Below are 55,915 nucleotides of genomic sequence, written 5' to 3'. Positions count from 1 at the left end.
GATGCGTTTCGGCATCCGCGGCCCGATTGCCGCCGGCCTGCTGCTCGCGGCGTGCGGCCTCGCACTGTTCTCGCGCGCGCCGGTCGACGGCGGTTTCGTGTCGCACGTGCTGCCCGGCATGACGCTGCTCGGCATCGGCGCGGGCGTCGCGTTCAACCCGGTGCTGCTCGCCGCGATGAACGACGTCGACCCGGCCGATTCCGGGCTCGCGTCGGGTATCGTCAACACGTCGTTCATGATGGGCGGCGCGCTCGGGCTCGCGATCCTCGCGAGCCTCGCCGGGGCCCGTACCGACGCGCTCGCGGCGGCGCAAGCCACGCCGCTCGACGCGCTGAACGGCGGCTACCACGCGGCCTTCGCGTTCGGCGCGGCGTTTGCCGCCGTGGCCGCGCTGACCGGTTTGGCGCTGCGCATCCGGGCGCCCCGCGCGGTCGAAGGCGCCGGCCCCGCGATGCACTGACCGTCGGCGGGGGAACCGGGAGCCGAGAACCGAGAACCGAGAACCGAGAACCGAGAACCGGCATCGGATCAGGGCACGCGCTGTCGCGCCTCTTTTTTATGCGCGTCGGACGCGCGCCGTTTAAGCCCGATTCGTCACCGCTTTCGGGCCGATCATCACCGTCGGCCGCGTCCCTGCTCAAACGCCCGTTTCACGTCCCGCCGGCCGCCGCCGTGCGCGCCTCTCCGGCCGATTTTTAACGCAGTCGTACGTTGACGCGTCACTTTTGCGACAATGGCGGACTTTGATGCGCGCGCCGCGGCCGCGCGCCGCCGCCGAACGCCGCATAACCGCCTGCTCCGATGTCGCTTCCCCATATCGATCTGCTGTACTCGCTGTCCGGCCTGTTCGTCGGCGTTCTCGTCGGCCTGACGGGTGTCGGCGGCGGTTCGTTGATGACGCCGATTCTCGTGCTGCTGTTCGGCGTCCACCCCGCGACGGCGGTGGGCACCGACCTGCTGTACGCAGCCGCGACCAAGGCCACCGGTACGCTCGTCCACGGCCTGAAAGGCTCGATCGACTGGCGCATCACGGGCCGGCTCGCCGCGGGCAGCGTGCCGGCCGCGGCGCTCACGCTGTGGTGGCTGCATACGCACGGGATGAACACGCCGGGCACCGCGCGGATGATCCAGCTCGTACTGGGCGTTGCGCTGCTGCTCACGTCGCTCGCGCTGATCTTCCGCCCTCAACTGACCGCGTTCGCCGCCCGCAACCCGCTCGCGCCGAGCCCCGCGCGCACGCTGTGGTCGACCGTGCTGACGGGCGCCGTGCTCGGCGTGCTCGTGTCGATGACGTCGGTCGGCGCCGGCGCGATCGGCGTCACCGTGCTCCTGCTGCTGTATCCGCTGCTCGCGACGACCCGCATCGTCGGTTCCGACATCGCGCATGCGGTGCCGCTCACGCTGGTCGCGGGCATGGGCCACTGGCTGCTCGGCTCGGTCGACTGGTCGATGCTGCTGTCGCTGCTGCTCGGTTCGCTGCCGGGCATCGTGATCGGCAGCCTGCTGTCGGCGCGCGCGCCCGAGCGGCTGCTGCGCAACCTGCTCGCGTCGACCCTGGTCGCGGTCGGCGTGCGGCTCGTGCTGGCGTAAGCGGGCGCCGCATCCCCGCGGCTATTTCCGGCCGGCGCCACTGACACGCCGCGCCATCATCCGCTGCGAAAGCAAAACAGCCCGACCGGCCTGCGCCGATCGGGCTGTCGTCCATCCGGGGCGGCACCCGCCGCCCGCCACGCTTACTGCCCCTGCTGCTGCAGTGTCTGCTGCTTCAGTTGCTGCGTGCGCGCCTGCAGTTTCAGCACGCGCTGCAGCGCGGTGCGGTTCGCGAGGATACCGTCGTAGAAGCTGGCGAGATCGCCCTTCAGCGCGGTCCGCGACGCGTCGTTCAGGTAGATCATGTGGCCCGACGGGTAGTTCTTGATCGTCAGGTTCTGCGCCTTGAGCGTCGGATCGAGCGGCATCTGCGCAAGCGTCAGCTCCGTCTGGTGGAACGGCGTGACGGCGTCGAAATAGCCGTTCGCCGACAGCACCTTCAGGTCCGGGTTCACGCTCATCGTCGACGCCAGGTCGCCGGCCGTGTACAGCGTATTGCCGCCACCCTTGTTCGCGCCGGTCGGGTCGATGTGGCTGAAGTCCCAGTTGTTGAAGACCTGGTCGTTCAGGTCCACGAACGACGACGTCGACGTGTACTTGAGGTCGGTGTTGATGTAGCTGTTCCACAGCACCGTGTACGCGCCGCCGACGTTCGTGATCGACGGATCGTTGCTGCCCGAGTTCGGCAGGATGTACGGCGCGATGCCCTTGCCCGTGAAGTTCGCGCGACCGTCGTACTGGCCGATCTGCGTGCCCGGCACCAGCGTCAGGAAGAACGTGTACGGCGGGTTGTCATCCGACGACGGCACGTTGCCGAGCGCGGCCGGGTTGCCGAAGGTCTGGATCAGCGACGTCGGGTCCGTGCCGATGTACGCGCCCATCTGCTGCGCGGTCGCGAGCTTCAGGTTCAGCCGCACGTTCACGAAGCCGCCGTCCTGCGGGTTCGGCTTCTGCGCGAGCGGCGCGAGCGTGTTGTCCGCGTAGTTGCGGGCCTGGACCATGTACGCGTCGAGATCGGTCGGCGTCGGGTTGAGCGTCGTCTTCTTCCAGTAGAACGCGTCGGCCGCGAGCGTCGGGAACGTGCCCGGCGCGGACAGCGCGTTCGCATAGTCGAGGATCGACGACTGCAGCGTGATCCCGTTCAGGTCGATGCCGTCCTCGTGCAGCACCCACGACACGACCGCGCTGCGCGCGGTGCCGTACGACTCGCCGTACAGGAACTTCGGTGAATTCCAGCGCGAGTACTTGGTCAGGTAGCGCTGAATGAAGCGGTCGATCGAGCGCGCGTCCTGGTCGGTGCCCCAGAAGTCCTTGTTCTTCGCCGGCGCGATCGCGGTCGAATAACCAGTGCCGACCGGGTTGATGAACACCAGGTCGGTACGGTCGAGCAGGCTGTCCGGGTTGTCGAGCAGCTTGTACGGCGCGGGCGGCGTGAAGTTCGGGAACGACGACTGCAGGCGCTTCGGCCCGTACGAGCCGAGCAGCAGGTAGACCGACGACGAACCGGGGCCGCCGTTGTAGAAGAACGTGACCGGACGCGGCTTCGACGGGTCCGGATTGTCCTGCGTGTACGCGACGTAGAACATCTTCGCGTTCGGCGCCGACGTGACCGGATCGATCGTCGTCAGGTGGCCGGTGGTGGCCGTGTACTTGATCGTCTTGCCGCCGATCGTGACCTGGCGGTGCACGACCGCGGCGCCTTCCGTCGAATCCGTGACCGCGTCGTTCGGCCCGGTGCCGTACACGTCGGTGTCGACGTACGGCTGGTCGGCCGCGGCGGCGGTCGTTGCGTCGGTGACGGCCGACGTGCTGCCGCTGGTCGTCGCGGCCGCGGTGGCGGCCGACGCGCTCGGGCTCGGCCCGTCGTCGCCGCACCCCGTGACGAGCAGCGCCGCGGCCGCTGCGGCGGCGAGCGGTACGCTCAAGGTCGTTCCGAATAGCGCGAAACCGTCTTTCAAGGACTTCCGTGTCGTCATTATTGCCTCTCGAACAGAACGATAAATACCGCCGGCCGCAAAGGATCATTTGCGCCGGCGCTCCGCACCGGGAATGCATTCGTTATGCGACGCACTCCGAGTTTTTTACCGGATCGGCGAATACCGATCGGCACGATTTACCCACCCATGTTTTTTGCAACCGCACAATGGAATCAATTCCATTGCCAACGAGAATTCAATGATTCGCTGCAATACGGATTCATTCTGTTGATTCGCAGGCACAACAAAAAAGACGGACAAAAGAACGCCGCGCAAAGCCCGCCCGGCAAAGCGTCTTCACTTCGAATAGACGAACGATCCCCCTCGGCGAGATACCGATTAATCGCGAAACGGCGATCAGCCGGGATTCGAGCCGATTGAATAAAATCGAAAGGATCGATTAACTAAACGGAAAGGAATATTCTCGCGTCTGAATTTATTAAATTAAGTGAAAATACCGGCGCATATTAGGTTCCGGATTTATCGCCGTAAAGTAATAATTTGTTACAGCGCTCGCTATTCGGATAAAAGGCCGTACGGGACCGATTCCAGGCGACGTCAATAAAAAAGCCGGACGACGGTCCGGCGTGCTGGAGAACGCGTGGCGGGCGCCGTCAGAGCGGCACGTCGATCGTGCCGACGCCGACGGAAATCGCGTTCGCGCCCGGCGCGGTCGAAATCGGCGGCAGGTTCGCGCTCGTCAGCGCGGGCGCGGCGCCCGGCGTGCCGCCGCGCGGCACCGTGCGGATCACCTGCGACGGCGGCAGCGGCGCGCCGTTCTTCAGATGCCGCCACATCAGGTTCAGCGCCTGCACGTTGTAGTAGTGAACCGGCACGAAGCGCGTGTCCAAGCCCGGCACCGACAGGAACGCGTCGAAGTGCTGGCCGTTCGTCACTTCGTAGAACACCAGCTGGCTGCGCCCGGCTTCGCTGATGCCGTTCTGCGCGACGTACGCGCGCGACGCATGGTTCACCGGTACGAGCGCATCGCTGCGACCCTGCACGATGATCGCCGGCTTGCCGTGCAGGTTCGCGTTCACGCGCACCGCGTCGACGTTCGCGGGCATCCCGAGCATCCCGTTGGTCCACAGCTGGCGCAGGCACAGCGCGCCCGCGAAGCTTGCATCGGGCGTCGCAAGCCGGTGGTCGGTGCCCGCGCCGTCGTTGAACACCAGATTGATGCCGGCGGTCGGCGGCACGCCGTTGCCGACGCCGAACACGCTCGGCATCGGCGATGCGGCGGGCGCCGCGACCGCGCCCGTCGCCGGGTTCGTCGTCGCGAAGCTGAAGTTGCACAGGTTGTCGGTGACGCGCGAGCGCGTGTATGCGTTCGCATAGGTGACCGCGATCGCTGGAATGGCCTGCGAATCCCACATCGGCGCCTGCAGCAGGTCGGAATCGGCCAGATAGCCGGCCGCGTGAAGTTGCGCGAGCGCGTCGGCCGCCTGGCTCTGCGTGTCGGCGCCTGCCACCAGCCCGGCCGCGGCGAGCGTCGCGCAGCGCTGCGTGCGGATCGACTGCGTGGTCGTGGCCGGCAGCGCGCTCAGGTACGGCGCACCGGCGAGCGACGCCGACGCGGCCGCGCACGGTTCCAGCAGGTTCGCGAGCGTCGCGTAATCGGCCAGCGGCCGGCCGAACGACGGCACCGGCTGGCCGCCCGCGCGGACCACCGCATTCGGCGCCATCCGCACGTTGATCTGCGGCTCGCCGACCACGACCGCGGTAATCCAGCCCCGATTGTCCTGTTCGGCGGCAGCGAGCGACGCGCCGCCGCCATTGCTGACCGACGCGGCGATCGTCGTGATGTCGCCCGCGCGATAGCGCACGCCGTGACGCGCGCCGTCGATCACCGGTCCGAACTGCTCGTTGAGCGCCCAGTACGCGAATTCGACCGACTGCAGCGTCACGCGCCCCCAGTCCTGCTCGGGGTTCTGCTGCGAATGTGCATGCTTGAACGCATAACGGTTCGGGAAGCGGCTGTTGAATGCGGCGAGATCGCCGCTCGTCACGTTCGCGGTGAACAGGCTCGCGGTGCCGGCCAGCACCGCGTTGGCAAGCGTGCCGTCGATCAGCGTGACTGTGTCGGAACCGAGCTCGTGCGCGCCGTTGCCGCCGCCCTTGTCGTTGTAGGCCACCGCGCAGCCGCGCTTGAGCGCCCACTCGCCGGCCGCGGAAATCGCGCCGTACACGCCGCGCGAGCCCGACGACGTCGCCGTGACGATGCACGGTTGCGCGGGGTTGAAGCTCGCGGGCACCTGCACGAGCAGCGTGACGTTCTTGCTGCCGCTGCCGTCGTCGGCGTACGCGAGATATTCGGTGCCGGGGATCTTGCCTTCGCCGAGCGTGTCGTTGCCGTCGAGGTCGACGTTCGGCCCCCAGAAGCGGCCGTAGCCGCCATTCGCGCTCATGTCGACGAGCGCGCGATAGTTCGACCAGATGGCGAGACGGCGCAATTCGGCGCTGGTCGGCCGCGACGGGTTCGCGAACCCGGGCGCAGTCGCCGCCGCGAGGCCGGTCTTGCCGAGGCCGGCCGTCAGCAGGTCGTCGCTCGCGCCGTCGTAGGCCGTCGTGCGCACGCTGCCGGACACGAAGCCGGGCAACCGGTTGCGCTCGGCCGACTCGTCGCCGTTGCACGCGCCGAGCATCGCGACCGCGGCCAGCGCCGCCCCCCACACCACCCGCCTGCCCCACCCGAGTTTCGTCATCGCCGCCCCCTCGATATCGTTATCGGTCCGCCGCCGCGTCGCGCGCGGCGTTCGGCCTCTGAAGCGCAAACGGGCCCCGGCATGCCGGGGCCCGCCTGAAAACGGGCGCACGCGGCGCTCGCGCGCCGCCGCCCGGCGTTACTGCTGCTGAACCGTCAGCTTGTTCGTGACCGACGTCACGCCCTTCACGCTCTTCGCCGCCTCTTCCGCCTTGTCGATCTGTGCCTGGTCGGGCACCGTGCCCTCCAGCGAGATCGCGCCGCCCTTCGAACGCACGACGATGTTCGCCACGTCGATGCCGCCTGCCTTCGTAATGGCCTTGCGCACCGCGTAGCCGAGCTTGCGGTTCGCCTTCTTCGCGGTTTTCGCGGCGGCCTTCGGCGCGCTGCTCGCCGCCGCCGGCGCTTCCGTGGCCGCTGCGTCGCTCGACTGCGCATACACGCTGCCCGACAGACAGGCCGCCACGGCGGCGACACCCAACGCTCTCAACACGATCGACTTCATGCTATCTCCTTATCACTCCGGAACGGCCGTGCACAGTACGGCCGAATACCCCCAAAAACAGCCGGCCCGCGCGCGAACGGGCGGGACAGCCGGTGTTTTCCACGGCGATACGAGAGAGGCGTCACGGGCCGGCGGCCGGCGCACGCGAAAGCGGGCCGGCCGGGCCGGACAGCCGCCGGCCGGACGCGCCCGGTCTGATGACGTGCCGGGTCGCGCGCGAATCGGGCGCGGCTGCGTCGCACAATGTAATCCAGTGCCCGCCGAAGCGCAAAGCTTTTGACGCGGGGGTGGTGGCCGCCATCCCGGTGCCGCGGTGCAATACCGCCCCCCACTCGCGCAGGCGCGGGGAAACCGGGTACCATCGCCGCGAGACTCCACGTCGTCCCGCGACGACCGTCACCGATGCGTCACGCCAGCGTCATCCGCCAACCCCATGAAGCCTGCCCGCCCTCGCCCGCCGCGCCGCATCCTCGCCCGCTTTGTCGCCGTCTCCTGGCGCGACCTCGCGCTGTCGATCGGCCCGACCGTGCTGCTCGCCGGCGCGGCCGTCTGGCTCGCGGTCAAGCTGATCCAGCCGGCGCCGCCGTCCACGCTCGTGATCTCGTCCGGGCCGCCCGGCAGCACGTACTGGAACGCCGCGCAGAAGTACAAGACGATTCTCGCTAAAAACGGCGTCACGCTCGACGTTCAATCGTCCGAAGGTTCCGCGCAGAACCTCGCGCGGCTGTCGAATCCGAACGCGCCGGTCGACGTCGGATTCGTGCAGAGCGGCATCGGCCCGAAGGAACGTGACGAGCATCTGGTGTCGCTCGGCAGCATCGGCTACGTGCCGCTCGCGATCATGTACCGCGGCCCGGTCGTCGCGCGCCTGTCCGACTTCAAGGGCAAGCGGCTCGCGCTCGGTGCGGAAGGCAGCGGCGCGCGCGAACTGAGCCTCGCGCTGCTGAAGATGAACGGCATCGTGCCGGGCGGCCCGACCGCGCTCCTGCCGACCGCCGGCGAGGACGCGGCGACCGCGCTGCTCGACGGCAAGATCGACGCGGCCTTCCTGTCCGGCGATTCGACGCAGATCCCGGTGATGGCGAAGCTGTTCCGCGCGCCGGGCGTGCACGTGTATTCGTTCACGCAGGCCGAGGCGTACGCGCGGCGCTTTCCGTACCTGACCGCGATCACGCTGCCGATGGGCGTCTACGATCTCGGCCTCAACCTGCCGCCCGCCGATATCCACACGGTCGCGCCGACGATCGAACTCGTCGCGCGCGACTCGCTGCACCCCGCGCTGTCCGACCTGCTGATCGAGGCCGCGCGCGAAGTGCACGGCCACGCGACGATCCTGCAGCACGCGGGCGAATTCCCGTCGCCGGTCACGCGCGGCTTCCCGCTGTCCGACGACGCGTCGCGCTATTACAAGTCGGGCAAGACCTTCCTGTACCGGCGGCTGCCGTTCTGGGTCGCGAGCCTGGTCGACCGGCTGCTGGTCGTGCTGGTACCGCTGATCGTCGTGCTGATTCCCGGGCTGCGGCTCGTGCCGTCGCTGTACGGCTGGCGCGTGCGCTCGCGCATCTACCGCTGGTACGGCGCGCTGATCGCGCTCGAACGCAGCGCGCTCGGCGAACATACGGCCGAGGAGCGCGTGCAGTTGCTCGACCAGCTCGACGACATCGAGGAAGCCGTGAACCGGATGAAGATGCCGCTCGCGTACGCCGGTCAGTTCTACGTACTGCGCGAGCACATCGGCTTCGTGCGCGAACGGCTCACCGCGCACGACCAGGACGCGGCGGCGGGCCCGCCCGGCGCCGGCAGCCCGCCGGCACGCGCGCAAGCCGCGCCGCCGCCGGCTGGCGACGCCCCCGGGCGACTCCCGGTTCCGCGTGAGCGAACGATCCGCGATCATTGCTGCATGCGCGCGCCGCCGCGTAACATGGAGGCCGCCGCCAGGCGCCGCACGCCCCACCTTCTGGAGAACGACATGACAACCGGCCTCGATACCGCCCAACCCGCCTGGTTCTTCGACTTCGTGTCGCCGTTCTCGTATCTGCTGCTGGAGCAGCACGACAAATGGCCGGACGTGCCGTTCGTCCCCGTGCCCGTGTCGCTAAGCGACCTGCAGCGCCACTGGGGCCAGCGCCCGACCGCCGACGTGCCGGCCAAGCGCGTGTTCACGTACCGTCACGCGCTGTTTCGCGCGGAGCAGCTCGGCATCCGTTTCAAGATGCCGCCCGCGCATCCGTTCGATTCCGACAAGGTGCTGCGCCTCGCGATCGCGCTGCGCGCCGATATCGTGACGGTGCTGGAAATGTTCCGGTTCATCTGGCGCGAAGGCAACGATCCGTCGACGCCGGAAGGCTTCGCCGCGCTGTGCGAACGCGTCGGCGTGGGTCACGGCGACGAGCTGATCGAATTCGAGGAAACCGCCGCGCAACTGACCCGCAACACGACCGACGCGATCGCGCTCGGTGTGTTCGGCGTGCCGACGTTCTGGATGAACCAGCAACTGTTCTGGGGCGAGGACGCGCTGCCGATGGTGCTGTACTGCGCGCGCACGCCGAACTGGCTCGAATCGCGCGAGGTCAAGCGGATCAGCACGCTGCCGAAGGGCCGCGCGTGATGGCGTGCGTGATGGCCGGTATCACGCACGGCAACGTGCGGCTGCGGTAAGGTTACGCGTCACTGGAATCACCCTAATCGATGGAAGACGACGACCGTACCGCCTCGCTCGACATCTGGCTCGTGCGCGTGCTACGCACGCTGCTGCTCGAGCGCAGCGTCACGCAGGCCGCGTTGCGGCTGAACCAGACGCAGCCCGCGATCAGCACCGCGCTGCGCAAGCTGCGCGAGACGCTGAACGACCCGATCCTCGTGCGCGGCAAATCGGGCATGGTGCCGACCGAATACGGCGCGTCGCTGCTCGAAGCCGCGTCGCGTGCGCTGCGCGAGGTCGATTTCATCGCGACGCCGCACGGCGACTTCGATCCGTCGTCCGCGCGGCGCACGTTCCGCGTCGCCGCGCCCGACTACCTGAACGACTTCTTCATGCCGACGCTGATCGAGCGCTTTCGCGACGCGGCACCGCATGCCCATCTGGAAATCGATTCGCTCAATCCCGCGCTCGACCACGCGGGCGCGCTCGAATCGGGCGCGCTCGATCTCGTGATCGGCAACTGGCCGAAGCCCGACCCGCAGTTCGCGCGCCAGGACCTGTTCTCCGACACGATCGTGTGCCTGATGCGCGACGCGCATCCGCTTGCCCGCGCGCCGCTCACGCGCGAAGCGTATGCATCGGCCGCGCACGTCGCACCGACGCCGTACACCGGCGACAAGCGCAACGCGATCGAAATCGGCCTGGCACGCGCGCGCCTCACGCGGCGTATCGTGACGACGCTGCCGTACTTCGGCATCGTGCCGCAGGTGCTGCTGCAGTCGGACCTGATCTTCACGACGACGCGCCGCTTCGCGACGCACTATGCGCAACTGCTGCCGCTCGTCGTCGTCACGCCGCCCGTGCCGTTCCCGCGCATCAAGAGCTACCTGCTCACGCACCCGCAACCCGATCGGCCGACCGACATCGCGTGGCTGTGCGCGCTGATGCAGAGCGTGTCCGACGAGCTGACGGTCGCCCGCACGCGCAGGCGCTGACGCGCGGCCCAAGCGCAGCGGAACAGGGCAGGCAGCGCGACGGTGCAGGCAGCGCAGCTGCTCAGGCCGTGCAGAAGGTTTCCTGCAGATGGGTCCAGCGCACGACGCCCGCCGCATCGCGCGTGAACACGGCGGTCGCACGGCGCGCGGGCAGCTCGCCCGCTGTCGCGTGCTGCGCTTCGAGATAGGTGAGCACCGCATGCGATGCGTCGGCCGCGAGCACGCGGATCTCCGACAGCGTGATGCGCAGCCCCGGCTTCGCGCCGGCCAGCTTCGCGAACAGCGCGTGCATGCCGTCACGGTCGACCATGCGGCCGTCGGTCAGGATCATCGTGAAGTCCGCGGAAAACGCGGCGAGCAGCGCATCGAGCGCCGCGGGCGCGGTATCGACGCCGGATAGCCAGCGCTCGATGGCGACGAGGCTCGCATCGAGCGCGTCCAGATAGACGGAGTGATCGGACATGGGTGCGTGCACGGTGAGGTGAAGCGCGACCCGCTGCCGCGCATGGTCGTGCAGTGTATGCAAAAACGCGCGGCCGTGCGCCGGCCGCGCGGCGTCGCCGTTTTACCGTGGCTTTATCGCGGCTTCATCGCGCGCAGGACACGTCGTCGCGTGCGCGGCCGGCCGCAGCCGCCTTCGCATCGGCCACCGGCATGCCCGAGCGGGCCTGCAGCAGTTCCGCGCAGACGGCCACCGCGATCGCGCCCGGCGCCTTGTCGACGATGCCCGCGACGCCGATCGGGCACACCATCTCCACGAGCCGCGCCGGATCGACGCCGCGCGCGGCGAGCCGGCGCTCGAACTTCACGCGCTTGGTGCGCGAGCCGATCATCCCGAAGTACGCGTAGTCGCGCCGCCGCATGATCTGCGCGGCGAGCGAGAAGTCGAGCGCGTGGTTGTGCGTCATCACGAGGAAGTACGCGCCGGGCGGCGCCGCGTCGACGACGGCCTCCGGCGTGTCGGTCGGCTCCGGCTGCACGTTCGGCGGACATTCGTCCGGAAACAGCTCGTCGCGCGTGTCGACCCACTGCACGACGCACGGCAGCGCGCCGAGCAGCGTGACGAGCGCGTGGCCGACGTGCCCCGCGCCGAACAGCACGATGTGCATCGGCGCCGGCGCGCCGGTCGCGCGGTTGCGCTGGCCGGTGCCCGGCGCGAACGGCTGCATCGACGACGGCGCGCTGCCGCACGCGCCGTCGCAGCCGGCGGCGGGCGCCTGCGACGCGGCACGAGGCGAACGAGCGGGGCCGTTCATGCCGGCCTCCGCCGGGCCGGCCTGACGACGAGGCTGACCGCCCCGTCGGGGCCGGCGCACGAAGCGAGCGTGGAGAGGCGGTTCATCTCAGCCTGCCCGCGCGGCGCTCGCCGCCCGCACCGCGCCGATCGCGCGCAGGATCGACTCGCCGGTGGCTGGCGCGTCGAGCGGCGGATTCACGCGATAGTCGCCGACCGCGGCCACGGCGTCGCGCACCGCGAAGAACACCGAGAACGGCAGCAGCAGCGGCGGCTCGCCGACCGCCTTCGAGCGGTGGATGCTGTCCTCGACGTTGCGGTTCTGGAACAGCCGCACGTTGAACTCGGGCGGCGTGTCGTTCACCGTCGGGATCTTGTACGTGGACGGCGCGTGCGTCATCAGCTTGCCGCCCGGGTTCCACCACAGCTCCTCGGTCGTCAGCCAGCCCATCCCCTGGATGAACGCGCCTTCGACCTGGCCGATGTCGAGCGCCGGGTTCAGCGACGCGCCCACGTCGTGCAGCGCATCGACGCGCAGCGTGCGCATTTCGCCGGTCAGCGTGTCGATCACGACTTCCGACACGGCCGCGCCGTACGAGTAGTAGTAGAACGGCCGGCCCTGCAGCTTCGACTGATCCCAGTGCAGCTTCGGCGTCGCATAGAAGCCGTCGGACCACAGCTGCACGCGCGCGAGGTACGCCTTCGCGATCACTTCGCCGAACGGCACGCCATGGCCGCCGACCCACACGACGTCGTTGCCGAACTTCACGTCGGCCGCATCGACCTTGCCGTCGCCGAACTGCTTCGCCGCGAACACCGCGAGCCGCTCGCGCAACTGGCGCGCCGCATCCTGCGCGGCCTTGCCGTTCAGGTCCGAGCCCGTCGACGCGGCGGTCGCGGACGTGTTCGCGACCTTGCTCGTGTCGGTCGCCGTCACGCGGATCCGGCCGAAGCGGATGCCGAGCTCATGCGCGACCACCTGCGCGACCTTCGTATTGAGCCCCTGCCCCATCTCCGTGCCGCCGTGGTTCACGAGCACCGAGCCGTCGGTGTAGATGTGCACCAGCGCGCCGGCCTGGTTGAAGTGCGTGACGTTGAACGCGATGCCGAACTTCACCGGCGTGAGCGCGATGCCCTTCTTCAGCACAGTGTTGCGTGCGTTGAAGGCGCGCACGCCCGCGCGGCGCGCACGGTAGTCGCTCGTCGTCTCGAGTTCGCCGAGTAGCTCCTGCAGCACGTTGTCCTCGACGGTCTGTCCGTACGGCGTCACGTTGCGCTCGGTCTTGCCATACAGGTTCGCGTAGCGGACGTCGAGCGGATCGCGGCCGAGCGAACGCGCGATGTCGTCGAGGATGTATTCGATCGCGAACGCGCCCTGCGGGCCGCCGAAGCCGCGGAACGCGGTGTTCGACTGCGTGTTGGTCTTGCCGCAGTAGCCGGCGATGTCGACGTCGCCGAGCCAGTACGCGTTGTCGAAGTGGCACACCGCGCGCGTCATCACCGGGCCCGACAGGTCGGCCGAGAAGCCGCAGCGCGACGTCATGTCGAGCGCGACGCCGTCGATGCGGCCGTCGTCGTCGTAGCCGACGTCGAAGCGGTAATGGAAGTCGTGCCGCTTGCCGGTGATCATCATGTCGTCGTCGCGGTCCGGGCGCAGCTTCACCGGGCACAGCAGCTTCCACGCGGCGAGCGCCGCGCAGCACGCGAACAGCCCTGACTGCGATTCCTTGCCGCCGAAGCCGCCGCCCATCCGGCGGCATTCGACCAGCACGTTGTGCGACGCGACGCCGAGCACGTGCGCGACGAGGTGCTGCATCTCGCTCGGGTGCTGCGTCGAGCAGTACACGTGCATCCCGTCGTCGTCCTTCGGCACCGCGTACGCGATCTGCCCTTCGAGGTAGAACTGCTCCTGCCCGCCGAGCAGCATCTCGCCGGACTCGCGGTGCGGTGCGGCGGCGAGCCGCGCGGCAGCATCGCCGCGTGCGAGCTTCAGCGGCGGGATCACGTAGGTTTCGGCCTTGCGCGCTTCCTGCGCGGTCAGGATCGCGGGCAGCTCCTCGTAGTCGACCTGCGCGCGGCGCGCGGCGAGCCGCGCGGTTTCGTGCGACGTCGCGACGACGATGAACATCGGCTGGCCGACGAACTGCACGACGCCCTTTGCGAGCACCGGATCGTCGTGGATGATCGGGCCGCAATCGTTGACGCCCGGGATGTCGTCGGCCGTGAACACGGCGACCACGCCCGGCGTCGCGCGCACCGCGTCGAAGTTCATCGACACGATCTTCGCGTGCGGCTTCGCCGACAACCCGAGTGCCGCGTGCAGCGTGCCGGCGACGAGCGGAATGTCGTCGGTGTAGGTGGCGCGCCCGCTCACGTGCAGGTGGGCGGATTCGTGGGCGCGCGACACGTGCACCTGCGCGGCGTCGGCCTGCGGATCGAGGGTGCTCAGGAACGGTTCTGCTTGCTGGTTCATGTTCGGTGTTCTCCCTCGTCAGACGCGCGCCGCGTCGTTGGCCGCGTCAGCGGCGACTTCGGCGGCCACTTCGCGCACGTTCAAGGCTTGCGGCGGCAGCGGGTCGTGCGGACGCGTCTCCAGCCAGAATCGATACATCAGGTTCTTCGCGGTATCGAGCCGATACGTGCTCGTCGCGCGCATGTCGGACAACGGCTGGTAGTCGCGCTCGAGCGCCTGCATCGCGGCCTGCGCGGTGGCTTCGTGCCACTGCGCGCCGTCGAGCACGGCTTCCGTATTGGCCGCGCGCTTCGGCGTCGCGGCCATCCCGCCGAACGCGATGCGCGGCTCGCGGATCGTGTCGCCGTCCGCGATGAACGCGAACGCCGCGCACACGGCCGAGATGTCCGAGTCGAAGCGCTTCGACAGCTTGTACGTGCGGAACTGCAGCTTGTCGCGCGCGCCGGTGCGGGTCGGCACCTTCAGGCCGACGACGAATTCGTGCGGCGCCATGTCCTTCTGCTGGTAGCCCGTGTAGAGCGCTTCCAGCGGCAGCTCGCGCACCGTGTCGCCGCCGCGCAGCACGACGCGCGCGCCGAGCGCGATCAGGCCCGGCATCGAATCGCCGATCGGCGAGCCGTTCGCGACGTTGCCGCCGAGCGTGCCCGCGTTGCGGATCGGCAGCGACGCGAAGCGCTTCCACATCTCGGTCAGTTCCGGATACGTGCCGGCCAGCGCCGCATAGGCCTTCTCGACCGTCACGCCCGCGCCGATCTCGATCCAGTCGTCGCCGTGCACGATCTGCTGCAGTTCGGCGATCTGGCCGACGTAGATCAGGTCGTCGAGGCGGCGCATCTGCTTGGTGACCCACAGGCCGATGTCGGTGCTGCCGGCGAGAATGCGCGCGTCGGGGCGCTCCGCCTTCAGCGCGGCCAGCGCGTCGAGCGTGCGCGGCGCCGCGAAGCGTGCGCCGTCGATCGTCGTGTAGTCGAACGTGTCGTCGCGCTTGAGCGATGCAAGCGTGCGGGCGAGCGCGGCCGTGTCGACCGGCGCCGACGGTGCCTGAGCACCTTCGCCGGTCGCACCTTCGCCGGCCGCGTCGAACATCCGCACCGCCGCATCGACGATCGGGCGATAGCCGGTGCAGCGGCACAGGTTGCCGGTCAGCGCATCGGCGATCTCGGTGCGCGTCGGCACGTCCTTCGCCTTCGCGCACGCACTGCCGCAGCCTTCGTGGCCGTGCTTCTCGTACAGCGCCCACATCGACATCACGAAGCCGGGCGTGCAGAACCCGCATTGCGAACCGTGGCAATCGACCATCGCCTGCTGCACCGGATGCAGCGTGCCGTCCGGCTGGCGCAGGTCCTCGACCGTCAGGAGCGCCTTGCCGTCGAGCGTCGGCAGGAACTGGATGCACGCGTTGACGGCCTTGAACTCGACCGCGCCGGCATCGGTCAGCTCGCCGACGACGACCGTGCACGCGCCGCAGTCGCCTTCCGCGCAGCCTTCCTTGGTGCCGGTGCAATGCGCGTCCTCGCGCAGGTATTGCAGCACGGTGCGGGTCACGTCCGCGCCGCTGACTTCGCGGATCGCGTGACGATGGTAGAAGCGGATCGGCTCACTCATGTCTCGGCGTTTCTTCAAATGGGGGCAAGGCGGCCAGCGCGGAGCGCTCGACCGACGTTTTTCTGACAGTTTGCACGCTATCACCGTCAAATTCCGCAACCCATAGCCCATCACGCATGCGGCTCATATAACTGCCGCGATATGCGGGCCCGGCCGGCCGACACCCTTGCCGCACGGTGCGCTCGGGCCCGTCCCGGTCGCCCGCGACCGTCCGCGATCCTCCGGAACGGGGCTCGATTAACTAAATGGTACCTGCGGGAAAACCGGTTCCATGGGAAAATCCCGATTCCCTTTTCCGCCGTTTTCCGTTCGTTTCACCATTCGTTCCGACCCCATGTCATCCGATTCCGCCACACCGCCGCGCAGCGGGTTCGCGGTCACGCTGCAAATCGTGTCCGTCGTCTGCTTCACGTTCATCTGCTACCTGACCATCGGCCTGCCGCTCGCGGTGCTGCCGGGCTTCGTCCACGACGACCTCGGCTTTTCGGCGATCGTCGCGGGCGGCGCGATCAGCGTCCAGTACTTCGCGACGCTCGCCTCGCGGCCGCTCGCCGGGCGCCTCGCCGATACGCTCGGGCCGAAGCAGACCGTGCTGCGCGGGCTGGTCGGCTGCGGCGTGTCGGGCGTGCTGCTGCTCGTCGCGCTGCTGCTCGCGCACTGGCCGGTCGCGAGCCTCGTGCTGCTGGTCGCGAGCCGGCTCGTGCTCGGCGTCGGCGAAAGCCTGTGCGGCACCGGCGCGATCCTGTGGGGCATCGGCCGGGTCGGCGTCGCGCACAACGCGAAGGTGATCTCGTGGAACGGCATCGCGACCTACGGCGCGCTCGCGCTCGGCGCGCCGGTTGGCGTCGCGATCGCGCATACGCTGAATCCGGCGCTGATCGGCGTGATCGTGATCGCGCTGGCCGCGCTCGGCTTCTACCTCGCCCGCCTGATCGCGCCGGTGCCGCTCGTGCACGGCGAACGGATGTCGTACGCGAGCGTGTTCACGCGCGTGCTGCCGCACGGCCTCGGTCTCGCGCTCGGTTCGGCCGGCTTCGGCTCGATCGCGACCTTCGTCACGCTGTACTACGCGGCGCGCCACTGGCCGAACGCCGCGCTGTCGCTGACGGTATTCGGCACGCTGTTCATCGGCGCGCGCCTGCTGTTCGCGAACACGATCAAGACCTATGGCGGCTTCCGCGTCGCGATCGTGTCGTTCGCGTTCGAATCCGCGGGCCTGCTGCTGCTGTGGCTCGCGCCGGTGCCGCACGTCGCGCTCGTCGGCGCGGCGCTCACGGGCTTCGGCTTCGCGCTGATTTTCCCGGCGCTCGGCGTCGAGGCCGTCGCGCTCGTGCCGCCCGCGAGCCGCGGCGCGGCGCTGTCCGCGTATTCGGTATTCCTCGACCTGTCGCTCGGCATCACCGGCCCGCTGGCCGGCTATGTCGCGGGTGCGTTCGGCTATCCGCAGGTGTTCCTGTTCGCGGCGGTGGCCGCCGCGGCGGGCGTCGCGCTATCGATGGTGCTGTATCAGCGGCAGGCGCGCGTGGCGGGGAGCGGCGCGGCGGCGTAACCCGCAAGGCATGGAGCTTGACGCTCGTTGACGCGCGCAACGCGGCTCAACGCAGCAGCACGTTGAAGTCCCGCAGTATGCGCAACGCATCGGGGTGGCGCCGGAACGGAACGGCGTTCCCGAGCGAGAGCTTGGGTCCGGCACGATCGAAGAGCACGAGCGCTTCCGACGTGTTGAGATGACGTGACATGTATAAAAATCCGTCGACGCGACGAGGATGCTGGTAGACGGCAAGCGACCACCGTTGCGGAACGTCGTATGGCATGGTGGTCGACAACGCGCCGTCGCCACCGAGGTTTTTCAGCGGCAAGCCGTGCAGGACGGCCACGGTCAGCGGCGCGCCGTCAAATGCAAGCACGTAGCGATCGAGTTCGGTCGTCACGAGCGGAAAACCATCCAACGCCAGATCGGCGACTTCGTCATGCAGCACCGTCTCGGCGAATGCGCAATGCAGATCGAAACCGAAATAGCTGGTGCCGTACCGCCGTCGCTTGCGCGGATCGTCGAAGCGATTACCGCCCGATCTCCCGAAGTAGGGTTCTCCGGTCGCATATCGCGAGATGCGTACCACTCCGTCGGTGCAACTTCGCGAGTCGTCAGTGTCGCGCTCGCAAAATGTTCCCCCGGCGCCGTCAGCAAACGCCCCTCCTAGCGCTCGGCGAACGCCATGGCGGCGCGCTCGACTTCGTCCACTTTCCCGCGTGACAGCGCGACGAGCGGCGTAACGTTGCCCAGGGATGCCTTCGGCGTCGTGAAGAACTGCCATTTGCTCCATCCCGGCAAACTGCCGAGACATTGGGTCACCCTGCCCAACGTCTTGCGATCGATCTCTCCCGTCAGATAGAAGGCCGGATAGTACTGGGCAGCGCCGACATCGACCGCGAAGATCCGCCCGGACGCCACAGCCTTGCTGAGCGCCTGCCGCGTCATGCCGAGGCCGGCCCATGTCTGCGCAGCCGGCAGCAGCTTGCCGTCGGTGACCAGCATGCGCCGCTCCGCCTGCACGTGCCGCTCCAGATCGGCGGTGACGACTCCGCTCCCCCGCTTCTTCCCGCCGGCGGGCTTCCTGTCGCGCGTCGCCGCAGCGGCGAGGCCGAACGTGATCGTGCCGGCCAGATCGATGACCTGCGCGATGCCGACCTTGAACAGGTGCCCCAATTGCTCGTCGGACAGCCTGAGCAGCGCGCGTGCGCGATCGGGGCCGAGCATGGTCGCCGCGCCAACCGCGCTGCGCAACGCTTCCTCCGTCTCGACATCAAGGACTGCAGCCGTCCCTTCCAGCGTATGAGCTTGCGTGACCATGCTCGACTCCCGTCACTACCGAAGTAATCGAGCGTAGCCCCGAATCGAAACCAAGTCAACTACGTCAACCGAATCACCTCAAGTACCGGTTCCCTCGAGCGTGCGCTCGCGCTGCCGCGGAATTCGTCACGCCGTTCGCAGAAACAGCTTCCGCGTGAGGTCGAACGCGACGAGATTGCCGGCCACCACAAGCAGCAGCCCCAGCACCGCCAGCGGCGACCACTGGTAGCCCTCGAACACCGTCGACACGGCCAGCGCGACGATCGGGAACAGCACCGTGCAGTACGCCGCGCGCTCCGGCCCGATCCGGCCGACGAGCGTCAGGTAAGCGGTGAAGCCGATCACCGAGCCCGGCACGGCGAGATACACCAGCGCGCCGAGATAGCGCGGGCTCGTGTCGAGCGTGAACGGCATCCCGGCCGCCGCGCTGCCGACGGTCAGGATCGCCGCGCCGATCAGCATCGCCCAGCCGTTGGTCGCGAGCGGATGCAGCCCCATCGACTGCATCCGGCTCGACAGCAGGTTGCCCGCCGAGAAGCACATCGTGCCGGCGAACGCGATCGCGAGCCCCGTCCACGTCGCATGGTCGTCGAGATGGCCGGCCATCTGCTGCCAGAACAGGCATGCGATGCCCGTCAGGCCGAGCAGCGCGCCGGCGATCGCCGACGGCCGCAGCGGGCGGCCCATGAACAGCCGGCCGTTGATCGAGTTCAACAGCGGCGCGGTCGAGAAGATCACCGCGACGAGGCCGCTCGGCACGACCTGCTCCGCGTAGTAGAAGCACAGGAAGTTCAGGCAGAACAGCGCGAAGCCCTGCGCGACGAGAAAGCGCCACGCCTCGCGCGGCGGGCGCACCGGGCGGCGCATCACGCGCAGCAGCGCGAACAGCACGGCGGCCGCGAGCCAGAAGCGCCACGCGATCGACACGGGCGGCGGCACCGAGCCGAGCTGCCACTTGATCGCGATCCAGGTGGTGCCCCAGATCAGCACGGTGACGAAATAAAGCGACAGGTTCATGGCGGCATTCCGGACAATCGGGTGAATCGGGATCCCGACTATGCCGTCGCCCAGCGTGGGTCGATTGTCCGGAATTGCGGTCTTTTTCGGCGCGCCGCACGCGGCGCCGCGCGCCCGCTTATACTCGGCGCATCATGAGTCTCTCCCTCTGCGCCCCACCCGTCGACCGCGCCGCCGCCCTGGCCGGCGGCGATCTGCCGTTCGGCCTGCAGTCGGTCTGTCGCACGCTCGCCGACGCGAACGCGACGCTCGAGCGCTTCGCATGGCTCGGCGATCACCTCGCGATCGCCGAATGGACGCGGATCACCGATGAAAGCGAGACGGTCTACGAGCAGCCCGGCCATCACACGCTGTCGTGCTACCTCGACGGCGGCTACCGGACCGAGCGCCAGCGCGTGCCGCGCTACGGCGCGCCGAGCCTGCTGTGCGCGTTGCCGGGCGACCATGAATCACGCTGGTGGGTGCGCGGCGAAATGCATTTCATCCACCTCTATTTCCTGCCCGAGCACTTCACGCAGCGTGCGATCCGCGAGCTCGATCGCGAGCCGCGCGAGCTGAAGCTCGCCGATCGCACCTATTTCGAGGATGCACGCGTCGCGGCGCTGCTGCGCTCGCTCGCGCTGGATGGCTGGGACGATGCCGACCAGCGGCTGCGCGTGAACGAAACCGCGCACGAAGTGTTGAGCCTGCTGCTGCGCGGCCAGAGCACGACGCGCACCGACACGTCGTTCCGCGGCGGGCTGGCGCCGGCCGTGCGCCGCCGCGTGCGCGACTACATCGACACGTATCTCACGCAGCCGCTGACGCTCGGCGAACTTGCCGAGGTTGCCGCGCTGTCCGAATACCATTTCTCGCGGATGTTCCGGCTGTCGTTCGGCCGCGCGCCGCACGCGTGGGTGGCCGAGCAACGGCTCGCCCGGGCCCGCGAGTTGCTGCGCACGACGTCGCTGCCGCTCGCGCAGATCGCGGCCGACTGCGGCTACGCGAACGCCGGCCACTTCAGCCATCGCTTTCGCGACGCGCACGGCACGACGCCGAATACGTATCGGCGCGCGATGCAAGGCCGCTGAGCGCGGCCCCTTTCCGCTGTTCCGCGCTTACGTGCCGCGCCGCGACAGTTCCTGTTCGAGCGCCGCGACGCCGGCCGGCAGGTCGACCGGCACCTTCAGGTCGACCATCGTGCGGCCGAACGCATGCAGCGTGCGGAACAGGTTGTGTTCGCGGCACTGCTCGCCCATCTGCCCGATCCGCACGATCGGCAACCCGAACGAACCCGAGATCTCGACCTGGTACTGCTTCGAGATATGGCCGCAGACCATCCCGGGCGTCAGCCCCTCCGGCGTCTCGATCCCGACCACCGAATTGAGCCGGCAGTCCTTCGGCGCATAGAGCTTGAGCCCCATCGATTCGACGCCCGCCTGCAGCGCCAGCGAGCAGCGCAGGTGGCGCGCGAAGCGGCTTTCGAGCGTTTCCGCGCAGACGAGCCGCAGCGCCTCGTGCAGCGCGAGCACACCCGACACGGGCGCCGTGTAGTGATAGCCGGCGTTGTGCCAGAAGTTCTCCGCGAGCGCCATGTCGAGACACCAGTGCGCGTTCGGCTCGGGGCGCGTCTTCATGCGCTCCCACGCGGCATCGGAGAACGCGATCAGCGACACGCCCGGGATCGACGACAGCCCCTTCTGGCCGCCGGTGATCACCGCGTCGATGCCCCACGCGTCCATCTCGAGCGGCATCGTCGACAGCGTGCACACCGCGTCGACGACGACCAGCGCGCCGGCCGCCTTCGCGAGCGCCGCGATGTCGCGCAGGTCGCGGTTCCACACGGTGTTCGACGTCTCGCCCTGCACGATCGTGACGATCTCGGGCCGCTCGCGCGCGATCGCGTCGGCGATCTCGTCGAGGCTCGCCACCGCGCGATCGGCCACTTCCAGCATCGCGACGTCGGCGCCGACGCGCGTGGCCATCTCGGCCATCCGCGCGCTGAAGAAGCCGTTGCGGATCGACAGCACGCGCGTGCCGCGCCATGCGAGGTTCGAGATCGCCATTTCCATCGCGGCCGAGCCCGGGCCCGCGACGCCGAGTACCCACTTCGTGCGGGTCTGGAACACGTAACGCGCCATCTCCTTCACCTGCTCGATGATCTTCGCCATCGTCGCGCCGAGGTGGTTGATCACGATCGTGTTCGCCTTGGCCACCGCGGCCGGGATCGGAACCGGGCCGGCCCCCATCATCAGCAGCGGTTCTTCGGGCAGGATCGCGTCGAGCGGCACGACGACGGGACAGGGAATCGGCGAGTAATCGATGGACATGGCTGGAAAAGGATGAGGAAAGGAAATGCTCGAACGCCCACGGCATGGCACCCGGAGCACGGCGTCCGTGGCACGCGCCCGTTGCACGCAGCGAACTGATCGATCATTCCGTGTTCCGCCGCCTCGCGCAAGAGGCACACGCGTCCGGACAGCGCGACGGTGGCCCGGTCATCGAACCGGGCCAGACGGCCATGCACCGCATGCGCGATGATCTTCCGGATTGGAAAAAGATTGCCCCCGGTTGCGAAACGGTTCCATTCGGGTTCCGTACGCGCGATTTTCTTCGCCAATATCAAGACGATTCTTCGAAACCGGCGGTTCAGCCCAATTGGCGGATCGAACGCAATACACCGGCCACCTGATACAAATCGCGGAGCGAATTCGATACACAAAATCCGAACGTGGAAAAAACATCCACCATTCCTGACCGTATTGGGGAACGACTCCTGCACCGCCGTGTACCGGCTCGCTCGAACTACCCGCAACACATTGATTAATTTGATAAATATTTTCCAAATCGACACATACTCCAATACCGATTCGGTTTTGTCCGGTGCGTTCTTGCTGCGTTGCAGCGTTAAACCGGTACCCGCGATTTCGATTTTACGCAAGCCGCCCATTTTCTCAGGTTGACGGATATCGGTTCTGTATTGAACAATTGTCTACGGAATCGAAATATAGATTTTTCGATACGAGGGCAAGCTGGAGCCGCACGATGCGCCTTCGACGTTGCGCGGCGAAAAATCACAACCATAATCAATCAACCGGGCCAGAAATACGCAAGCCATGAACCAGATTCAGACCATGCGTGTATTCGTCTGCGTCGCCGAGCAGCAAAGCTTCCGGCGCGCGGCGCACCATCTCGGCGTGTCCAATGCGCTCGTCACGCGTTCGATCGCGATGCTCGAGGGCCACCTGAACACACGACTGATCCATCGCACCACGCGCAATCTGTCGCTCACCGAGGCTGGCGTGCGCTACCTCGATGGTTGCCGCGCGCTGCTCGAGGAATTCGACCACCTCGAATCGTCCGTCGCGCATGCGGTGCGCGAACCGGCCGGCACGCTGCGCGTCGTCGCGTCGGGGCTGCTGTCGCCGCTGGCGCTGACGCCGCTCGTCAGCAGCTTCCGGCACCGCTACCCCGAGTTGCGCGTGCAGCTGACCGTCGCCGAAGGGCCGCTCGACGTGCTCGATTCCGGCTACGACGTCGGCATCGTCACCGGCACCCGGCTCGACGGCAACCCGACGCTGATCGGCCATGCGCTCGCGCCGAACCCGTTCGTCGCGTGCGCGGCGCCCGCCTATCTCGACCGCCGCGGCGAGCCGCGCGTGCCCGACGACCTGCCGGGACACGACTGGGTCACGCTCGCGCCGCACCAGCACGCGCCGACGTGGCAACTGGTCGGCCACGACGGCGTCGCCCATTCGGTCACGGTGCGCCCGGCCTGCACGGTCAACCAGCTCGCGCTCGTCCAGGCGGCGGCCGTGGCCGGCGCCGGCATCGCGGTGCTGCCCGAGCCGTGCGTCGCCGACGCGCTCAACCACGGCACGCTCGTGCGGCTGATGGCCGGCTACCGGATCGACGATCCCGACGCGCAGTTGTCGCTCGTCTATCCGAACCGCCAGTACGTGCCGGCCCGCACCCGCAGCTTCGTCGAGCACGCGCTCGAGTACTTCAGCGCGCCGGCCGCCCGCGAGCAGGCGGATTACGGCTTCCTTCGGCCGGTACGCGGCCCCGAACGCTCCGACATCGTCACGGGGCTGCAGTAAACTGCGCGCGTCAGCCATCGGAGGTGCAGCGTGCGCGTGATCCTGTTCAGCAGCCGTCAGTACGACGACGATTCGTTCACCGCCGCCAACCGGCAGTTCGGCTATCGGCTGCACTTCCAGCCGTCGCACCTCGACGCGGAAACCGCGATCCTCGCGCACGGCTATGACGTCGTCTGCCCGTTCGTCAACGACACCGTCGACGCGGCCGTGCTCGAACGGCTCGCCGACGGCGGCACGCGGCTGATCGCACTGCGCTCGGCGGGCTTCAACCATGTCGACCTCGCCGCCGCCGAACGGCTCGGCATCACGGTCGTGCGCGTGCCCGCGTATTCGCCGCATGCGGTCGCCGAACACGCGGTCGCGCTGATCCTCGCGCTCAATCGCCGCCTGCCGCGCGCGGTCGCCCGCACCCGCGAAGGCGACTTCTCGCTGAACGGCCTGCTGGGCTTCGACCTTCACGGCAAGACCGTCGGCGTGATAGGCACCGGCATCATCGGCAGCGTGTTCGCGAAGATCATGATGGGCTTCGGGATGCACGTGCTCGCGCATTCGGTGCCGCCGTACAACGACGAGCTGATCGCGTTCGGCGCGCGCTACGTCGAGCTCGACGAGCTGCTGCGTCATGCCGACATCGTCAGCCTGCATTGCCCGCTGCTGCCGTCGACACACCACCTGATCAACGAGCGGACGCTCGCGCGGATGAAGCACGGCGCGATGCTGATCAACACCGGGCGTGGCGGCCTCGTCGATGCGCAGGCACTGGTCGACGCGCTCAAGAGCGGCCAGCTCGGCCATCTCGGGCTCGACGTGTACGAGGAGGAGAGCGGGCTCTTCTTCGAGGATCACTCCGACCTGCCGCTGCAGGACGACGTGCTCGCGCGCCTGCTGACGTTCCCGAACGTGATCGTCACATCGCACCAGGCGTTCTTCACGCGCGAGGCGCTGGCCGAGATCGCGCACACGACGCTGCTGAACATCGAGGCGTGGCATGCGGGCACGCCGCAGAACGTCGTGACCGCAAACCGTTGAGAAACCGCACGTTTAATGGCGTGCAGCGCCTCCGCAATCGTTTGCTCGTGCGCGCTGCCGCGCACCGCACTCACCCTCGTCAACAATTCAGCGCATTGTTTCGGCTGAAGTAACGTTTCGCGCGCGCCGTCTGCTATCGTTGCGCCGACGTCCTTCCCTGCCTTTGCCGCTCATGCGTTTCGACGATTCAGACATCGCCGCCGTCTACCGTGCCATCTTCGAACGGCGCGACATGCGCCACTTCACGCCGGCGCCCGTCGATCCGGCCGTGCTCGCGCGGCTGCTGCGCGCGGCGCACCATGCGCCGAGCGTCGGTTTCATGCAGCCGTGGCGCTTCATCCGCATCACCGATCCCGCCCTGCGCACCTCGATCCACGCACTGGTCGAGGCCGAACGCCGCGCGACCGCCGACGCGCTCGGCGAGCGCCAGGACGAATTCATGCGGCTGAAGGTGGAAGGCGTGCGCGAATGCGGCGAGTTGCTGGTCGTCGCGCTCGCCGACGGCCGCGAACGCCACGTATTCGGCCGCCGCACGCTGCCGGAGATGGATCTGGCCTCCGCCGCGTGCGCGATCCAGAACATGTGGCTGGCCGCGCGCGCGGAAGGGCTCGGGATGGGCTGGGTGTCGCTGTTCGACGTCGATGCGCTGCGCACGCTGCTGCGGATGCCCGACGGCGCGAAGCCGATCGCCGTGCTGTGCGTCGGCCACGTCGACGCGTTCTATGCGAAGCCGATGCTCGAAGCAGAGCGCTGGGCCGCGCGGATGCCGATCGAAGCCTGCCTGTTCGAGAACGGCTGGGACGATCCGGCGGCGATCGATGGGGCCGGATCGGCTGCGGCGCCAGCGGGGGTGGCCAGCGAAACGAAGCACACGCCGGACGCGATGCGCGACGGGCCGTCCGAACGCATCGCGTGATCCCCTCCGGCAGCCGCCATCATCCCGGCCCTGGGCCCCCGCGAATCCCACACTGTGAGCTTCCCGCTTACCGCCCCGTCGCACGCCGGCAACACCCGTTTTGGCCCCGAGCATAGGGGTTTTCACTGAAGTAGAATCGCGGCTGACGTTCGCCTCACCGACCGCCCGCCCCGCGCCTCCCGCGCCTGGCTCGAGCGGCATCCTTTCCCGAGCCTACCGCGATGCCCCTGCCTCTTTTCGCCCTTGCCGTCGCCGCATTTGGAATCGGTACCACCGAATTCGTGATCATGGGGCTGCTGCCCAATGTCGCGCACGACCTCGGCGTGTCGATTCCGGCCGCCGGGATGCTCGTGTCGGGCTACGCGCTCGGCGTGACGATCGGCGCGCCGATCCTCGCGATCGTCACCGCGAAGATGCCGCGCAAGCGTGCGCTGATGGGCCTGATCGGGCTGTTCATCGCCGGCAACCTGTTCTGCGCGATCGCGCCCGGCTACGCGGTGCTGATGGCCGCGCGCGTCGTCACCGCGTTCTGCCACGGTGCGTTCTTCGGGATCGGCTCGGTGGTCGCGAGCAACCTCGTCGCACCGAACCGCCGCGCACAGGCGATCGCACTGATGTTCACCGGCCTCACGCTCGCGAACGTGCTCGGCGTGCCGCTCGGCACCGCGCTCGGCCAGGCGTTCGGCTGGCGCGCGACGTTCTGGGCCGTCACCGGCATCGGCATCGCCGCGGCCGCCGCGCTCGCAGTGTGCCTGCCGAAGAACCTCGCGATGCCCGACACCAGCATCACGCGCGAATTCAGCGTGCTGAAGCACCCGCAGGTGCTGATGGTGCTCGGCATCAGCGTGCTCGCGTCCGCGAGCCTGTTCAGCGTGTTCACGTACATCACGCCGATCCTCGAGGACGTGACGGGCTTCTCGCCGCGCCAGGTCACCTACGTGCTGCTGCTGTTCGGCCTCGGCCTGACCGTCGGCGGCACGCTCGGCGGCAAGCTCGCCGACTGGCGCCGGATGCCGTCGCTGATCGCGACGCTCGCGCTGATCGGCATCGTCCTCGCGCTGTTCGCGGGCACGATGCATCTGCCGTTCGCCGCGCTCGCGACGATCTTCGTGTGGGGCATCCTCGCGTTCGCGATCGTGCCGCCACTGCAGATCATGATCGTCGATCGCGCGAGCGACGCGCCGAACCTCGCGTCGACGCTCAATCAGGGCGCGTTCAACCTCGGCAACGCGACCGGCGCGTGGCTCGGCGGGATGGCGATCGGCTCGGGCGTGTCGCTCGTGAGCCTGCCGTGGGTCGGCGTCGCGATGGCGATCGCCGCGCTCGCGCTCACGCTGTGGTCGGCGTCGCTCGAACGCCGCCCGGTGGTCGTGCCGACCGAGTACGTGTGACATTACCCTGCTGCGATCGTTGCGTACGCAACTCCATCCGATCCTGACGGCCTTCATGGACCTTTCAACGGTCGCGGTGTAGCATCGCGGCCGATGAAAGCCATTCTCAATCGCGATTTCCTCGCGCTGATCCTGAGCGTCGCGGTCGTCGGCCTCGGGACCGGCGCCACGCTGCCGCTCACCGCGCTCGCACTGACCGAAGCCGGGCACGGCACCAACGTCGTCGGCATGCTGACCGCTGCGCAGGCGCTCGGCGGCCTCGCGATCGTCCCGTTCGTCACCGCGCTCGCACGGCACATCGGCGCGCGCCGCGCGATCGTCGTGTCGGTCGTGCTGCTCGCGGCGGCCACCACGCTGATGCAGTTCACGTCGAACCTGATCCTGTGGGGCGTGCTGCGCGTGCTGTGCGGCGCCGCGCTGATGCTGCTGTTCACGATCGGCGAAGCATGGGTGAACCAGCTCGCCGACGATTCGACACGCGGCCGCGTCGTCGCGATCTACGCGACCAATTTCACGTTGTTTCAGATGGCCGGCCCCGTGCTCGTCAGCCAGATCGCCGGCGCGCCCAGCATCCGCTTCGCGCTGTGCGGCGCGCTGTTCCTGCTCGCGCTGCCGACGCTCGCGACGATCCGCCGTGCGCCGCTCGCCGGCGACGACGCGCATCACGCAGCGCACGACAGCTGGCTCGCGGTGCTGCCGCGCATGCCCGCGCTGATCATCGGCACCGGCTTCTTCGCGCTGTTCGACACGCTCGCGCTGTCGCTGCTGCCGCTCTACGCGATGGATCACGGCGTCGCGAGCGCGACCGCCGTGCTGCTCGCGTCGATCATGCTGTTCGGCGATACCGCGATGCAGTTCCCGATCGGCTGGCTCGCGGACAAGCTCGGCCGCGAACGCGTGCACCTCGGCGCCGGCTGGATCGTGCTGGCCGGCCTGCCGCTGCTGCCGTTCGTGATCGCGAATCCGTGGCTGTGCTGGCCGTTGCTGTTCGTGCTCGGCGCGGCGGCCGGCAGCATCTATACGCTGTCGCTCGTCGCGTGCGGCGAACGGTTCCGCGGCGCGGCGCTCGTCACCGCGAGTTCGCTCGTGTCGGCGTCGTGGAGCGCTGCGAGCTTTGGCGGCCCGCTGGTGGCGGGCGCGTTGATGGAGCAACTGGGCAGCAACGCGCTCATCGGCGTGCTGGTCGCCTGTGTCGCCGCGTTCGTCGTGGCGGCGCTGTGGGAGCGCCGCGCCGCGGTGCAACGCGCGGTCTGATGCGGGTTGGCGTTGGCGCGCAGCATCACGCCCCCGTACGTATCGGCCCGCTCGCGCCCTTCCCGCGGTAACAACAACGGCCCGCGCAATGCGGGCCGTCCTGTCCTTCCGGACTACGCGTGACCTGCGCGTGACCTATACGTCACATCTCGCGCTGCGATCCGTCACACGCTGCGCGCCGGCAAAATCTTGCCCGCACACGCACCGAAGCCGACGCGATACCCCTCGCCCTGGCACCAGCCCGCGAGCGTCAGCTCGTCGCCGTCCTCGATGAACGTGCGGCTGCCGCCACCGTTCAGCGCGACCGGCTCCTTGCCGTTCCACGTCAGTTCGAGCAGGCTGCCGAACGAATCCTTGGTCGGCCCGCTGATCGTACCCGAGCCCATCAGGTCGCCCACGCGCGTGTTGCAGCCGGCCACCGTGTGATGCGCGAGTTGCTGCGCCATCGTCCAGTACATGTGCTTGAAGTTGGTGCGGCAGATCGACGTGGCCTCGGCTGCGCCCTCGGCGCGCAGCGTCACTTCCAGCGCGATATCGAACGCATGCTTGCCCGCATGCCGCAGATACGCGAGCGGCTGCGGCGACTGCTCGGGCTGCGCGACGCGGAACGGTTCGAGCGCGTCGAGCGTGACGATCCACGGCGAGATCGTCGTCGCGAAGCCTTTCGAATTGAACGGCCCGAGCGGCACGTATTCCCACTGCTGGATATCGCGCGCGCTCCAGTCGTTCAGCAGCACCATCCCGAAGATATGCGCTTCCGCGTCCTCGCACGCGATCGGCTCGCCGAGCGCGTTGCCCTTGCCGACGATGAAGCCCGTCTCCAGTTCGATGTCGAGCTTGCGGCACGCGCCGAACACCGGACGCTCCTGGTCGGCCAGCTTCAGTTGCCCGTTCGGGCGCCGCACCGGCGTGCCGCTCACGACCACCGACGACGCGCGGCCGTTGTAGCCGATCGGCATCTCCGACCAGTTCGGCAGCAGCGCATTCTTCGGATCACGGAACATCGAGCCGACGTTGGTCGCGTGCTCCTTCGACGAATAGAAATCGGTGTAGCCGGGAATCTCGACCGGCAGATGCAGCGTCGCGTCGCGCTGCGCGACGAGTACCTGCGCGCGCAGCGTCGCATCGTCACGCAGCGTCGCGTTGTCGCGCGAGAACAGCGCCGACAGCTGCGAGCGTACGCTGCGCCATGCATCGCGGCCGAGCGCGATGAACGCGTTGAGCGTCGGTGCGGCGAACACATCGGCGCCGGCCGGCAGCGTCACGAGGCCCGCACGCGCGAGCGCGGCGAGATCGACGATCTGGTCGCCCAGTGCGACGCCGGCACGGCGCACGCCCTGCTTCGCATCGCTGAAGACGCCGAACGGCAGGTTCTGGATCGGGAAATCGCACGCGGGATCGTTCGCCGTGTCGATCCAGCTCTTGCGAGCCGGATCGAGCGTCGCGCGCCAGTCTTGGATATCGCTCACTTTTGCTCCGGATTGAAGTGTTTCTTGATGCCTTGCCAGCATTCGAAGTAGTCGGCCTGCAGCTGCGCCGTGTCGAGCGCGTAGCGCGTCGGCCGGATCAGCGTGCGGGTTTCGAACATGAACGCCATCGTCGCGTCGACCTTGTGCGGCTTCGTCGTGTCGCTCGCGGACGCCTTCTCGAACGTGTCCGCATCGGGCCCGTGGCCCGACATGCAGTTGTGCAGGCTCGCGCCGCCCGGCACGAAGCCTTCGGCCTTCGCGTCGTACGCGCCGTGCACGAGCCCCATGAACTCGCTCGCGACGTTGCGGTGGAACCACGGCGGGCGGAACGTATCCTCGGCCGCGAGCCAGCGCGGCGGGAAGATCACGAAGTCGATCGTGTCGACGCCCGGCGTGTCGCTCTGCGCCTGCAGCACGAGGAAGATCGACGGATCGGGATGGTCGAAGCTGATCGAGCCGATCGTGTTGAACAGCCGCAGATCGTACTTATACGGTGCGTAGTTGCCGTGCCACGCGACGACGTCGAGCGGCGAATGGCCGATGTCCGCGCGCCAGAGCCGGCCGTTCAGCTTCGCAATCAGCTCGAATGCGCCTTCGCGATCCTCGTACGCGGCCTGCGGCGTCAGGAAATCGCGCGGGTTCGCGAGCCCGTTCGAGCCGATCGGGCCGAGATCCGGCAGGCGCAGCAGCGCGCCGAAGTTCTCGCAGATATAGCCGCACGCATCGCCGTCCGGCAGCGCGACGGTAAAACGCACGCCGCGCGGAATCACCGCGATCTCGAACGGCTCGACGTCGAGCCGGCCGAATTCGGTCGCGATGAACAGCCGCCCCTGCTGCGGCACGATCAGCAGCTCGCCGTCCGCGCTGTAGAAGAAGCGGTCCTGCATCGAGCGGTTCGCCGCATACAGGTGGATCGCGCAGCCGTTCATCGCGGCGGCCGACCCGTTGCCGGCCATCGTCACGAGACCGTCGACGAAATCGGTCGGCTCGACCGGCATCGGCAGCGGGTCCCAGCGCAGCTGGTTCGGCGGCGTCGGCGGCACGTCGGCCGAATCGCCGAATTCCGACACGAGCCGCTGCGCGCCCGCATACGGCTCGAACGGCCGGTGCACGGCGGCCGGGCGAATCCGGTACAGCCACGAGCGGCGGTTGTGGCCGCGCGGCGCGGTGAACGCGGTGCCCGACAGCTGCTCCGCGTACAGTCCGTACGGCGCACGCTGCGGCGAGTTGCGGCCGTGCGGCAGCGCACCGGGCAGCGCCTCGGTCGCGAATTCGTTCGCGAAACCGCTCAGGTAGCCGGCGGTCGCCGGTTTCGACAGGTCAAGCGTCATCGTTTTCCTTTCTCCATCAATTCAGGGCGGCGTTCGGCGCCTGCGCAGCGCTGCGGCGCGTGACGCCCGCAAGGCCGAGCACGAACAGCGCCGAGCACAGCACGGGCACCGCGGCCGCGTGGAACAGCGCGCCGTTGGACCAGTTGAGCGCAATCAGTTGCCCGCCGACGAGCGGCCCGAGCACCGAGCCGATCCGGCCGATGCCGAGGCTCCAGCCGATGCCCGTCGAGCGCAGCGACGTCGGGTAATACTGGCCCGCGAGCGCGTTCACGGCCGGCTGCCCGCCGACCACGCAGAACCCGCCCGCGAACACGACCACCAGTAGCCACGGCAGCGCATGCGCGACCGAGCCGATCAGCCCCACCGACACGGCCGCGCACGCGAAGCAGGCGAACAGCACGCGCACGAAGCCGTAACGTTCGATGAACCAGCCGAGCGACAGCGTGCCGATCACGCCGCCCGTCTGCAGCACCGTGCCGACGATCACCGCCGTGCCCGGCGAATAGCCGGCCTCGCGCATCACGGTCGGCAGCCAGTTCGACAGGAAGTACAGATCGATCAGGTTCATGAAGCTGATCGCCCACAGCAGCAGCGTGACCGGCAGGCGGCCATGGCGGAACAGTTCGGCCACCGGCGCGCCGCTCGCCGCGCGTTCGCGCACGACGAGCCGCGTATTCGCATCGATGCCGGCTTCCGGCGCGAACCGCGCGAGCCAGTCGCGCGCCTGCGCGACGCGCCCTTTCAGCACCAGGAACTGCAGCGATTCGGGCAGCCGCGCGAGCATCGCCACCGTCAGCACGAGCGGCACCGCGCCGCCGACGAAGAACACCGAACGCCAGCCGAGCGCCGGAATCAGCGCCGCGCTGATGAAGCCGCCGAGCGCCGCGCCGAGCGTGAAGCCGCACGACACGATCATCATCCGCTTCACGCGATGCGCGGCCGGGCTGAACTCGCCGACCAGCGCCATCGCGTTCGGCATGATGCAGCCGAGGCCGAGCCCCGTGACGAAGCGCAGCGCCATCAGCACGGGGATCGAGCCGGCGAACGGCGTCGCGAGCATCGTCACCGCGAAAAACAGCGTCGAGCCGATCAGCACCGGGCGCCGCCCGATCCGGTCGGCCAGCACCGACAGCCCGAGCGCGCCGAGCAGCATCCCGAACAGGCTCGCGCTGAACACGGGCCCGAGCGCCTGCTTCGGCACGCCCCATTCGGCGATCACGCTCGGCGCGACGTAGCCCATCGCCTGCGCGTCGAACCCGTCGATCACGAGGCACAGCCCGCACAGCGCGAGCAGCATCCAGTGAAAACCCGGGCGATGGGTCTCGTCGATCACGCGCTCGACTTCGAGCACGCGCGTATCGGCCGTCGCGCTCATCGCGCCACCTCCGCGGCCGGATGCACGGGCGGCGTCACGCCCTGGCGCGCGAGCGCCATCGCTTCGCGCAGCACGTCGGCGTCGCCGACCTGGTTCGCGAGCAACAGGATCAGCTTCGCATTGACGAGCTGGCTGTCGGCGTCCGACAGGTCGCGATGCATGTCGATCAGCGCTTCGTAGAACGCATCGGGATCGGCCAGGCGCGGGCGGGTGTCGAGTGAGGGCATGACGGTGTCTCCGGTGTCTTTATCGTATTCAGCGTGCGCAGCTCGCGCGCGCCAGTGCGTCGGCGATCGCCTGACGGTCGAGCGTGCGCGTGCGTGCGCAGACGTGCTGGTCGGGACGCAGCAGGTAGAACGTGCCGGGCTGCGCGTCGTAGCGCTGCGCGGCGAGCCCGTCGACGTCTTCCACGACGTCGACACCGGCCGCCGGCTGCGCGTGCCCGGCCGGCACGACGAGCACCGGCCGCACCGTCGGCGCGAGACCGTCGACGGCCTGCGCGAGCGCGGCCGCGTCGCCCGGCAATCCGAACAGCACGCCGGTGAAGCCGCCGCGCAGATGCTGCAGCAGCCAGCCCGACGCGCCTTGCGCGCGCACCGGTGCATCGGCCGCCGCCGCGCCGGGCCGCATCGCGCACCCGAATGCGTCGCCGCCGCGGTCCGGCGTGTTGAGCGGCGAATCGGCCAGCACGGCCGGCACCGACAGGCGGCCGCTGTTCACCAGCTTGCGCGCGAACTCGCAGTCGCGCGCGAGCTTCAGCGTCGCATCGCGGAACACGCGCGACACCGCGCTTTTCGGCGTGATGAAATCGGTCGAGCGCGTCGAGTTGCGGATGTTCTCGTCCGCTGCGAACTCGCGCTCGCTCGCATAGGTGTCGAGCAGGCGGTCGTGCGCACGGCCGTCGAGCACCAGTTTCAGCTTCCACGCGAGGTTGTCCGCGTCCTGCACGCCGCTGTTCGCGCCGCGCGCGCCGAACGGCGACACGCCGTGTGCGGAATCGCCCGCGAACAGCACGCGGCCGTGGCGGAACGTGTCCATCCGCTGGCAGCGGAACGTATAGACGCTCACCCACTCGAGCTCGAACTCGACGTCCGCGCCGAGCAGCGCGCGCACACGCGGAATCACGCGCTCCGGCTGCTTCTCGGCGACCGGGTCGGCATCCCAGCCGAGCTGGAAGTCGATGCGCCACACGTTGTCCGGCTGGCGGTGCAGCAGCACCGACTGGTTGCGGTGAAACGGCGGGTCGAACCAGAACCAACGCTCGGTCGGAAACTCCGCCTTCATCTTCACGTCGGCGATCAGGAAACGGTCCTTGAACGTGCGGCCGCGGCTTTCGAGACCCATCATCGTGCGCATCGGGCTGCGCGAGCCGTCGGCCGCGATCACGTACTGCGCGCGCAGCGTCGCGACGCCGTCCGGCGTCTCGATCGTCAGCACCGCGTGTTCGGCCGACTGGTCGACGCCCGTCACCTTGTGCTTCCAGCGGATATCGATGTTCGGCAGCTCGAATGCGCGGTCGGCCAGATAGCCTTCTACGTAGTACTGCTGCAGGTTGATGAACGCCGGGCGCGCATGCCCCTCCTCGGGCAGCAGGTCGAACGCGTAAAGCTGCTCGTCCTGCAGGAACACCTTGCCGACGTGCCAGCTCACGCCCTTGTCGACGAAGCGCTCGCCGCAGCCGAGCCGGTCGAAGATCTCGAGCGTGCGCTTGGCGAAGCAGATCGCGCGCGAGCCGGTCGACAGCGTGTCGTCGTCGTCGAGCAGCACGACCGGCACGCCCTGCTGCGCGAGGTCGATCGCGGCGGCCAGGCCCACCGGGCCCGCGCCGACGACGATCACCGGGTGGACGGCCGCGTCGTGCGCGCGGGCGCGGTACTCGAACTTCAGCGTCTGGTAATCGATGCTCATGGTCGCCATCCGCGCGTCAACCCCGCCGTGCGCGCACCGCCGCGCCCGTCGCTCCGTCCGTCTCCTTGCGGCGCGCCTGCCCGCTTGTCCTGTCAACAACCGCCACGTCTCGCTCCTTGCTTCCTGTTGATTCGTGAACGGCGCCGTTTCGCGGCGCCCGCATGCCGCATTTCTTGATCGGCGACAAATCCTGGATTTACGAATAGTAAAACCAATTACGAATAGTGAAATCAACGTAAACCCTAGTCGTTCGCTCGGGGACGGGATAACCATATGAATGAAACGCCGAGCCGAGCGCGGCGCGCGCTGCTAATATCAAGTCACGAGGCGGCCCTTTCGGCCGCCATTTTTCCTTCTCACGCCGATGATTCCGCCTACCATCCCCGAGCTGGTCAGCCGTGCCGGGCAACTGCCGTATCTGCGGGAACACCTCGCGCTTGCCGAAGGCGGCACCGCGTGCGCGAATCTGCCGGAGCGCACGCTCGCCAGCGCGTACGAGCCGATCTACGACGTGACGATGCCCGGCGCGCCGCAATCGACGTCGTTCGCCGACGCGATCGAGCGCTACGGCGACGAGCTCGGCTTCCAGGCCGTCACGCTCGTCACCGGCGCGCAGCACGACCCGGTCGACGCGGCCGTCGACGACCAGACGCTGGTCGCGATCGACCGCCTGTCGCGCGCGCTGCACGCGATCAATTTCTTCGGGGCGCAGCGTCACGGGCTGCTGTTCCTGCGCGTGCACGAGCGGCTGCTCAAGAGCGTGAAGTACGACCACGGCAAGCATTTCTCGTCGGTGCTGCAGCGCTTCGGGCTGCCGCCCGAGCGGATCGTGATCGAGCTGCCGGCGGTCGCGGTCGCCCACAAGACGTTCCTCGGCTACCTGACGCGCAGCTATCAGCATCACGGCTTCAAGGTCGCGGACAAGCTGCCCGATCCGGGCCGCATCCTCGCGGTCGAATCGGACATGGCGCGCCCCGACTACATCAAGATGGATGCGGGCATCGCGTTGCGCGACGGGATGGTCAAGGCGCTCGTCGCCTACGCGCAGCGCGTGCGGATTCCGCTGATCTTCGACGGCGTGGTCGACGAGACGCAGTGCGAGTTGCTGCGCCAGCACGACGTGCGGTTCATGCAGGGGCCGGTGTTCGCGAAGGTCGTGACGGCCTGAGCGGAGGGAGCAGCCACGCGGGGGGCGTGCCGCGCCGGGGGCGGCATCCGGTGTCGGGTTACGTCGGGAATCGGGTTTCAGCACGCAGCGTCGCTCGACGCCGGCCGGTTCCTCGTTCGTTCATGCAGAAAGGTCGAATGCGCTTGCGCACCCGCCCGCACCGGCGCATTGCCCGCGATGGGCCGCCTACTCCCTGCCACCGTCGTCGTACTTCGGTAGATCGTCGTCGATCTCGATGCCCGGGAAACGATCGCCGTACCAGACGTGCCACGCCGAACGCAGCTTCGACGGTTCGTCGAGCGTCGCGTAATTGATCTCGACCGTCTGCGGCGCGTCAGAGCGCCGGTATTCGAGCTGCGCGCCGCAACGGCCGCAGAAGCGTCGCTCACCCCATGCGCTCGACGCGTAGACGGTTGGTTCGCCCCGCAGATATTCGAATGCGTCGATCGGCACCGATGCCGATGCGACGACCGCCGCGCCGGTCGTGCGCTGGCAGAGCCGGCAGTGGCAGAAACCGGCGTCGGTCGGAACGCCGGCGATACGGTAGCGGATCGCGCCGCACGCGCATCCGCCTTCCATCGGTTCGGGGTGCGCCATCGCAGACCTCGTCGTCGGGAAGCAGGCGAACGATGATGAGCGCGGTTCGCCCGTCGCGCAATACGCAACGGCGCCGCATCGCCTCTGCGCCCACATCCGTCACACACGGATCGGTTGCCGCGCGACGGCAACACCCGCGCGCTCGTCGCTCTCAGACCGTCTGCCCGAGCCGCTGCGCGAGCGCCTTCAGTTGCGGCCCGACCTGCGTGCGAAACACGTCTTCGTCCATCGACGACGCCGGGCCGCTGCAGCTCAGGATCAGCCAGCGCCCCTCGCGCGGCTCGCGAAACGGCACGGCCGCCGCGTTCACGTCCGTGTGCCACGCGCGAAACGAATAGCAGCAGCCGTTCGCCGAGAATTCGGCCACCGCCTGCTGCGCGGCGGCGACGAGCGCATCGGCGTCGGCCGCACCGCCGGCCGCGCGGTGCAGTTCGGCATAGAGCGCGCGGCGCACGTCCTCCGGCTGCACGGCCAGGTACGCGCGCCCCATCGAGCTCGTCAGCATCGACAGCCGCGAACCGGGCGCGAGCCCGAGCGTCAACGCGGTCTCGCTCCGGATCGTCTCCAGATAGATCATGTCGAGCCCGTCGCGACAGCCGAGCGACACGGCCGCGCCGACCTCGCGCGCGAGCGCCTGCATGTGCGGCCGCGCGAGATCGATCGTGCCCGAGCCCGACAGCAGCGCGTAGCCGAGCGACAGCACACCGGCGTCCAGCGCATACTTTCCGAGCGTCTCGTCGTAGCGCAGATAGCCGAGCACGGTCAGCGTATAGGCGAGCCGGTTCACCGTCGCCTTCGGCAGCCCCGTGCGTTCCGCGAAATCGCGATTGCCCAGCATCGTCTCGCCGGGCCGGAAGGCGCGCAGCAGCTCGAGCCCGCGCGCGAGCGCGACGACGAACTTGCGCTCGTCGATCGTGGTGTCGTCGATGGTTGAAAGTGTCATCCGGTGCTACACTGAGGTCGATTTGCAAAACATTGTTCCGCACAGCGGAACGCAAGTCAAGCGAACTTCAGGCATCAGCCCGGAGCAAGCGCTGCAGCGCGGCCTCTGTCCGACTGAAAAGCACGGGCTCGGGGCCGGCGCCGAAGCGCCCGCTCCGACCGACCGCAAGCATGGGGCCGGAGTAAGCGCTGAAGCGCCAACTCGGGCCGACAGGAGATGAGACGATGAGTGCTGCAACTTTTCATTGGGACGATCCGCTGCTGCTCGACCAGCAACTGACCGAAGAAGAGCGAATGGTCCGCGATGCCGCGCAGGCGTATGCACAGGACAAGCTCGCGCCGCGCGTCACCGAAGCGTTCCGCCACGAACGCACCGACGCGGCCATCTTTCGCGAGATGGGCGAGGTCGGCCTGCTCGGCCCGACGATTCCCGAGGAATACGGCGGCCCCGGCCTCAACTACGTGAGCTACGGGCTGATCGCGCGCGAAGTCGAGCGCGTCGACTCCGGCTACCGGTCGATGATGTCCGTACAGTCGTCGCTCGTGATGGTACCGATCTTCGAATTCGGCTCCGACGCGCAGAAGCAGAAATACCTGCCGAAGCTCGCCACCGGCGAATGGATCGGCTGCTTCGGCCTGACCGAGCCGAACCACGGCTCCGATCCGGGCAGCATGGTCACGCGGGCGAAGAAGGTGCCGGGCGGCTACGCGCTGTCCGGCGCGAAGATGTGGATCACCAACTCGCCGATCGCCGACGTGTTCGTCGTATGGGCGAAGCTGGAAGAGAACGGCAAGGACGCGATCCGCGGCTTCATCCTCGAGAAGGGCTGGAAAGGCCTGTCGGCGCCCGCGATCCACGGCAAGGTCGGGCTGCGCGCATCGATCACCGGCGAGATCGTCCTCGACGACGTGTTCGTGCCCGAAGAGAACCTGATGCCGAACGTGAGCGGCCTGCGCGGCCCGTTCACCTGCCTGAACTCGGCGCGCTACGGGATCGCGTGGGGCGCGCTCGGCGCCGCCGAATCCTGCTGGCACACCGCGCGCCAGTACGTGCTCGACCGCCAGCAGTTCGGCCGGCCGCTCGCCGCGAACCAGTTGATCCAGAAGAAGCTCGCCGACATGCAGACCGAAATCACGCTCGGCCTGCAAGGCGTGCTGCGCCTCGGCCGGATGAAGGACGAAGGCACGGCCGCCGTCGAGATCACGTCGATCATGAAGCGCAATTCGTGCGGCAAGGCGCTCGACATCGCCCGCCTCGCGCGCGACATGCTCGGCGGCAACGGCATCTCCGACGAATTCGGCGTCGCGCGCCACCTCGTGAACCTCGAAGTGGTCAACACGTACGAAGGCACGCACGACATCCACGCGCTGATCCTCGGCCGCGCGCAGACGGGCATCCAGGCATTCTTCTGATGATCCGGCCATGACGCACGCGGCAGCAATGCCGCGCACGCGCACGCCGCCAAGTAAAAGCCCGCCCGGCATGACTGCCGGACGGGCTTTTTTTCATCGGAGCCGCGGCCGCAGGCCGCCGATGCTCACTTGTTCGGCTGCGGCGTCAGGCGCAGATACGGACGCACCGCGTTGAAGCCCTTCGGGAAGCGCTTCTTCAGCTCTTCCGGATCCTGCAGCGACGGCACGATCACGACATCGTCGCCGTCCTTCCAGTTGCCGGGCGTCGCGACCTTGTAATTATCGGTCAGTTGCAGCGAATCGATCACGCGCAGCACTTCGTCGAAGTTGCGCCCCGTGCTGGCCGGATAGGTGATCGTGAGCCGCACCTTCTTGTTCGGGTCGATCACGAACAGCGAACGCACCGTCAGCGTTTCGTTCGCGTTCGGGTGAATCATGTCGTACAGCTGCGACACCTTGCGGTCCGCGTCGGCGATGATCGGGAAGCCCACGACCGTCGACTGCGTTTCGTTGATGTCGTTGATCCAGCCCTTGTGCGATTCGACGCCGTCGACCGACAGCGCGATCACCTTCACGTTGCGTTTCTCGAATTCGCCCTTCAGTTTCGAGGTCAGCCCGAGTTCGGTCGTGCACACCGGCGTGTAGTCGGCCGGATGGGAGAACAGGACGCCCCAGCTGTTGCCGAGCCACTCGTGAAACTTGATGGTGCCCAGGCTCGATTCCTGCTCGAAATCCGGTGCGATGTCGCCAAGACGCAGACTCATGATGTTCCCTCCTCGAACGATGCTGGTTGAAACCGCGCGCTGGACAGCGCGGGGCAGTCCATCAGCTTACGGGAAGCAATGGGCCGTGCGAACGATTATTCCGTTTGATATTCATACTTTTTTGTCATTTTTACCCGGCGTCATGGCAGGACGGAAGCTCGCGGGGGAAACTTTTCAACCCGTTTGCCGCTCTGTTCATGATTACAAGTCGTTTACCATGCAGTCTTGCGCTGCCGCCGTGTGTCTTCCCGGCTCGCCAGCAGGCAGGGGTTTCGCTACGATGTGAACCTGCAGCATGACAGCACGAAGGGAGTTGCAATGTCGGAAATCAACAAGGAGAAACTGATGTCGGATATCAAAACCGTTCTCTCGGACGCCGAAGACCTGCTCAAGCAAGCAGCGAGCAGCACGGGCGACCGTGCGGCCGAGTTGCGCGAGAAAGCCATGTCGCGCCTGAAGCAGGCCAAGGAAAAGGCAGCCGACGTCCAGGTCGTGGTGGTCGAGAAAGGCAAGAAGGCCGCGCGCGCGACCGACGACTACGTGCACGAGCATCCGTGGACGTCGATCGGCGTGGCCGCCGGCGTCGGCGTGCTGATCGGCCTGCTGATCAACCGCAAGTAACGCGCTCTGCGCCGTTTCGTCCCGCGGGCCGCGGTGCGGCCTGCGGGCGCCGGCCGGCCCGCGCCGGCCGGCTTTGTCCTAGCTGCTTACTGCACGCGCAAGCACCTCATCCATGACGACAGACACCCCCTCGCAGCCGTCCGGTCAAGGACCGTTGCGCCGCCTCGTCGGCTCCGCCATCGGCCTTCTGCAGACGCGCCTCGAACTGGTGGGCATCGAGCTTGCCGAGGAGAAGGAGCGCCTGATGGGCGTGCTGTTCCTCGGACTCGCCGCGATGATGCTCGCGACGATGGCACTCATCAGCCTGACCGTGCTGATCGCAATCGCGTTCTGGGATACCTACCGCTGGCAGGCGCTCGCCGCGATCACCGCGCTGTATGCCATTGGCGGCATCGTATGCGCGCTGAAGGCGCGCTCGGGCCTGCGCGACGCGCCGACCGTGTTCGAGGCGACGCTCGCCGAGCTCGAGAAAGACCGCGACCTGTTCCGCGGCAAGCCGTGAACGCCTTCGCGCTCATCCCTCCCACCTACTTCGCCGACGCGCCATGAGCCAGAACATCACGGGCAATCCCTCCCGCTCCCATTCGTCGCGATCGAACTGGAGCGCGTCGCAGCACCGCGCGCTCCGCAAGGAATTGCTGATCCTGCGATCCGAAGTCGAGCGGCTCGAATTTGCGGAGGCCGCCGCCGAAATGCGCCACGCCGTCACGCGCTTCAGCTGGCTCAAGGTGTTCATCCCCGGGCTGTCGACCGGCAGGTTCGGCCAGTCGGCCAAGAACCTGAACGCAAGCCTCGGCCAGCTCGTCAACCAGTATCCGATGCTGAGCTCGCTCGCGTCGCTCGTGCTGGCGAAACCCGTTCGCTCGCTGCTGCGTGCGAGCGCGGGCCCCGCGTTGAAGTGGGGCACGCTCGGCTTCGCCGCATGGGAGGTCTACCGGATCTGGAAACAGTCCCGCGACGAACGCGGGCTCGACGCACAGAACGACTGATCGTCGGCATCCCGCGCGCACGGCCCTGCGCCGCTGCGCGCCTTCCTTGCGCACTCAGCGCACGCCCCAGCAGACAGCGCCCGGTTCGTCGGCGCCATCGCTTCCTGCATTGCCTTTCGTCCCGTCCGAGCGCAGTGTGAACGTGCCGCATGCATCGTCGCGCATCGGACCGGTGTCGAGCGGCGTCGCCGCCAGTTCATAGCTCACCGGTGAACCGTCGCCATCCGGCCGCCCGAGCGTCAATCGATACACGGCATGCCCGTCCGGCGGCGCCTGCGCGAGCGCATCCGGCAACGCCGCAGGCGGCGCACCGTCCAGCGTTTCAAGATATTGGGCCGCACGGTACAGCGCAGACACCGCCGACGCACGGTGAACCCGCACGACATGTTCTCGATACGACGGGATACCCCACCCGGCCAGCACGGCGACGATCGCGAGCACGATCATCAGCTCGATCAGCGTGAATCCGGCCGAGCGGCACCGGGACAGGCGACCGTTCATCGGAGTACCGCCGCGACACGACGCCAGCGCAGCTCGACGATATGACCGTCGGGTATCACGACCTGATGTTGCAGCCAGACGGCGCTCGACGCGTGCGCGCCGACGCCACGCGCGGTGACCAGGTAAGCGCGGCTGCCGGCCTGCCGTGCCGGACGCCGCCACGCCTCGATCAGGCATCGCGGCGGCTGCGCGGCCATCGGCCATTCGGCGAATGGCGCGAACGCTTCGGCAGCCGCCAGCGGCGGCATGTGTCGCCATGCGTCGGGCTCCGCGTGCGATTCGCTTTCGTTCACATACGGCGCCGAGCCGCGCAGCAATCGTGCGGTGCATGCGGCAAGCGCGGCATCGGCCGCGTGGAAGGCGATCAGCCGATCCGACAACGCGCGGGTACGGCGCGACTCCGTCAACGCGGCGTCGAACCATGTGCCGGTCAGTGCCGCGACTGCTGCGCCGACCGCGATCACCGCAGGCAAAGCAAGACCTGCGTCGCGACGCCAGGCGCGGCGAGCGAGTCGGAAATGCATGCATGGCTCGCGGGGACCCGTCGCCGGAACGCCGGCACATGCGGTCCGCTGCGGGCCGTCATCATTTGCGACGGTGCGCTTATGGCCGTGCCGTGCCTTCACGCGTCGGGAGATGTCGCCCAGCGCGTACTGCGCTGCTACCCTCATCGCGCCACCTCGCGTGCTTGAGTTGCCCCGAGCAACGCAACATCGGATGCGTCGGCGACGTTCCGCAACGCGATGATGCGATCGAGTGTCAACCGTGCGCGGCCATCCGGTGCAACGGCGACGCGGCCGTCGCAGTCGACTTGCCGCGTCGGTTCGCGCGTCGGCTCGCCGCGCGCACGCACGCAGACATGCACGGCCACGACATCGCGCCAGTCGTCGGCACGCATCGTATCGGCGTCGACAAAGTGCGTGGTGCCGCGACGCAAATAGCGCATGCGCAACTGATCGATTCCCGCCACGATGGGCTGCGGCGTACCCGGACGGCCGCTTCCCTCGCAATACAGTTCGGGCTCGCCCGTCGACGGGCTGACATGCGCATCGAAGCGATTCTCCACCGGCGCCGGTTCGCCCGGCACGCCGACACCCTGCCCGAGGCAATCCGACGCCTGGCCGCTCACCGTCACCCACGTCGAGACGGAATCGCCGACATACCTGACCAGCACCGCATCCGACGACAGACGCGCGGGCTCGCAGCGCACCTGTGCGCCACTACCGCGCACGCGCGCTGCCGAACAGCCGAACACCGGCGGCAACGACGATGCCGCTTCGCCATCGAGCGGCCGGAATCCTGCCATCTGGATCTGCTGACCGATCAGCATCAGCGCGGTAGCGGCAGCATCGCGCATCCTGAACCCGTCTTCCGCGCGACGCTGCGCAATATGCTGCGCGTGGTACAGCGCACCGGCCGCCGCGAGCACGAGGAGCCCGACGGTCATCGCAATCAGCACTTCGACCAGCGTATGGCCACACGTACGGCGATCAGCGTTCATCGACGGCGCTCTCCCGAAACGGCATCCGGACACACGATGGCGGCTGCGTCGACTTCCCCGTCGCACCGCAGCGCGACGAGGCGCCCTGATTGCCGCCCCGCCAGCCGACGACCACGTAACGGATGCCACCCGGCCCGCCATCGAGCGTCATCGCGCCGCCCGGCAACGATGCAGCCGCCAGCGCCACGAGGTCGTCATCGGCCGCCGCAGCAGCATGCAGACGCTCGATACGTGCATCGGCCAGCCACAGCGCGCGTTCGCGCCAGATCGTCGTGCGCTGCACACGCGCCATCGTGAGCTGGCTGCCGACCACGGCCAGCATCACGGTGGCGAGCAGCGCGATGGCCAGCGTCGCCTCGATCAGCGACGTGCCGCGCATGGCATTGCGCACGGCGATCACGCCGCGTCGCAGCGGCCAGCGGCCAGCCGTGCGCGGCCGCCTGCCGCAATCCGCACGCAACGCGACGCGCGCGCATCGTCGGCGCCGGACACGCTGCGCCGCGGATGCAATTCGAAACGCCGGATTCCGCCGATCGATTGACCGACAGGCGGTGCAAACGTCAGTTCGTGCGCGGCGCCCGCGACGGCCACTTCGGCATCGCGCGGATAGCGTCGCAGCACACGCGACTGCCCGTCGACCTGCCCGCTGACGATCCACTCGCACGACCATTCGGCCGGATCGCATCGCTCACCGGCACGCAGGCATACGCCGTCGCGCCCGGCGCGACACAGCGTGACGCGCGCGCCGAGCCGCGTTGCCTCGGTACGCGCAAACGACAGCGCCCCGAGCAGCGCCCGCGAGCGGGCATCCACGCGTTCGCGCATGCGCCACTGGTCGAACGTGGGCACCGCATAGAGCGCGAGCCCCGCTGCCAGCGACATGGCGACCATCAACTCGACGAGCGTGAATCCGCCCGGTCGTTGCAGCACATGCTTCAAGGGTTGAGCGCCCCGTTCCATCGCAATCGTCCTCCGCCACGGTGATGCGACGACTGTAGCGGTGCGTGCGGACGGGCGCCATTTGCCGAACGGCCGACTGGCGACATGCGATCGCAACCGACACAATCGGCGCGAATCGAACCAACGGAGCAGACGATGAACGAACGCAGCGCGTCAGCGCTTACGTGGGGTCTTGGCGGGAGAGGCGCGACGGAACTCTTCGATCACGTCGGCAAATTCGGAAACGTCCTCGAACCGGCGATATACCGATGCGAAACGGACATAGGCGATCGTATCGAGGCCGCGCAACTCGTTCATCACGAGTTCGCCCAGCTTCTCGCTACGCACTTCACGCTCGCCAGTCGCGAGCAGTTGATACTCGATGCGGGCGACCGCCGCGTCGATCGCGTCGGCCGCAACCGGCCGCTTGCGCAGCGCGAGTTGCATGCTGGCGACGATCTTGCGACGGTCGAATTCCGTGCGGCTGCCGTCCTTCTTCACGACGGCCGGCAGGTTCAGTTCGACCCGCTCGTACGTCGTGAAGCGCTTGTCGCAAGCCGAGCAGCGACGGCGCCGGCGAATCGCGGCGCCATCTTCGGACACGCGCGAGTCGACGACCTGCGTGTCGTCATGCCGGCAGAACGGGCAGCGCATCGGCGATCAGCGATAGACCGGGAAACGCTTGGTCAGCTCGGCGACCTGCGCGCGCACGCGCTCGATCGTGGCTGCGTCCTCCGGGTTCTCCAGCACGTCTGCGATCAGGTTACCCACCTGCTCGGCTTCCGCCGGCCCGAAGCCACGCGTCGTCATCGCCGGCGAACCCAGGCGCACGCCGCTCGTCACGAACGGCTTTTCCGGATCGTTCGGAATCGCGTTCTTGTTCACCGTGATGTGCGCCGCGCCGAGCGCCGCTTCTGCTGCCTTGCCCGTGATGTTCTTCGCGCGCAGGTCGACCAGCATCACGTGGCTTTCGGTGCGGCCCGACACGATCCGCAGCCCGCGCTTGACCAGCGTTTCGGCCAGCACGCGTGCGTTCTCGACCACCTTCTGCTGATATTCCTTGAACTCCGGCGACAGCGCTTCCTTGAACGCCACCGCCTTCGCCGCGATCACGTGCATCAGCGGGCCGCCCTGGATGCCCGGGAAGATCGCCGAGTTGATCGGCTTCTCGTACTCGGCCTTCATCAGGATCACGCCGCCGCGCGGGCCGCGCAGGCTCTTGTGCGTCGTCGTCGTCACGAAATCCGCGTGCGGCACCGGGTTCGGGTACACGCCCGCCGCGATCAGGCCAGCGTAGTGCGCCATGTCGACCATCAGGTACGCGCCCACCGACTTCGCGATCTTCGCCAGACGCTCGAAATCGATCTTCAGCGCAAACGCCGATGCGCCGGCGACGATCAGCTTCGGCTTGTGTTCCTGCGCGAGCTTCTCGGCCGCTTCGTAGTCGATGTCTTCGTTTTCGTTCAGGCCGTAGCTCACCACGTTGAACCACTTGCCCGACATGTTCACCGGCGAGCCGTGCGTCAGGTGGCCGCCGTGCGCGAGGCTCATGCCCATGATCGTGTCGCCCGGCTTGAGCATCGCGAAGAACACGCCCTGGTTCGCCTGCGAACCCGAGTTCGGCTGCACGTTCGCCGCTTCCGCACCGAACAGCTGCTTCACACGATCGATCGCCAGTTGCTCGACCACGTCGACGTACTCGCAACCGCCGTAGTAGCGCTTGCCCGGATACCCTTCCGCGTACTTGTTCGTGAGCTGCGAGCCCTGCGCGGCCATCACGGCCGGGCTCGTATAGTTTTCCGACGCGATCAGCTCGATGTGATCTTCCTGGCGGCGGTTTTCCTGCTCGATCGCTGCAAAGATTTCGGGATCGACGTTCGCGATGGTGCTTTGGGCTCTGTCAAACATACGGTTTCCGTTAAGTGTGTACAGGTTGACCGGAGTGGCCGAGTACGGTGCGCTGCTGGCGAAACCAGCCCGACGTGGCGGAAGAATCCGTATGACGCGAGGCAGGACAGCCACCGGCGATGCACGCGACGGCGCACAACGGCTGCCCAGGCGAACGGCAAAAACGGCGCCCCGCGCTTCACGGTGGGATGCTCCACCTTGAACCCTGAGGGTTCTATCGCCAGTCACGCAGGGGTGATGAGCGCATTAGTGTATTGGATGCGTCATGAATAGGCAACCGCACGGCAGGGCCCCCAAACAATAAGGGCCAGACTCTACGCGCCCGTGCCGACACGTTTCGCCGTCTTGCCGCGGTGCGGCATTCTCAGTAGGCTTGCGGGATTCCACCCGCTATTCCGTTACCGACCAGGAGCAGCAATGATCGTGTTCGTCACAGGTGCGTCCGCCGGCTTCGGCGCCGCCATCTCCCGTGCCTTCGTCAAGGGCGGCCATCGCGTCGTCGCCACCGCACGCCGCAAGGATCGCCTCGATGCGCTCGCGGCCGAACTTGGCGACGCGCTGCTGCCGTTCGAGCTCGACGTGCGCGACCGCGCGGCCGTCGAAGCCGTGCCGGCCGCCCTTCCCGCCGAGTTCGCGGCGCTCGACGTGCTCGTCAACAACGCCGGCCTCGCGCTCGGCGTCGAGCCGGCCCAGAAGGCGAGCCTCGACGAGTGGCAGACCATGATCGACACGAACTGCTCGGGCCTCGTGACCGTCACGCACGCGTTGCTGCCGGGCATGATCGCGCGCGGTCGCGGCCATATCTTCAATCTGGGCTCGGTGGCCGGCACCTATCCGTATCCGGGCGGGAACGTCTACGGCGCAACCAAGGCTTTCGTCAGACAATTCAGTTTGAACCTGCGCACCGACCTGATCGGCACGCCGTTGCGCGTCACCGACATCGAACCGGGCCTGTGCGGCGGCACGGAATTCTCGAACGTCCGCTTCCGCGGCGACGATGCAAAGGCGGCGAACGTCTACCAGAACGTCCAGCCGCTCACGGCCGAGGACATCGCCGATACGATCTACTGGATCGCCACGCGCCCCGCGCACGTCAACATCAATACGATCGAAATGATGCCGGTCGCGCAAGCGCCGGCCGGCCTCACGATCCATCGCGGCTGACCCGTCCCCGCAGCCGCGGGCCCGCCTCCGGGCGGCCCGCGGTGTGCTACGACGCACTACATTCCGTTACGAATCGGTTACGAATCGGGCCTTTGCCTTCCGGTAGAATGCGCGCCATGACTCAGCCTACCCGCTCCCCGGAAGCGCCGTCCGGCTTTACCTGGCCGGTGCGCGTGTACTACGAGGATACCGATGCAGGCGGCATCGTCTTCTATGCCAACTACCTGAAGTTCTTCGAGCGCGCCCGCACCGAGTGGCTCCGTGCATGCGGCGTCGACCAGCGTCGGCTCGCCGACGACACCGGTGCGATCTTCATCGTGCGCAGCACGTCGCTCGACTACCGCGCGCCGGCGCGACTCGACGACACGCTGACGATCACGAGCCGGCCCGGACGCATCGGCCGCGCCTCGGTGGAATTCACGCAGGAAGCCTGGTGTGGCAACACGCTGCTCGTGGCCGGGCATATCCGCCTCGGCTGCGTCGACCGTCACGGCATTCGGCCCGCGGCCATCCCGCCGGTCGTGCTCGACGCGTTGCAACGCGGTCCCGTCATCGACGCCGGGCAGACGGGTTTGTCAACGAAGCGCGCATGAGCGCCGTTTAGACAAAGCCTATGAACTTGCCGTTCTGATTCGATACTAAGCAAGGTTCGGCGTCAGGCATGGCCGGCGCGCCGCGCCGCACGCACGCCGGACGCCCTTGCCGGGCACCCCCGAAGGGACGTTACTCAAACCTCTATGAATACTGTTCAAGACCTGTCGATCATTTCCCTCGTCCTCAACGCGAGCGTGCTGGCCCAGGCGGTGATGGGACTGCTGCTGCTGCTGTCGCTGATGTCGTGGACCTTCATCTTCCGCAAGTGGTTCGCGATCCGCCGCGCGCGTGCCCAGACCGAACGCTTCGAGAAGGATTTCTGGTCGGGCGGCGACCTGCAGGCGCTGTACCAGAGCGCCGCCAACAACCGCCACACGATCGGCGCACTCGAACGGATCTTCGAATCGGGGATGCGCGAATTCCTGAAGGCGAAGGAAAAACGCCTCAGCGATCCAGGCCTCGTGCTCGATGGCGCCCGCCGCGCGATGCGCGCGTCGTTCCAGCGTGAAATGGACGTGCTCGAAGCCAACCTCGCATTCCTCGCGTCGGTCGGCTCGGTCAGCCCGTACATCGGTCTGTTCGGCACGGTCTGGGGGATCATGAACTCGTTCCGCGGCCTCGCGAACGTGCAGCAGGCCACGCTCGCGAACGTCGCGCCGGGCATCGCCGAGGCACTCGTCGCCACCGCGATCGGCCTGTTCGCCGCGATTCCGGCGGTGGTCGCGTACAACCGCTACGCGCACGACATCGACCGCCTCGCGATCCGCTTCGAGACCTTCATCGAAGAGTTCTCGAACATCCTGCAGCGTCAGGCCCAGTAAGGAGCGCGCCATGGCAGGAAGCCCCATCCGATCCAGCATGCGCGGCGGCCGCTCGCGCCGCGCAATGGCCGACATCAACGTCGTGCCGTACATCGACGTGATGCTGGTGCTGCTCGTGATCTTCATGGTCACCGCACCGCTCGTCGCCCCGTCGATCATCAACCTGCCGACCGTCGGCAATGCCGCGCCGCAGGAGCAGACGCCGCCCGTCGTCGTCAACATCAAGGCCGACCGCACGATGAGCGTCAAGTACAAGGGCGACTCGGGCGCAACCCAGGAAGACACGATGACGAAGGCCGAGCTCGACAGCTTCATCTCGGCCCGGCAGGCCGATCACCCTGACCAGCCGGTCGTGATCGCAGCCGACAAGACCGTGCAGTACGATGCCGTCATGACCGTGATGTCCGATCTGAAGGCGCGTGGCGTCAAGCGCGTCGGCCTCCTCGTCAAATCGCAATGAACCGGCAGCAATCCACGCGCAGATCCGCCTACCCGCTCCAGCCTCCCCGCGAGCGCGGGACGTGGCGCGCGTTCGCGCTCGCCGCACTGATGCACGTGCTGCTCGCGCTGTTCCTCTATCACGGCGTGCAGTGGCAGAACAGCACGCCGGCCGACGCCGAAGCCGAGCTGTGGACCGAAGTGCCCGACGTCCCCGCGCCGCGGCCCGTCGTCACGCCCGCGCCGCCCGTGAAGGTCGCGCCGCCCCCTGCCCCGGTGCGCGACGAGCAGGCCGACATCGCGCTGCAGCAGAAGAAACGGCAGCAGGAAGCGGCCGCGCGCGAAGCGCAGCTCGAGCAGCAGCGCCGTGCGCAGCAACTGAAGGCGCAGCAGGAAGAGGAAGCCCGGCGCGCGCAGCTCGCCGCGCAACAAGCCGCCGCGCTGGCCGCACAGAAGGCCGCGGAACGCGACAGACAGAAGCAGGCCGACAAGCTCAAGCAACAGCAGCTCGCCGAACAGCAGAAGCTCGAACAGCAGAAACTCCAGCAGCAAAAGCAGGCGCAGCTCGAAGCGCAGCAGGCAGCGAAGGCGAAGGCCGACGCGGCCGCCAAGGCGAAGGCGGAAGCCCAGGCCAAGGCGAAAGCCGAGGCCGCGGCGCGCGCGAAGGCCAGTGCGGCGGCGAACGCGAAGCTCGACCGCGAACGCAGCGCGCGCCTCGCGCAGATGCAGGGCCTGTCCGGCGCCGGTGAAGGCGGCGGCGAAGGTCTCGCGAAAAGCGGCACGGGTACGGGCTCCGGCGGCAATGCCGCCACGCCCGGCTATGCCGACAAGGTGCGCCGCCGCGTCAAGCCGAACATCGTTTGGGGCGGCGAGCGGGCGGGCCTGACCACCGTCGTCAAGATTCGGTGCACGCCGTCCGGTGACGTATTGAGCGCATCGGTCTCCCGCTCGAGCGGGAATTCGGGGTGGGATCAAGCCGTGGTCAGTGCGATCCACGCATCGGTCCCGTTGCCGCCCGATTCTAACGGTCGTACCCCATCTGACATTACGATTACCTTCAAGGCGGCGGAGTGAAACGAAATGCGCTTACACTCCGGGCGTCGCTGTCAGATGGGAACGAATCGGGTATTTTTACTGTCTCTGCCGTTGCGCAGCGATCCAAGCCATACGGGAAGCAAGAAGCATGAGTTTGATGACAAAGCTAGGTTTCAGGGCACTCGTGGCCTCGTGTCTGATTACGGCGGGCAGCGCCGCTAACGCCCAGGTCAACGTGCTGATCACCGGTGTCGGGTCGACCCAGTTCCCCATTGCCACCGCGAACTTCACGAACGAGGCGAATCTGCCGCAGCAGGTCACGTCGATCGTGCGCGCCGACCTCGCCCGCAGCGGCAAATTCACCAACATCGACGCGGGCAGCACGCCCGTGCCCGAGACCGCCTCGGTCGATCTCGGCGCATGGAAGGCCAAGGGCGCGAATGCGTTCGTCGCCGGCAGCGTGAACCGCGACGCGAACGGTCAGTACAAGGTCAACTTCATCCTGTACGACACCGTGAAGCAGCAAAGCCTCGGCGGCCTGTCGCTGACGGCCACCGACACCACGCTGCGCACGGCCGGCCACAAGATCGCCGACTACATCTATCAGAAGCTGCTCGGCGTGCGTGGCGTGTTCGCCACGCGCCTGTCGTACGTGATCAAGACCGGCAACCGCTACCAGCTGCAGATTTCCGATTCGGATGGCCAGAACGCGCGCATCGCGCTGTCGAGCACCGAACCGATCATCTCGCCGGCCTGGTCGCCGAGCGGCACGAAGGTCGCGTACGTGTCGTTCGAGCGCAAGAAGCCGATCGTCTACATCCATGACCTGCCGACCGGCCGCCGCTACATGGTCTCCGACCAGAAGGGCAACAACAGCGCACCGGCGTGGTCGCCGGACAGCAACACGCTGGCCGTCGCGCTGTCGCTGACGGGCAATACGCAAATCTATACGGTCAACGCGAACGGCGGCGGCCTGCGCCGTCTCACGCAGAGCAGCTCGATCGACACCGAACCGTTCTACTCGCCGGACGGCCGCTGGATCTACTTCACGAGCGATCGTGGCGGTGCGCCGCAAATCTACCGGATGCCCGCGCAGGGTGAAAGCGCCGGGGCCGCGCAGCGCGTGACCTTCACCGGCAGCTACAACACCAGCCCGCGCGTGAGCCCGGATGGCAAGCTGCTCGCTTACATCTCCCGCACGGGTGGGGGCTTCAAGCTGTATGTTCAGGATCTGCAGACTGGCGCGGCGAACGCCATCACGAATACCAATCGCGACGAATCGCCGAGCTTCGCGGCAAACGGCCAGTACGTTCTGTACGCTACCCAGTCGGGTGGTCGCAACGTTCTGGCTGCAGTGCCCTCCGACGGCAGCGCGCCGCCGCAGATCTTGTCCGTCCAGGGCGGCTCCGTTCGCGAGCCGTCGTGGGGGCCCTTCATGCAATGACCACAAGGAGAGTAACCATGATGTCGAATAAAGCTCGTCTGGCCCTGGCCGTGATGATGATCAGCGCGCTCGCAGCGTGCAAGTCGGGCGTGAAGCTCGACGACAAGGCAAACAACGCGGGCGCAGTCAGCACGCAGCCGAGCGCCGACAACGTCGCGCAAGTGAACGTCGATCCGTTGAACGACCCGAACAGCCCGCTCGCGAAGCGCAGCATCTACTTCGACTTCGACAGCTATTCGGTGAAGGACGAGTACCAGCCGCTGATGCAGCAGCACGCGCAGTATCTGAAGAGCCACCCGCAGCGCCACGTGCTGATCCAGGGCAACACCGACGAACGCGGCACGAGCGAGTACAACCTCGCGCTGGGCCAGAAGCGTGCGGAAGCCGTCCGCCGTGCGATGGCACTGCTCGGCGTGAACGATTCGCAAATGGAAGCCGTGAGCCTCGGCAAGGAAAAGCCGCAGGCAACGGGTCACGACGAAGCATCGTGGGCGCAGAACCGTCGCGCCGACCTCGTCTACCAACAGTAAGTAACGGAAGAATCGCCGTATGACGCACCGTTTAACCTGGCTGCGCGTTGCCGCAGCGTTCTGCGTCGCGGGCGCGGCGTGGTCGGCCGCGCCCGCGCACGCCGGCATGTTCGACGACAACGAAGCGCGCCGTGCCGTGCTCGATCTGCGCAGCAAGAGCGACAACCTGTCGAGCCAGTTGTCGGCCGCCCAGCGTACGATCCTCGATCAATCCGGCCGTATCGACCAGCTGAACCAGCAGGTCGCGACGCTGCGCGGCGAGAACGAGGATCTGACGAACCGGCTGACGACGCTCGAGCGGCAGCAGAAGGAGTACTACCAGGATCTCGACACTCGGCTCAAGAAGTTCGAGCCGCAGCAGGCGACGATCGATGGTGTCGAAGGCACCGTGCAGCCGGGTGAAACGGATGCGCTCAGCGCGGCGCAGCAGCAGTTCCGCAACGGCAACTTCAAGGCGGCGGCGGCTTCGTTCCGTGCGTTCATCGCGAAGTATCCGGAGAGTCCCTATCAGCCGACCGCGCAGTACTGGTACGGCAACGCGCAATACGCGCTGCGCGACTACCGCGGCTCGACCGCGACGTGGCAAGGGATCGTCAGCAAGTTCCCGCAACACCCGCGCGCGGCCGACGCCCTCGTGGCAATCGGCACGAACCAGCTCGAGCAAGGCCAGAAGGCGGCCGCGAAGAAAACGTTCGAGCAGGTCGTGTCGCAGTACGCCGGGTCGAATGCGGCGCAGACGGCGCAGGGCAAACTCGAAACGATCAAATAATTATCGTGACGGGTTGTTGACAGCCCTGTAACCCGTCGCTATAATCTTTTGCTCTTTGGGTCGTTGCCCAAGTTGTTGAAGCAACGAATCAAAACAAGTTTCAAGAACGTGGGGTGGTAACTCAGTTGGTTAGAGTATCTGACTTTTAATCAGAGAGTCGAGGGTTCGAGTCCCTCCCACCCTACCAACTATCTTCGATAGTGCAAAAAGCCTCCCTCGCGGAGGCTTTTTTGCGTCTGTCACTTTGCGCATCGGGCTCCCTTCCCTGACGCCAGTACGCGCATCGATGAAAGCGCGCCCGGTGCGCGCAGTCGAATGATTCATTGCCGACTTCGACGAGCAAATCGCCGTTCGTACGCGTCCGCGCCACCTGTCGTGATTTGGTATCCGGAATTTCTCCATCGCCATGCGCAACGGCATGAACGAAACGAAAGGACAGCGGGCCCGCGGCACGCCGGCGAATGCGGGCGCCGCAGACATCATCGCGTTACGGGCAACCCCGGCAGGCGCTCGCCCCGCGTATTCCCGTCACTCCTGGATCGACGACGCGGAATCGGCGTCGGTATAGCGCGGCTTCGCGTTCTGCAAATCGCGCGTGTTCTTCTGCACGGCCACCGAGCCGAACAGCGCGAGCACGAACGACATCGCGTAAAAGCCCTTCTCGCTCAATTGCAGCGTCGCATTGAAGAGACCGACGATCAGCAGCGCGATCGACAAAAGCAGCGCGACCCAGCTGAGGCCGTAGTAGATGCCGGTGACGGAAATGCCTTCTGCGCGATCGCGCACGCTCTTCTGCAGCGAGATCGCCGCGTAGAGGCCGAACACCAGCACGGTGAAGTAGTAACCCTTCTCGTTGAGCTGCATGCCGGCGTTCCAGAGCCCGATCAGGAATGCCGCGAAACCGGCGAGCAGCGCGGCCCACGACGCGGCCACGAACGCGAACGACGGTTGCTGGATGGTGGTCTGGTTCATTGCTTTGCCCTCTCTTTCTTGTTGTTCGACGTCGTTGTCATTGAACTGCGTTTTGCGCATGGTAGCAGCTTTGGCGCGTATCACGACGGGCGTGCTTGCACGCTCACGTTTCGCGCCGCGCACGCCGCCAACGCCCCGGCGTCGTGCCGAGCACCGCGCGAAACGCCTTGCCGAACGCGGCCTCGGACTGATAGCCGACCGCCTGCCCGATTTCCGCCTGCCCGCGCTGCGTGTCCTGCAGCAGCGCGCACGCATGCATCATCCGGATCTGCGCGACGAACGCGCCGACGCTCATGCCGGCCTTCTCGCGGAAATGCCGCGCGTAGGTCGCACGCGACATCGCCGCCGCAGCGCCGAGCGATTCGACCGTCCACGGTTGCGCCGGCGCCTGCAGCACGGCGTGGACCGACGGGCCCAGCCGCGCATCGGCCGCGAGCGCGAGCCAGCCGGACGGTACGCGCGCACCACGACCGTACGCGCGCAGCGCATACGCCAGCAGCGCCTGCCCGAGCGCATTCACGATCGCGCCGGCACCCGGCTGCACGTTCGACGCCTCGGTACGCAGCACACTCGTCAGCAATTGCAGCGGCGCGGCCCCCGAGGTGTCGCGCAACCCGACGTGCAACACCTGCGGCAGCGTACGCATCAGCAGTTCGCCCGCGCCGCGCGCATAGACGAACCGTCCGCAGAGCAGATCCACGCTCGCGCTGCGCGGTTCGACCGGATCGAGATTCGACTTGACCGGCAGCACCGCGCCGTCGCCGACGCGCGAATCGCGCAACGGCACGAGTGGCTTCGAGCGGCCGCCCACTGCGTCGAGCAGATCGTGCCCGCCGCCTGCGGGCAGCAGCACGAAATCGCCCTCGGCGAGTTGCAGCGTGCGCCCGGCGGCGGCACGCAGCCGACAGGTTCCGGCCAGCACCAGATGGAATGCCGCCTCGCCGGGTGGCAGCGGGTCGTGCGGCATCGCGAACGGGCCGTCGAGCAGACAGCGCACATCGAGTTCGACATGGCTGCGACCCAGCGACAGCAGTTGACTCAATGCATCCATGAGACGATTACGCTAAAAATTGACACTCTAACGTCTCGAAACCCTCAGCGTGAGCGATCAGAATAGCCTTGCATCGCCCGAGATCGCGGCACCCGCCGCCCTCCTCACTCTTCTCGACAAGGACGCATCATGCTGAACTGGAACGAATACCGGAAGGAACTCTCGACGCGTATCGGCGACATCGCCAAGCTGTCGCCCGATACGCTGGCCGGCTACAAGGCGCTGTCCGGCGCGGGCGCCAAGACCGGCCATCTCGACGCGAAGACGCGCGAGCTGATCGCGCTCGCGGTGGCCGTCACGACGCGCTGCGACGGCTGTATCGCCGTGCATACGGCCGAAGCGGCCAAGCATGGCGCGACCAAGGAGGAAGTGGCGGAAGCGCTCGGCGTCGCGATCGCGTTGAATGCGGGTGCGGCGCTCGTCTATTCGGCGCGTGTGATGGACGCGCTCGGCGACTGAGCCCGCGCGGTGCGGCACGGCCCACGTGCCGCACCGCACCGAACTGCTGCATTGCGTGGTGCCAAGCGACATGGTCGCGCGGTCGCGTATCGCGCGGAGGCGGTCGCCACGTATGACGATTGTGGAGGCTCGCCCGGACGCGGCGCGGCTACCATGCGCGAACGATACATCGTGAAGGAGCGCTCCATGTGCCGCTGGCTCGCCTATACGGGTAATCCGATCCATCTGGAAACCGTGCTGTTCCGCGCGAAGCATTCGCTGATCGACCAGAGCCTGCATTCGGAGCTGGGCGCCACGACCACCAACGGCGACGGTTTCGGCATCGGCTGGTACGGGCATCCCGACGAACTCCCGTTCCGCTATCGCTCCGTGCATCCCGCATGGAACGACCGCAACCTGCGCGAAGCCGCGCGTGCGATCCGCTCGCGGATGTTCATCGCACACATCCGCGCGGCCACCGACACGCCCGTGCAGGAAACCAACTGCCACCCGTTCCGCCACGGCCGCTGGCTGTTCGCGCACAACGGGCTGATCCGCGACTTCCACAAGCTGCGCCGCGACCTGACGATGAAGGTCGATCCGGCGCTGTTCCCGACGCTCGAAGGCTCGACCGATTCCGAGTTGATGTTTCGCCTCGCGCTGACGTACGGTCTCGAGCAGGCGCCGCTACCGGCGCTCGAACGGATGGTCGGCGTGGTCGAGGAAACCGCCGCGCGGCATCGCGTCGCCGATCCGCTCAACATGACGATCTGCGCGACCGATGGCGAACGGATCGTCGCGGTGCGTTACTCGAGCGAACGGCAATCGCGCTCGCTGTTTCACAGCACGTCGTTCAAGCATCTGCACGAGCTGTATCCGCATAACCCGCGTATCGCCGAAGCCGGCGATGATGCGTTCATGGTCGTGTCGGAGCCGCTCGTCGACCTGCGCGGCGCGTGGGAGGAAGTGCCGG

General features: G+C 67.6%; 55 protein-coding genes, 1 tRNA gene and 1 riboswitch (2 of these 57 only partly in view). Of the genes, 28 read left to right on the top strand and 28 right to left on the bottom strand.

What is annotated here, in order from left to right; all coding sequences use genetic code 11:
* Positions 1-460, top strand: partial view of a DHA2 family efflux MFS transporter permease subunit gene (locus SY91_RS06410; RefSeq protein ID WP_185921121.1) — the end only. The gene continues 980 nt to the left of window position 1, outside the view; the window shows 460 of its 1,440 coding nt (coding positions 981-1,440); the start codon falls outside the window, past its left edge; the stop codon is at positions 458-460.
* 341 nt (positions 461-801) lie between these two features.
* Entirely contained in the window at positions 802-1,590 is a 789-nt protein-coding gene (locus SY91_RS06405) for a sulfite exporter TauE/SafE family protein (protein WP_006476756.1), read from the top strand.
* Positions 1,591-1,733: 143 nt separating this feature from the next.
* On the opposite strand, the gene SY91_RS06400 is transcribed toward SY91_RS06405, so the two are convergent.
* From SY91_RS06400 to SY91_RS06390, 3 genes are all read right to left on the bottom strand, one after another.
* Positions 1,734-3,566, bottom strand: coding sequence for a S10 family peptidase (locus SY91_RS06400; protein WP_185921120.1), 1,833 nt, complete (start codon positions 3,564-3,566; stop codon positions 1,734-1,736).
* A gap of 614 nt (positions 3,567-4,180) precedes the next feature.
* Positions 4,181-6,271 carry a D-(-)-3-hydroxybutyrate oligomer hydrolase gene (locus SY91_RS06395; RefSeq protein ID WP_124591709.1) on the bottom strand — a complete coding sequence of 697 codons (2,091 nt, stop codon included), beginning with the start codon at positions 6,269-6,271 and terminating at the stop codon, positions 4,181-4,183.
* Positions 6,272-6,409: 138 nt separating this feature from the next.
* Positions 6,410-6,775 carry a BON domain-containing protein gene (locus SY91_RS06390; RefSeq protein WP_011544712.1) on the bottom strand — a complete coding sequence of 122 codons (366 nt, stop codon included), beginning with the start codon at positions 6,773-6,775 and terminating at the stop codon, positions 6,410-6,412.
* Between the two features lie 433 nt (positions 6,776-7,208).
* Here SY91_RS06390 and SY91_RS06385 point away from each other — a divergent pair, with 433 nt between their 5' ends.
* Positions 7,209-9,383, top strand: coding sequence for a DsbA family protein (locus SY91_RS06385; RefSeq protein WP_260632422.1), 2,175 nt, complete (start codon positions 7,209-7,211; stop codon positions 9,381-9,383).
* An 80-nt stretch (positions 9,384-9,463) separates the two neighbouring features.
* Entirely contained in the window at positions 9,464-10,411 is a 948-nt protein-coding gene (locus SY91_RS06380; RefSeq protein ID WP_124476176.1) for a LysR family transcriptional regulator, read from the top strand.
* Between the two features lie 61 nt (positions 10,412-10,472).
* On the opposite strand, the gene SY91_RS06375 is transcribed toward SY91_RS06380, so the two are convergent.
* From SY91_RS06375 to xdhA, 4 genes are all read right to left on the bottom strand, one after another.
* Positions 10,473-10,874, bottom strand: a complete 402-nt coding sequence (locus tag SY91_RS06375) for a nuclear transport factor 2 family protein (protein ID WP_185921118.1) — start codon at positions 10,872-10,874, stop codon at positions 10,473-10,475.
* A 124-nt stretch (positions 10,875-10,998) separates the two neighbouring features.
* Complete coding sequence (xdhC, locus tag SY91_RS06370) at positions 10,999-11,667, bottom strand: xanthine dehydrogenase accessory protein XdhC (RefSeq protein WP_012328004.1); 669 nt, start codon at positions 11,665-11,667, stop codon at positions 10,999-11,001.
* 87 nt (positions 11,668-11,754) lie between these two features.
* Positions 11,755-14,118 (bottom strand): xanthine dehydrogenase molybdopterin binding subunit, encoded by a 2,364-nt coding sequence (gene xdhB / locus SY91_RS06365; RefSeq protein ID WP_023476285.1) that lies wholly within the window; start codon positions 14,116-14,118, stop codon positions 11,755-11,757.
* A gap of 18 nt (positions 14,119-14,136) precedes the next feature.
* Entirely contained in the window at positions 14,137-15,723 is a 1,587-nt protein-coding gene (gene xdhA / locus SY91_RS06360) for a xanthine dehydrogenase small subunit (RefSeq protein ID WP_023476284.1), read from the bottom strand.
* 334 nt (positions 15,724-16,057) lie between these two features.
* Between xdhA and SY91_RS06355 the strand changes: the two genes are divergently transcribed.
* Positions 16,058-17,272 carry an MFS transporter gene (locus SY91_RS06355; protein WP_011544703.1) on the top strand — a complete coding sequence of 405 codons (1,215 nt, stop codon included), beginning with the start codon at positions 16,058-16,060 and terminating at the stop codon, positions 17,270-17,272.
* 46 nt (positions 17,273-17,318) lie between these two features.
* Here SY91_RS06355 and SY91_RS06350 read toward each other — a convergent pair whose 3' ends face one another.
* The 3 genes from SY91_RS06350 to SY91_RS06340 all read right to left on the bottom strand — a co-directional run bounded on the left by SY91_RS06350 (position 17,319) and on the right by SY91_RS06340 (position 19,591).
* Positions 17,319-17,843: an RES family NAD+ phosphorylase gene (locus SY91_RS06350; protein ID WP_023476282.1), complete on the bottom strand. Its 525-nt coding sequence runs from the start codon at positions 17,841-17,843 to the stop codon at positions 17,319-17,321.
* 77 nt (positions 17,844-17,920) lie between these two features.
* On the bottom strand, positions 17,921-18,574 hold the full coding sequence (locus SY91_RS06345; protein ID WP_023476281.1) for a hypothetical protein: 654 nt from the start codon (positions 18,572-18,574) through the stop codon (positions 17,921-17,923).
* Between the two features lie 126 nt (positions 18,575-18,700).
* Entirely contained in the window at positions 18,701-19,591 is an 891-nt protein-coding gene (locus tag SY91_RS06340; protein ID WP_023476280.1) for a DMT family transporter, read from the bottom strand.
* Between the two features lie 134 nt (positions 19,592-19,725).
* On the opposite strand from SY91_RS06340, the gene SY91_RS06335 reads away from it, so the two are divergent.
* On the top strand, positions 19,726-20,661 hold the full coding sequence (locus tag SY91_RS06335; protein WP_023476279.1) for a helix-turn-helix domain-containing protein: 936 nt from the start codon (positions 19,726-19,728) through the stop codon (positions 20,659-20,661).
* A gap of 27 nt (positions 20,662-20,688) precedes the next feature.
* On the opposite strand, the gene SY91_RS06330 is transcribed toward SY91_RS06335, so the two are convergent.
* A complete protein-coding gene (locus tag SY91_RS06330; RefSeq protein ID WP_023476278.1) occupies positions 20,689-21,900 on the bottom strand; it encodes a pyridoxal-phosphate-dependent aminotransferase family protein in 1,212 nt (403 codons plus the stop codon).
* A 44-nt stretch (positions 21,901-21,944) separates the two neighbouring features.
* Between SY91_RS06330 and SY91_RS06325 the strand changes: the two genes are divergently transcribed.
* From SY91_RS06325 to SY91_RS06300, 6 genes are all read left to right on the top strand, one after another.
* Positions 21,945-22,262: a hypothetical protein gene (locus SY91_RS06325; RefSeq protein WP_124476168.1), complete on the top strand. Its 318-nt coding sequence runs from the start codon at positions 21,945-21,947 to the stop codon at positions 22,260-22,262.
* A gap of 424 nt (positions 22,263-22,686) precedes the next feature.
* On the top strand, positions 22,687-23,670 hold the full coding sequence (locus tag SY91_RS06320; RefSeq protein WP_023476276.1) for a LysR family transcriptional regulator: 984 nt from the start codon (positions 22,687-22,689) through the stop codon (positions 23,668-23,670).
* A 30-nt stretch (positions 23,671-23,700) separates the two neighbouring features.
* Positions 23,701-24,699 carry a 2-hydroxyacid dehydrogenase gene (locus tag SY91_RS06315; RefSeq protein WP_023476275.1) on the top strand — a complete coding sequence of 333 codons (999 nt, stop codon included), beginning with the start codon at positions 23,701-23,703 and terminating at the stop codon, positions 24,697-24,699.
* Between the two features lie 172 nt (positions 24,700-24,871).
* A complete protein-coding gene (bluB, locus tag SY91_RS06310; RefSeq protein WP_023476274.1) occupies positions 24,872-25,615 on the top strand; it encodes a 5,6-dimethylbenzimidazole synthase in 744 nt (247 codons plus the stop codon).
* Positions 25,616-25,836: 221 nt separating this feature from the next.
* On the top strand, positions 25,837-27,006 hold the full coding sequence (locus SY91_RS06305) for an MFS transporter (RefSeq protein ID WP_185921117.1): 1,170 nt from the start codon (positions 25,837-25,839) through the stop codon (positions 27,004-27,006).
* Positions 27,007-27,099: 93 nt separating this feature from the next.
* A complete protein-coding gene (locus tag SY91_RS06300; RefSeq protein ID WP_185921116.1) occupies positions 27,100-28,260 on the top strand; it encodes an MFS transporter in 1,161 nt (386 codons plus the stop codon).
* 164 nt (positions 28,261-28,424) lie between these two features.
* Here SY91_RS06300 and fahA read toward each other — a convergent pair whose 3' ends face one another.
* Genes fahA through SY91_RS06275 form a run of 5 tightly spaced genes read right to left on the bottom strand, consistent with a single transcriptional unit; the run spans position 28,425 to position 34,352 of the window.
* Positions 28,425-29,729 carry a fumarylacetoacetase gene (fahA, locus tag SY91_RS06295; protein WP_185921115.1) on the bottom strand — a complete coding sequence of 435 codons (1,305 nt, stop codon included), beginning with the start codon at positions 29,727-29,729 and terminating at the stop codon, positions 28,425-28,427.
* Entirely contained in the window at positions 29,726-31,060 is a 1,335-nt protein-coding gene (gene hmgA, locus SY91_RS06290) for a homogentisate 1,2-dioxygenase (RefSeq protein ID WP_185921114.1), read from the bottom strand. The genes fahA and hmgA overlap by 4 nt, the downstream gene beginning before the upstream one ends.
* 16 nt (positions 31,061-31,076) lie before the next feature.
* The gene (locus tag SY91_RS06285) at positions 31,077-32,435 is read right to left on the bottom strand and encodes an MFS transporter (RefSeq protein ID WP_185921113.1); all 1,359 of its coding nucleotides are present in this window, start codon (positions 32,433-32,435) and stop codon (positions 31,077-31,079) included.
* Positions 32,432-32,662 carry a DUF2783 domain-containing protein gene (locus SY91_RS06280; RefSeq protein WP_124476159.1) on the bottom strand — a complete coding sequence of 77 codons (231 nt, stop codon included), beginning with the start codon at positions 32,660-32,662 and terminating at the stop codon, positions 32,432-32,434. Before SY91_RS06280 ends, SY91_RS06285 begins: the two co-directional genes overlap by 4 nt.
* Positions 32,663-32,690: 28 nt before the next feature.
* Positions 32,691-34,352, bottom strand: coding sequence for an FAD-dependent oxidoreductase (locus tag SY91_RS06275; protein WP_185921112.1), 1,662 nt, complete (start codon positions 34,350-34,352; stop codon positions 32,691-32,693).
* A 355-nt stretch (positions 34,353-34,707) separates the two neighbouring features.
* Between SY91_RS06275 and SY91_RS06270 the strand changes: the two genes are divergently transcribed.
* Positions 34,708-35,511, top strand: a complete 804-nt coding sequence (locus tag SY91_RS06270; protein ID WP_006484944.1) for an EAL domain-containing protein — start codon at positions 34,708-34,710, stop codon at positions 35,509-35,511.
* A 186-nt stretch (positions 35,512-35,697) separates the two neighbouring features.
* On the opposite strand, the gene SY91_RS06265 is transcribed toward SY91_RS06270, so the two are convergent.
* Positions 35,698-36,108: a GFA family protein gene (locus tag SY91_RS06265; protein ID WP_023476288.1), complete on the bottom strand. Its 411-nt coding sequence runs from the start codon at positions 36,106-36,108 to the stop codon at positions 35,698-35,700.
* A gap of 151 nt (positions 36,109-36,259) precedes the next feature.
* Complete coding sequence (locus SY91_RS06260; protein WP_023476289.1) at positions 36,260-37,051, bottom strand: IclR family transcriptional regulator; 792 nt, start codon at positions 37,049-37,051, stop codon at positions 36,260-36,262.
* A gap of 224 nt (positions 37,052-37,275) precedes the next feature.
* On the opposite strand from SY91_RS06260, the gene SY91_RS06255 reads away from it, so the two are divergent.
* Positions 37,276-38,463: an acyl-CoA dehydrogenase gene (locus SY91_RS06255; protein ID WP_023476291.1), complete on the top strand. Its 1,188-nt coding sequence runs from the start codon at positions 37,276-37,278 to the stop codon at positions 38,461-38,463.
* A 125-nt stretch (positions 38,464-38,588) separates the two neighbouring features.
* Here the strand turns inward: SY91_RS06255 and SY91_RS06250 are convergent, their stop codons facing one another.
* Complete coding sequence (locus SY91_RS06250; RefSeq protein ID WP_006476788.1) at positions 38,589-39,227, bottom strand: peroxiredoxin; 639 nt, start codon at positions 39,225-39,227, stop codon at positions 38,589-38,591.
* A gap of 318 nt (positions 39,228-39,545) precedes the next feature.
* Here SY91_RS06250 and SY91_RS06245 point away from each other — a divergent pair, with 318 nt between their 5' ends.
* The 3 genes from SY91_RS06245 (at position 39,546) to SY91_RS06235 (ending at position 40,837) form a co-directional block, all read left to right on the top strand.
* Positions 39,546-39,848 (top strand): YqjD family protein, encoded by a 303-nt coding sequence (locus SY91_RS06245; protein WP_006494044.1) that lies wholly within the window; start codon positions 39,546-39,548, stop codon positions 39,846-39,848.
* A 112-nt stretch (positions 39,849-39,960) separates the two neighbouring features.
* A complete protein-coding gene (locus SY91_RS06240) occupies positions 39,961-40,350 on the top strand; it encodes a phage holin family protein (protein ID WP_043887579.1) in 390 nt (129 codons plus the stop codon).
* 43 nt (positions 40,351-40,393) lie between these two features.
* Positions 40,394-40,837 (top strand): DUF3318 domain-containing protein, encoded by a 444-nt coding sequence (locus SY91_RS06235; protein ID WP_027807488.1) that lies wholly within the window; start codon positions 40,394-40,396, stop codon positions 40,835-40,837.
* A gap of 54 nt (positions 40,838-40,891) precedes the next feature.
* On the opposite strand, the gene SY91_RS06230 is transcribed toward SY91_RS06235, so the two are convergent.
* The 7 genes from SY91_RS06230 to glyA form a co-directional block, all read right to left on the bottom strand.
* Positions 40,892-41,338, bottom strand: a complete 447-nt coding sequence (locus tag SY91_RS06230) for a type IV pilin protein (RefSeq protein WP_023476294.1) — start codon at positions 41,336-41,338, stop codon at positions 40,892-40,894.
* Entirely contained in the window at positions 41,335-41,862 is a 528-nt protein-coding gene (locus tag SY91_RS06225) for a pilus assembly protein (protein ID WP_023476295.1), read from the bottom strand. Before SY91_RS06225 ends, SY91_RS06230 begins: the two co-directional genes overlap by 4 nt.
* A 143-nt stretch (positions 41,863-42,005) precedes the next feature.
* Positions 42,006-42,839 carry a PilW family protein gene (locus SY91_RS06220; RefSeq protein WP_023476296.1) on the bottom strand — a complete coding sequence of 278 codons (834 nt, stop codon included), beginning with the start codon at positions 42,837-42,839 and terminating at the stop codon, positions 42,006-42,008.
* Positions 42,829-43,218: a hypothetical protein gene (locus SY91_RS06215; protein WP_409557528.1), complete on the bottom strand. Its 390-nt coding sequence runs from the start codon at positions 43,216-43,218 to the stop codon at positions 42,829-42,831. Before SY91_RS06215 ends, SY91_RS06220 begins: the two co-directional genes overlap by 11 nt.
* A gap of 17 nt (positions 43,219-43,235) precedes the next feature.
* Positions 43,236-43,799 carry a GspH/FimT family pseudopilin gene (locus SY91_RS06210; protein ID WP_023476298.1) on the bottom strand — a complete coding sequence of 188 codons (564 nt, stop codon included), beginning with the start codon at positions 43,797-43,799 and terminating at the stop codon, positions 43,236-43,238.
* Positions 43,800-43,952: 153 nt separating this feature from the next.
* Positions 43,953-44,432: a transcriptional regulator NrdR gene (gene nrdR / locus SY91_RS06205; RefSeq protein ID WP_011694173.1), complete on the bottom strand. Its 480-nt coding sequence runs from the start codon at positions 44,430-44,432 to the stop codon at positions 43,953-43,955.
* Between the two features lie 6 nt (positions 44,433-44,438).
* Positions 44,439-45,686: a serine hydroxymethyltransferase gene (glyA, locus tag SY91_RS06200; protein ID WP_011544684.1), complete on the bottom strand. Its 1,248-nt coding sequence runs from the start codon at positions 45,684-45,686 to the stop codon at positions 44,439-44,441.
* Positions 45,687-45,823: 137 nt separating this feature from the next.
* Positions 45,824-45,924: riboswitch (ZMP/ZTP riboswitch) on the bottom strand.
* A 179-nt stretch (positions 45,925-46,103) separates the two neighbouring features.
* Between glyA and SY91_RS06195 the strand changes: the two genes are divergently transcribed.
* The 9 genes from SY91_RS06195 to SY91_RS06155 all read left to right on the top strand — a co-directional run bounded on the left by SY91_RS06195 (position 46,104) and on the right by SY91_RS06155 (position 52,668).
* Entirely contained in the window at positions 46,104-46,850 is a 747-nt protein-coding gene (locus SY91_RS06195; RefSeq protein WP_011544683.1) for an SDR family NAD(P)-dependent oxidoreductase, read from the top strand.
* A gap of 107 nt (positions 46,851-46,957) precedes the next feature.
* Positions 46,958-47,443, top strand: coding sequence for a tol-pal system-associated acyl-CoA thioesterase (gene ybgC / locus SY91_RS06190; protein WP_043887580.1), 486 nt, complete (start codon positions 46,958-46,960; stop codon positions 47,441-47,443).
* Positions 47,444-47,587: 144 nt separating this feature from the next.
* The gene (gene tolQ, locus SY91_RS06185) at positions 47,588-48,265 is read left to right on the top strand and encodes a protein TolQ (protein ID WP_006476795.1); all 678 of its coding nucleotides are present in this window, start codon (positions 47,588-47,590) and stop codon (positions 48,263-48,265) included.
* 10 nt (positions 48,266-48,275) lie between these two features.
* Positions 48,276-48,725 carry a protein TolR gene (tolR, locus tag SY91_RS06180; RefSeq protein ID WP_006484943.1) on the top strand — a complete coding sequence of 150 codons (450 nt, stop codon included), beginning with the start codon at positions 48,276-48,278 and terminating at the stop codon, positions 48,723-48,725.
* Positions 48,722-49,777 carry a cell envelope integrity protein TolA gene (gene tolA / locus SY91_RS06175; RefSeq protein ID WP_185921111.1) on the top strand — a complete coding sequence of 352 codons (1,056 nt, stop codon included), beginning with the start codon at positions 48,722-48,724 and terminating at the stop codon, positions 49,775-49,777. The genes tolR and tolA overlap by 4 nt, the downstream gene beginning before the upstream one ends.
* A gap of 109 nt (positions 49,778-49,886) precedes the next feature.
* On the top strand, positions 49,887-51,182 hold the full coding sequence (gene tolB, locus SY91_RS06170; RefSeq protein ID WP_006476798.1) for a Tol-Pal system beta propeller repeat protein TolB: 1,296 nt from the start codon (positions 49,887-49,889) through the stop codon (positions 51,180-51,182).
* A 17-nt stretch (positions 51,183-51,199) separates the two neighbouring features.
* On the top strand, positions 51,200-51,712 hold the full coding sequence (gene pal / locus SY91_RS06165; RefSeq protein WP_006484980.1) for a peptidoglycan-associated lipoprotein Pal: 513 nt from the start codon (positions 51,200-51,202) through the stop codon (positions 51,710-51,712).
* A gap of 19 nt (positions 51,713-51,731) precedes the next feature.
* Entirely contained in the window at positions 51,732-52,481 is a 750-nt protein-coding gene (gene ybgF, locus SY91_RS06160) for a tol-pal system protein YbgF (protein ID WP_023476303.1), read from the top strand.
* A gap of 110 nt (positions 52,482-52,591) precedes the next feature.
* Positions 52,592-52,668: transfer RNA gene (locus SY91_RS06155), tRNA-Lys, on the top strand.
* Between the two features lie 341 nt (positions 52,669-53,009).
* Here SY91_RS06155 and yiaA read toward each other — a convergent pair.
* Together yiaA and SY91_RS06145 are read right to left on the bottom strand one after the other, a co-directional pair.
* Complete coding sequence (gene yiaA / locus SY91_RS06150; RefSeq protein ID WP_027807496.1) at positions 53,010-53,453, bottom strand: inner membrane protein YiaA; 444 nt, start codon at positions 53,451-53,453, stop codon at positions 53,010-53,012.
* Positions 53,454-53,556: 103 nt separating this feature from the next.
* Positions 53,557-54,504, bottom strand: coding sequence for a cupin domain-containing protein (locus tag SY91_RS06145; protein WP_023476305.1), 948 nt, complete (start codon positions 54,502-54,504; stop codon positions 53,557-53,559).
* 129 nt (positions 54,505-54,633) lie between these two features.
* On the opposite strand from SY91_RS06145, the gene SY91_RS06140 reads away from it, so the two are divergent.
* Together SY91_RS06140 and SY91_RS06135 are read left to right on the top strand one after the other, a co-directional pair.
* On the top strand, positions 54,634-54,963 hold the full coding sequence (locus SY91_RS06140) for a carboxymuconolactone decarboxylase family protein (RefSeq protein WP_006484989.1): 330 nt from the start codon (positions 54,634-54,636) through the stop codon (positions 54,961-54,963).
* Positions 54,964-55,149: 186 nt separating this feature from the next.
* Positions 55,150-55,915, top strand: the 5' portion of a protein-coding gene (locus SY91_RS06135; protein ID WP_011544669.1) for a class II glutamine amidotransferase. Its footprint extends 68 nt past the window's final position; 766 of the gene's 834 nt are visible here — the first part of the coding sequence; its start codon is at positions 55,150-55,152; the stop codon falls past the right edge of the window.

Origin of the sequence: Burkholderia cenocepacia (assembly GCF_014211915.1) — a bacterium.
GTDB lineage: Bacteria > Pseudomonadota > Gammaproteobacteria > Burkholderiales > Burkholderiaceae > Burkholderia > Burkholderia orbicola.
This window is presented reverse-complemented; position numbering and strand designations above follow the sequence as displayed.

Bases quoted from the DNA above. Each gene is read 5' to 3' on its own strand.
- SY91_RS06405 (WP_006476756.1), top strand. From the start codon at position 802: ATGTCGCTTCCCCATATCGATCTGCTGTACTCGCTGTCCGGCCTGTTC.
- SY91_RS06400 (WP_185921120.1), bottom strand. From the start codon at position 3,566: ATGACGACACGGAAGTCCTTGAAAGACGGTTTCGCGCTATTCGGAACG.
- SY91_RS06395 (WP_124591709.1), bottom strand. From the start codon at position 6,271: ATGACGAAACTCGGGTGGGGCAGGCGGGTGGTGTGGGGGGCGGCGCTG.
- SY91_RS06390 (WP_011544712.1), bottom strand. From the start codon at position 6,775: ATGAAGTCGATCGTGTTGAGAGCGTTGGGTGTCGCCGCCGTGGCGGCC.
- SY91_RS06385 (WP_260632422.1), top strand. From the start codon at position 7,209: ATGAAGCCTGCCCGCCCTCGCCCGCCGCGCCGCATCCTCGCCCGCTTT.
- SY91_RS06380 (WP_124476176.1), top strand. From the start codon at position 9,464: ATGGAAGACGACGACCGTACCGCCTCGCTCGACATCTGGCTCGTGCGC.
- SY91_RS06375 (WP_185921118.1), bottom strand. From the start codon at position 10,874: ATGTCCGATCACTCCGTCTATCTGGACGCGCTCGATGCGAGCCTCGTC.
- xdhC (WP_012328004.1), bottom strand. From the start codon at position 11,667: ATGAACGGCCCCGCTCGTTCGCCTCGTGCCGCGTCGCAGGCGCCCGCC.
- xdhB (WP_023476285.1), bottom strand. From the start codon at position 14,118: ATGAACCAGCAAGCAGAACCGTTCCTGAGCACCCTCGATCCGCAGGCC.
- xdhA (WP_023476284.1), bottom strand. From the start codon at position 15,723: ATGAGTGAGCCGATCCGCTTCTACCATCGTCACGCGATCCGCGAAGTC.
- SY91_RS06355 (WP_011544703.1), top strand. From the start codon at position 16,058: ATGTCATCCGATTCCGCCACACCGCCGCGCAGCGGGTTCGCGGTCACG.
- SY91_RS06345 (WP_023476281.1), bottom strand. From the start codon at position 18,574: ATGGTCACGCAAGCTCATACGCTGGAAGGGACGGCTGCAGTCCTTGAT.
- SY91_RS06340 (WP_023476280.1), bottom strand. From the start codon at position 19,591: ATGAACCTGTCGCTTTATTTCGTCACCGTGCTGATCTGGGGCACCACC.
- SY91_RS06335 (WP_023476279.1), top strand. From the start codon at position 19,726: ATGAGTCTCTCCCTCTGCGCCCCACCCGTCGACCGCGCCGCCGCCCTG.
- SY91_RS06330 (WP_023476278.1), bottom strand. From the start codon at position 21,900: ATGTCCATCGATTACTCGCCGATTCCCTGTCCCGTCGTCGTGCCGCTC.
- SY91_RS06325 (WP_124476168.1), top strand. From the start codon at position 21,945: ATGGCACCCGGAGCACGGCGTCCGTGGCACGCGCCCGTTGCACGCAGC.
- SY91_RS06320 (WP_023476276.1), top strand. From the start codon at position 22,687: ATGAACCAGATTCAGACCATGCGTGTATTCGTCTGCGTCGCCGAGCAG.
- bluB (WP_023476274.1), top strand. From the start codon at position 24,872: ATGCGTTTCGACGATTCAGACATCGCCGCCGTCTACCGTGCCATCTTC.
- SY91_RS06305 (WP_185921117.1), top strand. From the start codon at position 25,837: ATGCCCCTGCCTCTTTTCGCCCTTGCCGTCGCCGCATTTGGAATCGGT.
- SY91_RS06300 (WP_185921116.1), top strand. From the start codon at position 27,100: ATGAAAGCCATTCTCAATCGCGATTTCCTCGCGCTGATCCTGAGCGTC.
- hmgA (WP_185921114.1), bottom strand. From the start codon at position 31,060: ATGACGCTTGACCTGTCGAAACCGGCGACCGCCGGCTACCTGAGCGGT.
- SY91_RS06285 (WP_185921113.1), bottom strand. From the start codon at position 32,435: ATGAGCGCGACGGCCGATACGCGCGTGCTCGAAGTCGAGCGCGTGATC.
- SY91_RS06280 (WP_124476159.1), bottom strand. From the start codon at position 32,662: ATGCCCTCACTCGACACCCGCCCGCGCCTGGCCGATCCCGATGCGTTC.
- SY91_RS06275 (WP_185921112.1), bottom strand. From the start codon at position 34,352: ATGGCGACCATGAGCATCGATTACCAGACGCTGAAGTTCGAGTACCGC.
- SY91_RS06270 (WP_006484944.1), top strand. From the start codon at position 34,708: ATGATTCCGCCTACCATCCCCGAGCTGGTCAGCCGTGCCGGGCAACTG.
- SY91_RS06265 (WP_023476288.1), bottom strand. From the start codon at position 36,108: ATGGCGCACCCCGAACCGATGGAAGGCGGATGCGCGTGCGGCGCGATC.
- SY91_RS06260 (WP_023476289.1), bottom strand. From the start codon at position 37,051: ATGACACTTTCAACCATCGACGACACCACGATCGACGAGCGCAAGTTC.
- SY91_RS06255 (WP_023476291.1), top strand. From the start codon at position 37,276: ATGAGTGCTGCAACTTTTCATTGGGACGATCCGCTGCTGCTCGACCAG.
- SY91_RS06250 (WP_006476788.1), bottom strand. From the start codon at position 39,227: ATGAGTCTGCGTCTTGGCGACATCGCACCGGATTTCGAGCAGGAATCG.
- SY91_RS06245 (WP_006494044.1), top strand. From the start codon at position 39,546: ATGTCGGAAATCAACAAGGAGAAACTGATGTCGGATATCAAAACCGTT.
- SY91_RS06240 (WP_043887579.1), top strand. From the start codon at position 39,961: ATGACGACAGACACCCCCTCGCAGCCGTCCGGTCAAGGACCGTTGCGC.
- SY91_RS06235 (WP_027807488.1), top strand. From the start codon at position 40,394: ATGAGCCAGAACATCACGGGCAATCCCTCCCGCTCCCATTCGTCGCGA.
- SY91_RS06230 (WP_023476294.1), bottom strand. From the start codon at position 41,338: ATGAACGGTCGCCTGTCCCGGTGCCGCTCGGCCGGATTCACGCTGATC.
- SY91_RS06225 (WP_023476295.1), bottom strand. From the start codon at position 41,862: ATGCATTTCCGACTCGCTCGCCGCGCCTGGCGTCGCGACGCAGGTCTT.
- SY91_RS06220 (WP_023476296.1), bottom strand. From the start codon at position 42,839: ATGAACGCTGATCGCCGTACGTGTGGCCATACGCTGGTCGAAGTGCTG.
- SY91_RS06215 (WP_409557528.1), bottom strand. From the start codon at position 43,218: ATGCGCGGCACGTCGCTGATCGAGGCGACGCTGGCCATCGCGCTGCTC.
- SY91_RS06210 (WP_023476298.1), bottom strand. From the start codon at position 43,799: ATGGAACGGGGCGCTCAACCCTTGAAGCATGTGCTGCAACGACCGGGC.
- nrdR (WP_011694173.1), bottom strand. From the start codon at position 44,432: ATGCGCTGCCCGTTCTGCCGGCATGACGACACGCAGGTCGTCGACTCG.
- glyA (WP_011544684.1), bottom strand. From the start codon at position 45,686: ATGTTTGACAGAGCCCAAAGCACCATCGCGAACGTCGATCCCGAAATC.
- SY91_RS06195 (WP_011544683.1), top strand. From the start codon at position 46,104: ATGATCGTGTTCGTCACAGGTGCGTCCGCCGGCTTCGGCGCCGCCATC.
- ybgC (WP_043887580.1), top strand. From the start codon at position 46,958: ATGCGCGCCATGACTCAGCCTACCCGCTCCCCGGAAGCGCCGTCCGGC.
- tolQ (WP_006476795.1), top strand. From the start codon at position 47,588: ATGAATACTGTTCAAGACCTGTCGATCATTTCCCTCGTCCTCAACGCG.
- tolR (WP_006484943.1), top strand. From the start codon at position 48,276: ATGGCAGGAAGCCCCATCCGATCCAGCATGCGCGGCGGCCGCTCGCGC.
- tolA (WP_185921111.1), top strand. From the start codon at position 48,722: ATGAACCGGCAGCAATCCACGCGCAGATCCGCCTACCCGCTCCAGCCT.
- tolB (WP_006476798.1), top strand. From the start codon at position 49,887: ATGAGTTTGATGACAAAGCTAGGTTTCAGGGCACTCGTGGCCTCGTGT.
- pal (WP_006484980.1), top strand. From the start codon at position 51,200: ATGATGTCGAATAAAGCTCGTCTGGCCCTGGCCGTGATGATGATCAGC.
- ybgF (WP_023476303.1), top strand. From the start codon at position 51,732: ATGACGCACCGTTTAACCTGGCTGCGCGTTGCCGCAGCGTTCTGCGTC.
- yiaA (WP_027807496.1), bottom strand. From the start codon at position 53,453: ATGAACCAGACCACCATCCAGCAACCGTCGTTCGCGTTCGTGGCCGCG.
- SY91_RS06145 (WP_023476305.1), bottom strand. From the start codon at position 54,504: ATGGATGCATTGAGTCAACTGCTGTCGCTGGGTCGCAGCCATGTCGAA.
- SY91_RS06140 (WP_006484989.1), top strand. From the start codon at position 54,634: ATGCTGAACTGGAACGAATACCGGAAGGAACTCTCGACGCGTATCGGC.